The organism is Mesorhizobium sp. M1396 (genome assembly GCF_040317725.1).
In the GTDB taxonomy this organism is placed as follows: Bacteria; Pseudomonadota; Alphaproteobacteria; order Rhizobiales; family Rhizobiaceae; genus Mesorhizobium.
Genome location: NZ_JAMYLA010000006.1, coordinates 110,881 through 167,516, shown reverse-complemented (window position 1 = coordinate 167,516; position 56,636 = coordinate 110,881). Strand labels below are relative to the sequence as shown.

53 protein-coding genes and 1 riboswitch are annotated in these 56,636 nt (G+C 63.2%); of the genes, 32 read left to right on the top strand and 21 right to left on the bottom strand.

The annotated features are described in order from the left end of the window. From NKH02_RS05955 to NKH02_RS05940, 4 genes are all read right to left on the bottom strand, one after another. The coding region (locus NKH02_RS05955; RefSeq protein ID WP_352877117.1) for a malate--CoA ligase subunit beta at nt 1-1,006 on the bottom strand (1,006 nt) is incomplete at its 3' end. A gap of 18 nt (nt 1,007-1,024) precedes the next feature. Then, entirely contained in the window at nt 1,025-1,987 is a 963-nt protein-coding gene (locus tag NKH02_RS05950) for an HpcH/HpaI aldolase/citrate lyase family protein (RefSeq protein ID WP_352877114.1), read from the bottom strand. A 13-nt stretch (nt 1,988-2,000) separates the two neighbouring features. Further along, on the bottom strand, nt 2,001-3,191 hold the full coding sequence (locus tag NKH02_RS05945) for an aminotransferase class V-fold PLP-dependent enzyme (protein WP_352877112.1): 1,191 nt from the start codon (nt 3,189-3,191) through the stop codon (nt 2,001-2,003). A 127-nt stretch (nt 3,192-3,318) separates the two neighbouring features. After that, nucleotides 3,319-3,990, bottom strand: coding sequence for a LuxR C-terminal-related transcriptional regulator (locus NKH02_RS05940; RefSeq protein ID WP_352877110.1), 672 nt, complete (start codon nt 3,988-3,990; stop codon nt 3,319-3,321). A gap of 393 nt (nt 3,991-4,383) precedes the next feature. On the opposite strand from NKH02_RS05940, the gene mgtE reads away from it, so the two are divergent. Together mgtE and NKH02_RS05930 are read left to right on the top strand one after the other, a co-directional pair. After that, the gene (gene mgtE, locus NKH02_RS05935; RefSeq protein ID WP_352877108.1) at nt 4,384-5,802 is read left to right on the top strand and encodes a magnesium transporter; all 1,419 of its coding nucleotides are present in this window, start codon (nt 4,384-4,386) and stop codon (nt 5,800-5,802) included. Between the two features lie 144 nt (nt 5,803-5,946). Continuing rightward, complete coding sequence (locus tag NKH02_RS05930) at nt 5,947-6,333, top strand: MerR family transcriptional regulator (protein WP_006203215.1); 387 nt, start codon at nt 5,947-5,949, stop codon at nt 6,331-6,333. A gap of 6 nt (nt 6,334-6,339) precedes the next feature. On the opposite strand, the gene NKH02_RS05925 is transcribed toward NKH02_RS05930, so the two are convergent. Beyond that, nucleotides 6,340-6,816, bottom strand: coding sequence for a methyltransferase family protein (locus NKH02_RS05925; RefSeq protein WP_352870992.1), 477 nt, complete (start codon nt 6,814-6,816; stop codon nt 6,340-6,342). After that, a complete protein-coding gene (locus NKH02_RS05920; RefSeq protein ID WP_352877105.1) occupies nt 6,813-7,811 on the bottom strand; it encodes a heparan-alpha-glucosaminide N-acetyltransferase in 999 nt (332 codons plus the stop codon). Before NKH02_RS05920 ends, NKH02_RS05925 begins: the two co-directional genes overlap by 4 nt. Nucleotides 7,812-8,035: 224 nt before the next feature. Here NKH02_RS05920 and NKH02_RS05915 point away from each other — a divergent pair, with 224 nt between their 5' ends. The 5 genes from NKH02_RS05915 (at nt 8,036) to cobO (ending at nt 11,822) form a co-directional block, all read left to right on the top strand. Then, nucleotides 8,036-9,235: an MFS transporter gene (locus NKH02_RS05915; protein ID WP_352870994.1), complete on the top strand. Its 1,200-nt coding sequence runs from the start codon at nt 8,036-8,038 to the stop codon at nt 9,233-9,235. Nucleotides 9,236-9,500: 265 nt separating this feature from the next. Next, a riboswitch (cobalamin riboswitch) is annotated at nt 9,501-9,696 on the top strand. Nucleotides 9,697-9,732: 36 nt separating this feature from the next. After that, complete coding sequence (locus NKH02_RS05910) at nt 9,733-9,912, top strand: CbtB domain-containing protein (RefSeq protein ID WP_109667912.1); 180 nt, start codon at nt 9,733-9,735, stop codon at nt 9,910-9,912. Between the two features lie 15 nt (nt 9,913-9,927). Further along, nucleotides 9,928-10,701 (top strand): CbtA family protein, encoded by a 774-nt coding sequence (locus NKH02_RS05905; RefSeq protein WP_352877102.1) that lies wholly within the window; start codon nt 9,928-9,930, stop codon nt 10,699-10,701. Further along, entirely contained in the window at nt 10,694-11,206 is a 513-nt protein-coding gene (cobU, locus tag NKH02_RS05900) for a bifunctional adenosylcobinamide kinase/adenosylcobinamide-phosphate guanylyltransferase (protein ID WP_352877099.1), read from the top strand. Before NKH02_RS05905 ends, cobU begins: the two co-directional genes overlap by 8 nt. A gap of 1 nt (nt 11,207) precedes the next feature. Next, nucleotides 11,208-11,822 carry a cob(I)yrinic acid a,c-diamide adenosyltransferase gene (gene cobO, locus NKH02_RS05895; protein WP_352877096.1) on the top strand — a complete coding sequence of 205 codons (615 nt, stop codon included), beginning with the start codon at nt 11,208-11,210 and terminating at the stop codon, nt 11,820-11,822. Nucleotides 11,823-12,076: 254 nt separating this feature from the next. Here cobO and cbiB read toward each other — a convergent pair whose 3' ends face one another. Further along, a complete protein-coding gene (gene cbiB / locus NKH02_RS05890) occupies nt 12,077-13,045 on the bottom strand; it encodes an adenosylcobinamide-phosphate synthase CbiB (RefSeq protein WP_352877093.1) in 969 nt (322 codons plus the stop codon). Between cbiB and cobD the strand changes: the two genes are divergently transcribed. Together cobD and NKH02_RS05880 are read left to right on the top strand one after the other, a co-directional pair. Further along, nucleotides 13,044-14,090: a threonine-phosphate decarboxylase CobD gene (cobD, locus tag NKH02_RS05885; RefSeq protein ID WP_352877090.1), complete on the top strand. Its 1,047-nt coding sequence runs from the start codon at nt 13,044-13,046 to the stop codon at nt 14,088-14,090. The genes cbiB and cobD overlap by 2 nt on opposite strands. Beyond that, entirely contained in the window at nt 14,087-14,596 is a 510-nt protein-coding gene (locus NKH02_RS05880; protein ID WP_352877088.1) for a tyrosine phosphatase family protein, read from the top strand. Before cobD ends, NKH02_RS05880 begins: the two co-directional genes overlap by 4 nt. Nucleotides 14,597-14,970: 374 nt before the next feature. Here NKH02_RS05880 and NKH02_RS05875 read toward each other — a convergent pair whose 3' ends face one another. Both NKH02_RS05875 and NKH02_RS05870 read right to left on the bottom strand, forming a co-directional pair. After that, complete coding sequence (locus NKH02_RS05875; protein ID WP_352877085.1) at nt 14,971-15,771, bottom strand: creatininase family protein; 801 nt, start codon at nt 15,769-15,771, stop codon at nt 14,971-14,973. A gap of 55 nt (nt 15,772-15,826) precedes the next feature. Further along, entirely contained in the window at nt 15,827-16,210 is a 384-nt protein-coding gene (locus NKH02_RS05870; RefSeq protein WP_352873808.1) for a RidA family protein, read from the bottom strand. Between the two features lie 266 nt (nt 16,211-16,476). On the opposite strand from NKH02_RS05870, the gene NKH02_RS05865 reads away from it, so the two are divergent. From NKH02_RS05865 to NKH02_RS05835, 7 genes are read left to right on the top strand one after another with little or no spacing between them, the layout of a single operon-like run. Then, a complete protein-coding gene (locus NKH02_RS05865) occupies nt 16,477-17,481 on the top strand; it encodes an ABC transporter substrate-binding protein (protein WP_352877082.1) in 1,005 nt (334 codons plus the stop codon). An 11-nt stretch (nt 17,482-17,492) separates the two neighbouring features. Further along, nucleotides 17,493-18,320 carry an ABC transporter ATP-binding protein gene (locus NKH02_RS05860; protein WP_352877080.1) on the top strand — a complete coding sequence of 276 codons (828 nt, stop codon included), beginning with the start codon at nt 17,493-17,495 and terminating at the stop codon, nt 18,318-18,320. Continuing rightward, on the top strand, nt 18,307-19,158 hold the full coding sequence (locus NKH02_RS05855; RefSeq protein WP_352877077.1) for an ABC transporter permease: 852 nt from the start codon (nt 18,307-18,309) through the stop codon (nt 19,156-19,158). The genes NKH02_RS05860 and NKH02_RS05855 overlap by 14 nt, the downstream gene beginning before the upstream one ends. A gap of 4 nt (nt 19,159-19,162) precedes the next feature. After that, on the top strand, nt 19,163-20,464 hold the full coding sequence (locus NKH02_RS05850; RefSeq protein ID WP_352877075.1) for a cytosine deaminase: 1,302 nt from the start codon (nt 19,163-19,165) through the stop codon (nt 20,462-20,464). Next, nucleotides 20,464-21,864: an FAD-binding oxidoreductase gene (locus tag NKH02_RS05845; RefSeq protein ID WP_352877130.1), complete on the top strand. Its 1,401-nt coding sequence runs from the start codon at nt 20,464-20,466 to the stop codon at nt 21,862-21,864. Before NKH02_RS05850 ends, NKH02_RS05845 begins: the two co-directional genes overlap by 1 nt. A 43-nt stretch (nt 21,865-21,907) precedes the next feature. Next, complete coding sequence (locus NKH02_RS05840) at nt 21,908-22,489, top strand: NAD(P)H-dependent oxidoreductase (RefSeq protein ID WP_352877072.1); 582 nt, start codon at nt 21,908-21,910, stop codon at nt 22,487-22,489. Next, entirely contained in the window at nt 22,489-23,076 is a 588-nt protein-coding gene (locus tag NKH02_RS05835) for an NAD(P)H-dependent oxidoreductase (RefSeq protein WP_352873796.1), read from the top strand. Before NKH02_RS05840 ends, NKH02_RS05835 begins: the two co-directional genes overlap by 1 nt. Nucleotides 23,077-23,245: 169 nt before the next feature. Here the strand turns inward: NKH02_RS05835 and NKH02_RS05830 are convergent, their stop codons facing one another. Genes NKH02_RS05830 through NKH02_RS05810 form a run of 5 tightly spaced genes read right to left on the bottom strand, consistent with a single transcriptional unit; the run spans nt 23,246 to nt 30,807 of the window. After that, a complete protein-coding gene (locus NKH02_RS05830) occupies nt 23,246-25,696 on the bottom strand; it encodes a GcvT family protein (protein WP_352877069.1) in 2,451 nt (816 codons plus the stop codon). Next, entirely contained in the window at nt 25,693-26,874 is a 1,182-nt protein-coding gene (locus tag NKH02_RS05825) for a pyridoxal phosphate-dependent aminotransferase (RefSeq protein ID WP_352877067.1), read from the bottom strand. The genes NKH02_RS05830 and NKH02_RS05825 overlap by 4 nt, the downstream gene beginning before the upstream one ends. After that, nucleotides 26,867-27,772 carry a homocysteine S-methyltransferase family protein gene (locus NKH02_RS05820; RefSeq protein WP_352867421.1) on the bottom strand — a complete coding sequence of 302 codons (906 nt, stop codon included), beginning with the start codon at nt 27,770-27,772 and terminating at the stop codon, nt 26,867-26,869. Before NKH02_RS05820 ends, NKH02_RS05825 begins: the two co-directional genes overlap by 8 nt. Beyond that, nucleotides 27,769-30,222, bottom strand: coding sequence for a GcvT family protein (locus tag NKH02_RS05815; protein WP_352877065.1), 2,454 nt, complete (start codon nt 30,220-30,222; stop codon nt 27,769-27,771). Before NKH02_RS05815 ends, NKH02_RS05820 begins: the two co-directional genes overlap by 4 nt. 21 nt (nt 30,223-30,243) lie before the next feature. Next, complete coding sequence (locus tag NKH02_RS05810; RefSeq protein ID WP_352877063.1) at nt 30,244-30,807, bottom strand: helix-turn-helix domain-containing protein; 564 nt, start codon at nt 30,805-30,807, stop codon at nt 30,244-30,246. A gap of 202 nt (nt 30,808-31,009) precedes the next feature. Between NKH02_RS05810 and NKH02_RS05805 the strand changes: the two genes are divergently transcribed. Then, nucleotides 31,010-31,714 (top strand): nitroreductase, encoded by a 705-nt coding sequence (locus NKH02_RS05805; RefSeq protein WP_352877061.1) that lies wholly within the window; start codon nt 31,010-31,012, stop codon nt 31,712-31,714. A 223-nt stretch (nt 31,715-31,937) separates the two neighbouring features. Here the strand turns inward: NKH02_RS05805 and NKH02_RS05800 are convergent, their stop codons facing one another. From NKH02_RS05800 to NKH02_RS05785, 4 genes are read right to left on the bottom strand one after another with little or no spacing between them, the layout of a single operon-like run. Continuing rightward, entirely contained in the window at nt 31,938-32,525 is a 588-nt protein-coding gene (locus NKH02_RS05800; RefSeq protein WP_352877059.1) for a sarcosine oxidase subunit gamma, read from the bottom strand. After that, nucleotides 32,518-35,511: a sarcosine oxidase subunit alpha gene (locus tag NKH02_RS05795; protein ID WP_352877057.1), complete on the bottom strand. Its 2,994-nt coding sequence runs from the start codon at nt 35,509-35,511 to the stop codon at nt 32,518-32,520. Before NKH02_RS05795 ends, NKH02_RS05800 begins: the two co-directional genes overlap by 8 nt. Next, nucleotides 35,508-35,819 (bottom strand): sarcosine oxidase subunit delta, encoded by a 312-nt coding sequence (locus tag NKH02_RS05790; RefSeq protein WP_352867434.1) that lies wholly within the window; start codon nt 35,817-35,819, stop codon nt 35,508-35,510. Before NKH02_RS05790 ends, NKH02_RS05795 begins: the two co-directional genes overlap by 4 nt. Nucleotides 35,820-35,828: 9 nt before the next feature. Beyond that, the gene (locus NKH02_RS05785) at nt 35,829-37,088 is read right to left on the bottom strand and encodes a sarcosine oxidase subunit beta (protein ID WP_352877055.1); all 1,260 of its coding nucleotides are present in this window, start codon (nt 37,086-37,088) and stop codon (nt 35,829-35,831) included. A 207-nt stretch (nt 37,089-37,295) separates the two neighbouring features. On the opposite strand from NKH02_RS05785, the gene NKH02_RS05780 reads away from it, so the two are divergent. The 15 genes from NKH02_RS05780 (at nt 37,296) to NKH02_RS05710 (ending at nt 54,781) form a co-directional block, all read left to right on the top strand. After that, nucleotides 37,296-39,785 (top strand): mechanosensitive ion channel family protein, encoded by a 2,490-nt coding sequence (locus NKH02_RS05780; protein ID WP_352877053.1) that lies wholly within the window; start codon nt 37,296-37,298, stop codon nt 39,783-39,785. Nucleotides 39,786-39,939: 154 nt separating this feature from the next. Beyond that, nucleotides 39,940-40,203 (top strand): hypothetical protein, encoded by a 264-nt coding sequence (locus NKH02_RS05775; protein ID WP_352877051.1) that lies wholly within the window; start codon nt 39,940-39,942, stop codon nt 40,201-40,203. A gap of 240 nt (nt 40,204-40,443) precedes the next feature. Continuing rightward, nucleotides 40,444-41,877 (top strand): UbiA family prenyltransferase, encoded by a 1,434-nt coding sequence (locus NKH02_RS05770; RefSeq protein ID WP_352877049.1) that lies wholly within the window; start codon nt 40,444-40,446, stop codon nt 41,875-41,877. A 2-nt stretch (nt 41,878-41,879) separates the two neighbouring features. Further along, a complete protein-coding gene (locus tag NKH02_RS05765) occupies nt 41,880-43,232 on the top strand; it encodes an FAD-binding oxidoreductase (RefSeq protein WP_352877046.1) in 1,353 nt (450 codons plus the stop codon). A 124-nt stretch (nt 43,233-43,356) separates the two neighbouring features. After that, nucleotides 43,357-43,791 carry an EamA family transporter gene (locus NKH02_RS05760; RefSeq protein WP_352867448.1) on the top strand — a complete coding sequence of 145 codons (435 nt, stop codon included), beginning with the start codon at nt 43,357-43,359 and terminating at the stop codon, nt 43,789-43,791. Then, nucleotides 43,788-44,795 carry an NAD-dependent epimerase/dehydratase family protein gene (locus NKH02_RS05755; RefSeq protein WP_352867451.1) on the top strand — a complete coding sequence of 336 codons (1,008 nt, stop codon included), beginning with the start codon at nt 43,788-43,790 and terminating at the stop codon, nt 44,793-44,795. Before NKH02_RS05760 ends, NKH02_RS05755 begins: the two co-directional genes overlap by 4 nt. Before the next feature lie 104 nt (nt 44,796-44,899). Continuing rightward, a complete protein-coding gene (locus NKH02_RS05750; RefSeq protein WP_352877127.1) occupies nt 44,900-46,330 on the top strand; it encodes an aspartate aminotransferase family protein in 1,431 nt (476 codons plus the stop codon). Nucleotides 46,331-46,353: 23 nt separating this feature from the next. Beyond that, entirely contained in the window at nt 46,354-47,586 is a 1,233-nt protein-coding gene (locus NKH02_RS05745; RefSeq protein WP_352877043.1) for a hypothetical protein, read from the top strand. A gap of 1 nt (nt 47,587) precedes the next feature. After that, nucleotides 47,588-47,872: a hypothetical protein gene (locus tag NKH02_RS05740; RefSeq protein ID WP_352877041.1), complete on the top strand. Its 285-nt coding sequence runs from the start codon at nt 47,588-47,590 to the stop codon at nt 47,870-47,872. Between the two features lie 158 nt (nt 47,873-48,030). Continuing rightward, on the top strand, nt 48,031-50,592 hold the full coding sequence (locus NKH02_RS05735) for a GcvT family protein (RefSeq protein WP_352877038.1): 2,562 nt from the start codon (nt 48,031-48,033) through the stop codon (nt 50,590-50,592). Nucleotides 50,593-50,680: 88 nt separating this feature from the next. Further along, nucleotides 50,681-51,529 (top strand): DUF1194 domain-containing protein, encoded by an 849-nt coding sequence (locus NKH02_RS05730; protein ID WP_352877035.1) that lies wholly within the window; start codon nt 50,681-50,683, stop codon nt 51,527-51,529. Between the two features lie 156 nt (nt 51,530-51,685). Beyond that, nucleotides 51,686-52,030, top strand: coding sequence for a peptidase inhibitor family I36 protein (locus NKH02_RS05725; RefSeq protein ID WP_352867463.1), 345 nt, complete (start codon nt 51,686-51,688; stop codon nt 52,028-52,030). 162 nt (nt 52,031-52,192) lie between these two features. Next, nucleotides 52,193-53,143, top strand: a complete 951-nt coding sequence (locus NKH02_RS05720; protein WP_352877032.1) for an ABC transporter substrate-binding protein — start codon at nt 52,193-52,195, stop codon at nt 53,141-53,143. Between the two features lie 85 nt (nt 53,144-53,228). Next, on the top strand, nt 53,229-54,002 hold the full coding sequence (locus NKH02_RS05715) for an ABC transporter permease (protein ID WP_352877029.1): 774 nt from the start codon (nt 53,229-53,231) through the stop codon (nt 54,000-54,002). Further along, on the top strand, nt 53,999-54,781 hold the full coding sequence (locus NKH02_RS05710; RefSeq protein WP_352877028.1) for an ABC transporter ATP-binding protein: 783 nt from the start codon (nt 53,999-54,001) through the stop codon (nt 54,779-54,781). The genes NKH02_RS05715 and NKH02_RS05710 overlap by 4 nt, the downstream gene beginning before the upstream one ends. A gap of 10 nt (nt 54,782-54,791) precedes the next feature. Here the strand turns inward: NKH02_RS05710 and NKH02_RS05705 are convergent, their stop codons facing one another. The 3 genes from NKH02_RS05705 to NKH02_RS05695 all read right to left on the bottom strand — a co-directional run bounded on the left by NKH02_RS05705 (nt 54,792) and on the right by NKH02_RS05695 (nt 56,394). After that, the gene (locus NKH02_RS05705; RefSeq protein WP_352877025.1) at nt 54,792-55,049 is read right to left on the bottom strand and encodes a type II toxin -antitoxin system TacA 1-like antitoxin; all 258 of its coding nucleotides are present in this window, start codon (nt 55,047-55,049) and stop codon (nt 54,792-54,794) included. After that, nucleotides 54,977-55,915: a GlxA family transcriptional regulator gene (locus NKH02_RS05700; protein ID WP_352867678.1), complete on the bottom strand. Its 939-nt coding sequence runs from the start codon at nt 55,913-55,915 to the stop codon at nt 54,977-54,979. The genes NKH02_RS05705 and NKH02_RS05700 overlap by 73 nt, the downstream gene beginning before the upstream one ends. Nucleotides 55,916-56,259: 344 nt before the next feature. Continuing rightward, entirely contained in the window at nt 56,260-56,394 is a 135-nt protein-coding gene (locus NKH02_RS05695; RefSeq protein WP_013531161.1) for a hypothetical protein, read from the bottom strand. Between the last annotated feature and the right edge of the window lie 242 nt (nt 56,395-56,636).

Below are 56,636 nucleotides of genomic sequence, written 5' to 3'. Positions count from 1 at the left end.
TCGCCTTGACGACGCCCTCGGCGACCCAGTCGCAGCGGTTGATGCCGGCGAAGATGTTGACCAGGATGGTCTCGACATTCTTGTCACCAAGCACGGCACGGAACGATTTCGCGACCCGCTCCGGCGAGGCGCCGCCGCCGATGTCCAGGAAGTTCGCCGGCTCGCCGCCGGCGATCTTGATCATGTCCATCGTTGCCATGGCGAGGCCGGCGCCGTTGATGATGCAGCCGATATTGCCATCGAGGCCGACATAGGAGAGGCCGCGGTCGCTGGCGAAGGTTTCGCGAGGGTCTTCCTGGCTCTTGTCGCGCAGCTCGGAGATTTCCGGCCGCCGGTACAACGCGTTCTCGTCGAACGACATCTTGGCGTCGAGCGCGACGAGGTTGCCGTCGCGGGTGACCACCAGCGGATTGATCTCCAGCATCGAGGCGTCGTAGTCGCGGAACACCTGGTAGCAGCTGAAGATGGTTTCGGTCGCCTTGCCGATCAGGCTCTGATCCAGGCCAAGCCCGAAGGCGATCTCGCGCGCCTGGAAGCGCTGCATGCCAACGCCGGGATCGACCGTGGTCCGGATGATGGAATCCGGCGCCCTCTCGACGATATCCTCGATCTCCATGCCGCCGGCGGCCGACGCCACGATCATGACGCGCTCCTCTTTTCGGTCGAGAACGAAGCCGACATACAGTTCCTGCGCGATGTCGACGGCCTCCTCGAGATAGAGCCGCGAAATCAGCTTGCCGCGCGGGCCGGTCTGCTGGGTCACCAGCTTGCGGCCGAGCATGGCTTCGGCCGCGTCCGAGATTTCCTCGTCATTGGCGCAGAGCTTGATGCCGCCGGCCTTGCCGCGGGCACCGGAATGGACCTGCGCCTTCAGCACCCATTTGCCGCCGCCGATCTCGCGCGCCCTGTAAGTCGCCTGCTCGGGGCTGTAGGCGAGGCCGCCGCGCGGGACGTGAACCCCGTGACGGGCGAGCAGTTCCTTGGCCTGATACTCGTGAATGTCCATCTTGTCCTCCCTAAGCAGTCAATGCGTGGCGACGCGTGATTGGCCAGCGCGTTCGATTGCTTCGTTGACCACCAATACGTTCCTCGCCATGCGCTCCGACGCGGCATCGATCATCTTGCCGTCGAGCGCGGCCGCTCCCTTGCCCAGCGCCTCGGCCTCCTTCAGCACTTCGAGGATGCGCCTGGCGCGCGTGACCTCCTTTTCCGGCGGCGAGAAGACGCTGTTGGCAAGTTCGATCTGCGAGGGGTGGATGGCCCATTTGCCTTCAATGCCGAGGGCAGCCGCGCGCTTTGCCCCGGCGATGTAACCTTCCGGATCGGAGAAATCGCCGAATGGTCCGTCGATGGCGCGCAGGCCGTAGGCCCTGCAGGCAACGGTCATTCGCGACAAAGCGAAATGCCACTGGTCGCCGGGATAGTCCGGGTTGAGGCCGCCGATGTTGACGGTGCGCGCCTTGCAGCTCGCGGCATAGTCGGCGACGCCGAAATGCATTGCCTCCAAGCGGCCTGGTGTCGCCGCGATCGCCTCGACATTGGCCATGCCGAGTGCCGTCTCGATGAGCGCTTCCAGTCCGACGTGTGTTTTGAAACCCTTGGCCATCTCGATCTGGTTGACCATGGCCTCGACCATGTAGAGGTCGGCCGGCACACCGACTTTCGGCACCAGGATGGTGTCCAGCCGGTCGCCGGCCTGTTCCATCACGTCGACCACGTCGCGGTACATGTAGTGTGTGTCGAGGCCGTTGATGCGCACCGAAACGGTCTTGCCCTTGGCGCGCCAGTCGATGTCGTTGAGCGCCTGAATGATGTTCTTGCGGGCGCGTTCCTTGTCCGGCGGAGCCACCGCGTCCTCGATGTCGAGGAAGACGAAGTCGGCGGCGCTGTTCGCCGCCTTGTCGATCATCTCCGGGCTTGAGCCGGGAACCGCGAGTTCGCTGCGTTGCAGTCTCAGTTTCTTCAGATGGTTGATGGTGTGGCTCATGGTCGGCTCCCCCTCACGCGGCTTCGGCGACAGGCACTGCGGCCGAAGCGCGAAAATGCTGGATGGCGGCGCCGACGCCGGAGCCCGGCGCCAGCTGCACGCCGCAATCGAGGAGCGCCATTTCCGCCGCTGACAGCGAGGCGAGCACCATGACTTCGTTCAGCCAACCGAGATGGCCGATACGGAAGACCTTGCCGAACACCTTGTTGAGCCCGCCGCCGAGCGACGTCCGGTAAGTCTGGGAGGCGCGCTTGACGACGTCGGCGCTGTCGATGCCTTCCGGCACGAGGATGGCGCTGACGGTGTTGGAGTGCCATTTCGGCGCCTTCGCGCAAAGCTTCAGGCCCCAGGCGTCGACCGCCTTGCGCACGCCTTCGGCGAGGCGATGGTGACGGACGAAGATGTTGTCGAGCCCTTCGTCGGCGATCAGATCGAGCGAGGCGCGCAGGCCGCGCAGCAATTGTGTCGCCGGCGTGTAAGGGAAATAGCCGGCGTCGTTGGCGCGGATCATGTCCTCGAAGGAGAAGAAGCAATGCCGGTGGGTAGCCGTCCTCGAGGCGACGAGCGCCTTCTTGCTGACTGAGAGGAAGCCAAGGCCGGCCGGCAGCATGAAGCCTTTCTGTGAACCGCTGACAGCGCAGTCGACGCCCCATTCCTCCTGCCGAAAATCGATCGAGCCGATCGACGACACACCGTCGACAAAGAGCAGGGCAGGGTGATCAGCGGCGTCGAGCACGGCGCGGCAGCCGGCGACGTCGCTGGTGACGCCGGTCGCGGTCTCGTTCTGCGTGCAGAAGACCGCTTTGATGCGATGCGCCTTGTCCGCCTTCAGCTTTTCAGCATAGAGGTCGAGCGGCACGCCGGTTCCCCATTCGCAGTCGATCACGTCCACCTCGAAACCGAGGCGCTCGGCCATGTCGACCCACAGATGCGAGAACTGGCCGAAGCGCGACATCAGCACGCGGTCGCCGGGGCTGAGAACATTGGTCATCGCCGCTTCCCAGGCGCCGGTGCCGGACGACGGGTAGATGAAGACGCGGCCGGTCTCGTTCTTGAAGACTCGTCGGATGTCTTCAAACAGCGGCAACGTGAAATCAGGGAATGATGCGGCGCGCATATCCTCCATCGGGAGGTTCATCGCTTGCCGGACCTGCTCCGGGATGTTGGTGGGTCCTGGAATGAAAAGATGGGTGAACCCAGCCATGCGCGAACTCCTCCTAGTGCCAGAATTCGTGGCGAGTGCCAGAATTTGTGGAGTGAGTGTCGTTTCGGCGGCGCTCGGCAACAACACCTTGCCGGGTAAATTGTCGCCGCGCGTGGGTGGGCTCGACCTACCCGAAAGGCTGCTTGGGACTGCGGCGCCTCTCGCTCGAATAGAGCGCGACGGCCATCGCCCGGTTGCGGACATCAAGCTTGTCGTAAAGATTCTTGAGGTGGTACTTCACGGTATTTTCCGAGATACCGGTCCGTGTCGCGATCTGAAGATTGGTCCAACCGTCGGACAGCACCGCCAGCAGTTCGCGCTCACGAACGGTGAGCTGCGATAGCGGCGTGTCGTTGACCTTGTTGATGTCGATATAGGGGATGCAGATTCGGCCGTGCGCGACGGCCAGGATCGTGTCGAAGATGATCGGCGGATCGTCGAACTGGAAGCAGTAGCCCTGCGCGCCGAGCCGCACGCATTGCTTCAGGATGCCGATGTCGTGGTCATTGGAAAAGACCGTGATGCGCACATCGAACTTGCGGCTCTGGACCTCGGCAAGGACATCGGAGCCATCCATGTCGGCGAGCTTCCAGCCGATGACGGCGACATCGAACTCCGCCTCCGCCGCCAGGTCCAGGAAATGCCTGCCGCTTTGCACGGAGGCCACAAGCTCGAAACGCCCGTCGCAGTCCAGCATTTCACGCAGCGCCGATATGACGAGCGGATTGCGTTCGGCGACGACGACGCGGACGCGCCTCGCTTCGATTGCCTTTTTCGTTGTCTCCGGCTTTATCTTCAAGGACGTCCGGTTGCTCTGGTTGTGGTAGGCGGATCCAAGTGTTCGCCTTGGAGCCTGTACCAGGACAATTCTGACCCAATCGCGCTGGGGTGCTCTTTCCCCAGCGACATGCGCTGTCGCGTGTCCTGAACCGGAACCCGGCCGGTTTTTGACAGGATAGGTATTGTCAGGGTGAGCATACGCGATACCTTTCCTGGTGAAGCAGGTGAGGTGGGAAAGCACCCATTTCGTTTGATATTCCGAGCGTTAGAGCGATAAGTTCTCAAATCGAATCGTGCCGACGTCCATCTCCGTCAGAACGCCGGATTTTCCCAAAACCGGTTTCCACTTTTGGGTTCGATGCTCTAGACCTGATTTGCACCTTTTCCAGGATTGCGATGGCGGGAGGCGCTGGTGGAAGGCCAGGACGAACGGACGACCGGCGCCAGGGCCGCCGAGGAGCACCACGCCGACATCTATGGCGAGGACGGCGCCGTCCTTTCGTCCTTCCTTGCCCAAATTGGTTCGGCGATCGCCGATCGCGACACGCTCACGCTGAAGCGTGAAGTCGACGATCTGCATCAATCGGAACTCGGCGATCTGCTCGAGGCGCTGCACCCCGACCAGCGCCGCGCGCTGGTTGAACTGTTGGGCGCCGACTTCGACTTCTCCGCGCTGACCGAGGTCGATGAGGCGATCCGCATGGAGATCGTCGACAATCTGCCCAATGCGCGGATTGCCCAGGCGGTGCAGGAGCTCGATTCCGACGACGCGGTCTACATTCTCGAGGATCTCGACCAGGAAGACCAGGACGAGATCCTGTCGCAGCTGCCGTTCACCGAGCGGATCAGGCTGCGCCGTTCGCTCGATTACCCGGAGGAGACGGCCGGCCGCCGCATGCAGACGGAATTCGTCGCGGTGCCGCCGTTCTGGACGATCGGCCAGACCATCGACTACATGCGCGAGGACAACAACCTGCCCGAGCGCTTCAGCCAGATATTCGTCATCGATCCGAGCTTCAAGCTGCTCGGCGCCATCGACCTCGACCAGATCCTGCGCACCAAGCGCTCGGTCAAGGTCGAGGAGGTGATGCACGAGACGCGGCACGCCATTCCCGCCACCATGGACCAGGAAGAGGCGGCGCGGGAATTCGAGCAGTACGATCTTTTGTCGGCCGCCGTCGTCGACGAGAACGAACGGCTGGTCGGCGTGCTGACCATCGACGATGTCGTCGACGTCATCCAGCAGGAGGCCGAGGAAGATCTGATGCGCATGGGCGGCGTCGGCGACGAAGAGCTTTCCGACAGTATCTTTTCGACCTCGCGCTCGCGCGTTCCGTGGTTGCTGATCAACCTTTTGACGGCGTTCCTGGCGGCCTCGGTGATCAGCCTGTTCGACCGCACGATCGAACATATCGTGGCGCTGGCGGTGCTGATGCCGATCGTCGCCGGCATGGGCGGCAATGCCGGCTCGCAGACCATGACCGTCACCGTGCGGGCGCTGGCGACCAGGGATCTCGACATCTACAACGCCAGCCGCATCATTCGCCGCGAGATGGGTGTCGGCTTCATCAACGGCATTATCTTCGCCGTCCTGATCGGTATCGTTGCGGCAACCTGGTTCCGCGATCCCAATCTGGGCGGCATCATCGCGGCGGCGATGATCATCAACATGTTCGTGGCCGCCTTGGCCGGCATCCTGATCCCGCTGCTGCTCGACCGTTTCAAGATCGATCCAGCGGTTGCTTCCGCGGTCTTCGTCACCACGGTTACCGATGTCGTCGGCTTCTTTGCGTTTCTGGGCATCGCCACATGGTGGTTCGGCGTGCCTTGACGTGCGCCCTCAATTGACTTTTACGTAAACGCCGTGCGAGGCTGACGCGGGGCGCCATGTCGATTCCGGCATGGCATGGGTTTGGTTCGGGACGGAGGCGACGCCGGATGGCGATCGCCAGAATTCCGGCGTGTGGGAGTGATAATGCGGGAATATTATTCGATCACCGAGTTGACTCGCGAGTTCGACGTATCGACGCGGACGCTGCGCTTCTATGAGGATGAAGGATTGGTGCAGCCGGTGCGGCGTGGCCGCACACGGCTATTTCGCCCGTCCGATCGTCACCTCATCCGGCAAATCATGCGCGGCAAGAGGCTTGGCTTTTCGATCAACGAAATCCGCGAAATCATCCAGATGTACAAGGAGCCGCCCGGCGAGGTCGGTCAACTCAAGCTGATGATCAAGCGCATCGAGGAAAAGCGCGAGGATCTCAGGCAGAAGCGCCGCGACCTCGAGGAAACGCTCGCCGAACTCGACCAGGCCGAGGAATCTTGCGTCGAGCGGCTCGTGGAACTCGGCGTCAATACGTAACGGTCTTCAAATCCAGCGCCGCACGCGTTTCGCGTAGTCGCGGTATTTCTTGCCGAACTTCGCCGCCAGCACTTTTTCCTCGCGCTCGATCGCCACCTTCTGCGTGGCGTAGGCCGCGATGAACGCCAGCGGCAGGAACCACGCAATGCCCGAGACAAAGGCGACGCCGATCAACAGCAGCGTGTTGGCCAGATACATCGGATTGCGGGTGATGCCGAAGGGGCCTGACGTGACGAGGTGATCGGGCACCGCGTTGGGGTTGAGCGTGGTCTTGGCCCGGATCATGGTGCGGATCGCGGTGAACCAGAGTGCCGCGACGCCGAACAGTGCCACCCAGCCGGCGGCGAAAAGAATATCGCCGAGGAGATCGCCGATCCAGGGCAGGGGATAAAGCAGGCCCAGCGCGATGCTGATGGCGATGGCTGCGATGTAGATCAGCGGCGGCCATGGTATGAGCCCCGGCTTCGGCTGGTTCTCGGTCATTTGGCCCCTTCCTCCATCAATTTGCTGTCGGTTTTGGCGGTGCACATGCCGGCAAGGTCGGACAAATGCGCCTTCCATTCCGCGGTCTGGTCGTTGTTGTAGAGCCTATCAAGCGTAGCCTCGCCCTCGAGCGTATCGAGCATGCAGACACAATAGCTCGAACAGAACTCGGTGTCGCGCGACTGCTCGCAGGACAGCTGGCAGGTTTTCAGGAAATTCACCTGCGGGGTTTCAACCGGTGCCGGCATGATCTGCGAGAACAGCCACACGCAGCCGATCAGCAATGGCTGGTGGATGAGGTAGAAGGCCAGGCTGTGCCGGCCAATGAAGACCAGCGGGTTGGCCCAGCGTCCGGGCGCCAGATCCGCCAGCCGCGTCAAGAAACCCGCGGCCGCGGCAAGCCTGGTGAAGCCGATGCCTATAAGCACGGCGCCGAACCACGGAAACAGCGGAACGTAGTCGTTGGAACGCGGATTGATCGCCGACAGGCCGACCCACCACAGCCACGGATGATCGAAGGCCTCGAAGCGCAGATAGACCGGCGCCGCGATGACCAGCGCGGCAACCACCAGAGTCAGCAAGGCCGGCAGGCGAAGAAACAGCAGGCCGAGCAGGCTGGCGAGCGCGATCTCGTGCAGGATGCCGAAGAAGATGAAGCCGTCCGGCGTGGCGATGCGGGTGGCGACAGAAATCGCGATCGCGGCTCCGGCGACCATGGCGAACCGCTTCCAAAACCCGTTCCAGCGGATTTGTCGGCCATGGGCGAGATACAGGCTGACGCCGACCAGGAACAGGAAGGTCGAGGCGATGCAGCGCGCGTAGATTTTCCACCAGCCAAAGGCGGTCAGGCCGGGATCGGTGTAGCCGAAGAACTCCAGATCCCAGGTGAAATGGTAGCTCGCCATGGCGATCAGCGCGATGCCGCGCACGATGTCGATAGCGACGATGCGCTTTGGTCGATCCTGGACGGGTGCGGTCGGCGTTTGGATGGTCATGGTCTCGCATTCTGATTCAGCCCCGCAAAACGACTATCACGGTTGCACCGGGCAAAAGAAGGCCGGGCACCTGACAACGCGGACTGGATCAGGCGCCGCTTTAGGCCAGTGGCGGAAAGCCTTTGGCCGACTTCGCTTTTTGCCGGGGATGCGTCGGTTTCCTCTTATTGGCGTCGGCATCGCCACGGCAGATTCGACCCGGCAAATCCGCCTCGGGGAGAGCAATGTCCACTCATGTGCGTCATCCGATCTGGCTTCCGGCCCTCAAGGCCGCGGACGCGCGCACCTTCGCCTCGCTCTATGCGGTCGAATCCTTCTCCCGCGCCACGGTCTCGAGCGTCATCCCGATCCAGGCCTACGAGATCCTGCACAATGAGCAGGTCGTCTCGATCCTCTACACCATCGTGGCGATGCTCGGCCTGTCGGTGACGCTGTTCATGCCGATGCTGATCCGCCGCTTTGCCCGCCGCTGGGTCTACACGGCAGGCGCCTGCCTGCTGGCCATCGGCTCGCTGTTCTTCGTCACGCATACGCTTGCCGGGCAACTGGCCGGCATGCTGTGCCGTGTGATGGGCGCCAGCGCGCTGTCGATCACGCTCAACCTCTACATCATGGACCACATCCGTAAGACGGATTTCATGCAGGCCGAATCGCTGCGCATGGCGTGGTCGATGCTGGCCTGGACCGGCGGGCCGACGCTCGGCATCTTCCTTTACACACGCTTCGGCATCTATGCCGCGCATGGCGCCGTGGCGATCTTCGCCCAGGCTTTGCTGGCGCTGTTCTGGACCTACCGGCTCGGCGACAACCCTTCGATTCGTCCGGGCAAGACGCGCCCGGTCAATCCGCTCGCCAATATCGGCCGCTTCGTCGCGCAGCCCAGGCTCAGACTGGCCTGGCTGATTGCTTTCGGCCGCTCCTGTTTCTGGACGACCTTCTTCGTCTATGGGCCACTGTTCATGGTCATCACCGGCGAAGGCAAGCTGGCCGGCGGCATGCTGGTTTCGGCCGGCAACGCGCTGCTGTTCATGGCCATCTTCTGGGGCAAGGCAGGAAAGCGCTTCGGCGGCCGCAGGACAATGACGTTTGCCTATTTCGCCATGTCGGCCATGCTGCTGGCGGCAGGCTTTGTCGGTGAGACCGTGCCGCTGCTTGCCGGCGCCTTCCTGCTTGGCGGCGCCTTCTTCACCATCGCGCTAGACGCACTCGGCTCGACCGCCTTCATGCGCTCGGTACGCTCCTATGAAAGATCGCAGATGGCGGCGGTCTACCGGACCTATCTCGACTTTTCCGAACTGACGCCGCCGCTGGTCTATTCGGTGGTGCTGGCCTTTTTCGGGCTGGGCTCGGTGTTCGTCACGCTCGGCCTGCTGGCGGCGGTTTGCGGTCTTGTGACGTGGCGCTACCTGCCGAAATCGCTTTGATCTTCAGGGCTTTGATGGAAGTGCCGCATGCCGAGGTGCCTGCATCCCAACAGGTCGATGACGGCAGCGACGGTTCGGCCCGAGTCGGGCCGTTGTAGGGATCGCGCTCGCCGGCAATGGGCTGCCTGGCTGGCTTCGTGTGAAGGTGTCAGCCGATACAAGGCCAAGAAAATGTCAATTGCGGCACCGGCGGCCCTTGTCTGGCGCGACGCATTCGCGATGATTGCCGGCGGAATTTGGTTTGCCGGAGGCGAGGATTCTGCCTATAGTCGCTCATGTCGTCGGTTCCATTTTGGAGCCAAGAGGGAATGCGGTGAGGGCGGGTTTCGCCCAATGCCGTGGCTGCCCCCGCAACTGTGTGCGGTAGTCCTCTCCATATGCCACTGAAGATTTTTCTTCGGGAAGGTGGGGAAGGGCGCTGATCCGCGAGCCAGGAGACCTGCCGGCGACAGGAAACTGACTTCGATGCCCTCGGGTGGAGGGCGAAAGGACAAGATATGACTACCGCTTCCGTCTCCCTCGGCGCCTCCGTCTCCTCGCAGTCGCGCTTCATGCAACTCGCTCTTGCTGCGTTTCTCGGCATCTTCGTGATGGGCTTTGTCGGCTTCTCGCATATCGATGCGGTCCACAATGCGGCTCACGACTATCGCCATTCGATGGCGTTTCCCTGCCACTGACGAGGATCTGACATCATGAACCTGTTTCGCAACGTCGTATTCATCGCGGCGATCGCAGGGCTCGTGGCCGGTGTCGTTCTCGCCTGCATGCAGGCCTACGCCACTGTGCCGCTTATCCTGAAGGCGGAAGTCTACGAACAGGCTGGCGGTGGCCACAGCCACGACCATGCCGCCGCACCGGCCGCAACGGATACCACCGCCATGAGCACTGCGGCGCCGGCCCCGGTGGAAGCGATTGCTCCGGCGGGAGACGAGGGTTGGGCGCCGGCGGACGGTTTCGAGCGTTTTGCCTTCAGCGTGCTTGCCAACATCGTCACCGGCATCGGTTTCGCACTGATCCTGGTTGCGGTCTCCGAATTCGCCGGCGGCATCGGTGGTTGGCGTCAAGGCGTATTCTGGGGCTTGGCCGGCTTTGCCGTTTTCACGCTGGCGCCGGGTCTTGGCCTGCCGCCGGAACTGCCGGCCATGCCTGCGGCCGACCTCACCCAGCGCCAGATCTGGTGGACGGCAACCGTGGTGGCGACCGCCATCGGGCTTGGCCTGATCGCCTTCCGCAAGTCGCTGCCGCTGGCGATCCTGGCCGTGGCCTTGATCGTCGCACCGCATATTGTCGGAGCACCGCAGCCCGACAGTTTCGAGACGCTGATCCCGGAAGGCCTGCATCACCAATTCGTGGTGGCGGTGACGCTGACCAATCTGGTGTTCTGGCTGGTGCTCGGCGCGGTGGTCGGCGTGGTGCGCGGACGCTTCACCGGTGCGGCGACCAACTTGCGCGACAGCTTTGCCTGACAGCAAGCTGACCTTCATCATCGGTGGTGGGGGCGCCCGGCAGAGCGCGCCCCCCCCAATACAGGGGGCGGGCGTTCCCTCGCCATGGGCCTATATCGCCACGGCGCAGGCCTATGATGACGAGATGCGCGAGCGCATCGCGCTGCACCGCTCGCGGCGCGGCGAAGGCTGGACGACCATCTACGCACCGCTCGATCTCGCCGGTGCGCTCAAGGCCTTGCCGGACGACCAGCCGGTGCTTGTCGACTGCCTGACGCTGTGGCTGACCAACCATATGCTGGCCGATCACGATCTCGAGCTTGAATGCCGTCGGCTGGCGGACGTGCTGTCGCGGCCGCGCGGGTCCTGGTTCGTGGTCTCCAATGAAGTTGGCCAGGGTATCGTGCCGGACAATGCATTGGCGCGCCGCTTTCGCGATGCCGCCGGCCGCCTCAACCAGCAGGTGGCCGCTATCGCCGATACGGTGCTGCTGATGGTGGCGGGACTTCCGCTCAAGGTGAAGTGACATGACCGACATCGACAATAGGGACGAAGAACGCCACCGCGCCAAAATGGCCAAGCGCAAGGCGGTGCAGGATGCCGAGGTGGCGAGCAAGACGGTCGAGAAGGGGCTGCTGATCGTCAACACCGGCCCGGGCAAGGGCAAGACCACGGCCGCCTTCGGCCTGGCGCTGCGGATGCTCGGCTACGGCAAGCGCGTCGGCGTCGTCCAGTTCATCAAGGGCAAATGGCATACCGGCGAGAAGGACGCCTTCGCCGTCTTCGGCGATCGCGTCGTCTGGCACGCGATGGGCGAGGGCTTCACCTGGGAAACGCAGGATCTGAAGCGCGACATCGCCGCGGCCGAAGCGGCATGGACCAAGGTGCTCGAACTGATGACCGACCCGTCGATCAGCCTGCTGGTGCTCGACGAGCTGAATATCGCGCTGCGCTATGATTATCTCGATCTCGATAAGGTGGTTGCGACGCTGAAAGCCCGGCGCGAGGGCCTGCATGTCGTCGTCACCGGCCGCAATGCCAAGCCGGCGCTGGTCGAGGCGGCCGATCTCGTCACCGAGATGGGCGTGACCAAGCATCATTTTTCCGCGGGCGTTAAGGCGCAGCAGGGAATTGAGTTCTGATCCTTTCTTACCCTCCCCGTTGTGGGGGTGAGCAGCCGGTTCGCGTCAGCGAATTCAGCGCGCCGGTGGCGCGCTGAAAGGCCGGCGAACGCCGGGACGCTGCCGCAGGCAGCGGGGACCCGGTCTGCACGACTGTCCTCCGCTATGGCTCCGGGCGTTCGGCGTTCGAAAAGCCAAATCGTTGGCTTTTCGCCAGCCTTCGGCTGGACACGCATCACCCCTACAAGGGCCTACAAGGGGGAGGGTGAAGTAGATCACACCATAATGACAATGATCGAAACCAGCCCGAACAGCGCGATCAGGAGGGTGTCGGCGACGCGATAGAGTTTCAGCGCCTGCCTTATGTCGGTGCTGTCGGCTTCGCGCCGTCCGCCTCCACCTATGAAGACGTCATCGACCAAGACGCCGCCGTAGCTGCGCGGCCCGGCGAGTGCGAGACCAAGCGCGCCGGCCATCGCCGCCTCCGGCCAGCCGGCATTGGGCGAGCGGTGCTTTTTCGCGTCGCGCCACACCGCGTGCCAGGCACCGCGGGGATCGGCGCCTTTGACCAGGAACGCCGCCAGCACGATCAGCGCTGCCGTCAGCCGTGACGCCGGCAGGTTGATCCAATCGTCGAAGCGCGCCGCCGCCCAGCCGAACGCTTCGTGGCGCGGGGTGCGGTGACCGATCATCGAATCGGCGGTGTTGGCGGCCTTGTAGGCAGCGCCGCCGGCGAGGCCGCCGATTCCGGTCCAGAAGGCGGGAGCGACGATGCCGTCGGAAAAATTCTCGGCCAGACTCTCGATCGCAGCGCGGCTGACACCGGCGCTGTCCAGCGTTTCGGGGTCACGGCCGACGATGCGCGAGACGGCAACGCGGCCCAAAGCGAGGCCTCCGGTGTCGAGCGCGTCGGCCACCGCCTCGACATGCTCGTAAAGGCTCTTCTGCGACAGAAGCGAGGTTGCCAGAAGGGCAGTGATGATGAGCCCCATGGGAACGAACCAGAGCAGGATCTGCATGCCGAGGCCGATTATCGCCGGTACCAGCACGATGACCAGAAGCGCCTGGACACCGCGCTTGCGACGCAGTGCGTCGGGATCAGTGGCGTGGTTGAGCCTGAGGTCGAGAAAGGATATCAGCCTGCCGAACCACGTCACCGGATGGCCGATGGCGCGAAACAGCCAGTCGGGGTAACCGAGGGCGAATTCGACGGCTAATGACAGGAAAGCGATCAGGACTGACATGAAGCTTCTTGAAGGAGCGGTGGACCATGGTGGAAGTCTTGGCCGGGCGAGGGCGCTTTTCCCCAACGCTTCGCGGCCTTTCGTCGACCTCTCGACCGGTATCAATCCGCACTCCTACCCGCTTTTCGACCTGCCCGCCACCTCGCTGTCGCGATTGCCGGAGGCCGCGCGCACGCGTGACTTGGTAGAGATCGCGGCCAGCACCTATGGCGCGCCGTCGCCAGCCAATGTCGCGGCGGCACCGGGCACGCAGATCCTGTTGCCGCGCGTCGCATCGCTGATCGCGCCCGGCAAGGCGCTGGTGCTGGGGCCGACCTATGCCGAACATGCCCGCGCTGCGGCGATCACCGGGCACAAGGTGGTGGAGGTCAACGATTTCGAAGCGCTGGCGGACGCCGACCTTGCCATTGTCGTCAATCCGAACAATCCGGATGGACGCATCATCGAGCGCGACCGTTTGCTGGCGCTGGCCGCCGGACTGCGCGCCAGGGGCGGGCTGCTGGTCGTCGACGAGGCGTTCATGGATGTCGGCCCGCGCGAACATAGCCTTGCTGGCGATGTCGGGCAGGGTGGTATCGTCGTCTTGCGTTCGTTCGGCAAGTTTTTCGGCCTGGCCGGGCTGCGGCTCGGGTTCGCACTTTCCGATTCGGCGACGGTCGAACGGCTGGAGACGCAGTTCGGGCCATGGGCCGTCGCCGGCCCGGCGCTGGAATACGGCATCCGCGCGCTTGCCGATATCGGCTGGCAGGACGCGATGCGGGCATTCCTTGCGGAAGCATCGGCGCGGCTCGATGCATTGTTCAGCCGCTTCGGCATTCCTGTCGCGGGCGGCACCACACTGTACCGTTTCCTTCGTCTGCCGGATGCCGCCGACCTTTTTGCAGCCCTTGGCGAGCGCGGCATCCTGCTTCGGCATTTCGCCGACCGGCCGCATGTCCTGCGCGCCGGCCTACCGGGGAGTCAGGATGAATGGCGGCGGCTCGAATCCGCCCTTGCCGATTGGGCGGCGCGGCGCCAGGATCAATTGAAGGATTCAAAACAATGATCCATGTCTGCTCGCTGGCAAAGATCGAGGAAACGGTGGCCAGGACCGGCGCCGACCGCATGCTGTCGCTGCTTGCCGCCGGAACGGAGGTGGTCCGGCCGGCCTCGATCTCTAGGGAAAACCATCTGCATCTGGTCATGCACGACATTGCGGTGGCGCAAGACGGCATGACCATGCCGGGCGAGGATCATGTCCGCAACCTGCTCGATTTCGCGCGCCGATGGGACCGGGCAAGGCCGATGGTCGTGCATTGCTACGCCGGCATCAGCCGCTCGACCGCCTCTGCCTACATTATCGCGGCAGCACTGGCGCCGAAACGCGACGAGGCCGAACTGGCTCGGACGCTGCGGGCGCTATCCCCATCGGCGACACCCAATCCACGACTGATTGCGGTGGCCGACACGCTGCTTGATCGCAACGGCCGCATGGTCGAGGCGATCGAATCGATCGGGCGTGGTGCGGATGCCTTTGAAGGCACGCCTTTCGCGCTCAAGATAGATGCGTAGTCCCTCGATTCGGTGATTTTGACCGACTCCAACTTGGCCGTCAGGCACCATCCATCGTTCGCTTGAGTGGACTGATACGACCGTTGAAAATTAGCCAAAACCATCCCGCCTTCGTCATCCACGGGCGGAACAGGAGCGAAGCTCCGTCGCGGAGACCCGAGGATCCATGCCGTGACAGCGGCCGAAGAACGCAGCGGAGCAGAATTCTGCACGGCTGCGGCGCTCCCAGGTCGCGGCATGGATCTCGGGGTCTGCGCCGCGTCGCTTCGCTCCTTGCTCCGCCCCAGGATGACGAAGGAGAAAGGCTCGGCTAACCTCGGAGGGCGCGATGTGCCATTGCACGGTCAGAATATCTGTACCGAGCAACTATGCTATTACAGCCAGTCGGCGAGTTTCGCCTTGCGCACATCCCGCAGCAGGCTGATGAAACCATCGGCCTGATATTCTGCCGTCAGCCGGCCTTTTTCCGATGTCGCGATGCTGGCGTCGCCGACCACGCCGTTCGGGTTGAGATCCCCAGCGATCCAGGCGAAGGCGTGGGTGCCGGTGTGGCGCAGCAGCGAGAATTCCTTCTCGGCCTTGGCGACATTGGAAACGAAATTGTCGGCCTTGCCCATGTCGACAAGGTCCGGCCTGAAATGCAGCATCAGCGAGGTCTCGACATCGCCGCCATGGATGCCGTGGCGGTCCTCGAGTTCGGTGTACATGCCGGCCGGGCGGCCGAAACGCTGCCAGCTGGTCTTCACCGCCAGCATCTTCTCGCGCACGCGCAATTCGCGCGTGACGATGCCCATGATCTCTTCGTTGCCGCCATGCGAATTGACGACGATCAGCTTGCGTACGCCGGCGCGCGCGATCGACAGGCCAAGCTCAGTCCAGGCATCGACCAATGTCGTTGCCGGCAACGTGAGGGTGCCCGGCGCGTGAAGATGCTCGTTCGACTTGCCCACCGCCTGCACCGGCAGGATGCGGATGTCGAGATCGTCGGGCAGGCGCGAAATGACCGTGTCGAGCATGCCGTTCATGATCGAGCTGTCGGTCGAAACCGGCAGATGCGGTCCATGCTGCTCGATCGCCGCCAGCGGCAGCACGGCGATCGTCGCCTCCGGATCGATCGAGGCGTATTCGGTGGTCCGGTAGTCGCCCCACCACACGCGTCTTTTTGCAACGGTCATGCCACGCCTCTTCAATGGATGAGTCAGACCTAGCGCGGGAAGGACGGCCTGTCGATCACCCCGCCGCGATCGCTTCTACCTCGACCTTGAATTCGGGCCGCGCGAATCCGGAGACGATCATCAGCGTCGAGGCCGGCGCGGGGTTCGAAAACAGCCGGTCGCGGACATCCATGTAGGGCCGCAGATGTGCGCGGTCGGTGACATAGGCGTTGATGCGCACGATGTCCCCGAGACCCAGTCCGGCCTCGCCGAGCACCGCTTCGATGTTGCGGAAACAGAGCTCGGCCTGTGCCCCGGCGTCTTCCGGGATCTCGTCGTCCGCCGTAATGGCAACCTGGCCCGAGCACAGTACCAACCGCTTGCCGGCCGGCACTTCGACGCCATGGCTGTAGCGGGCAAAGGGCGGCTTGATCGACTTCGGGGTGTGGAATTTGAACATGGCAATCTCCTGGATGCCGCCAGCCTAAGGCCTGACCCGTCACACCTTCAAGATGGCGGTGCATGTTCCCGGGGCGATTGTGGACAGGCGTTCAAAAAATAGGCACGATGCCTCTGGTGCAGCACGACCTTGTCCGGCTTTCGCAGATGGCTGTGGTGCAAGCGGGCGGTCCCGGCGCGGGGGGCTGGTGGCATATGTCTTGCTTCTTGAATCTTTGGTGTCGAGCCTGGCGCGTGGCGCGCCAGAGCAAACAAAGGGTGGTGTCGATGTACGGAAAACAGAAGATTTCGGCGGCGGTGGTGGCTCTGCTTGCAGCCGGCACGCTGAGTGCCGCTGCGAATGAAAAAGTCACCTTCGGCACCAACTGGTTGGCCGAGCCGGAACATGGCGGATATTATCAGGCCGTGGCGGACGGCACCTATGCCGCCTGCGGCCTCGACGTCACCATCATGCAGGGCGGTCCGCAGGTCAGCGGCCGGCCGATGCTGCTGGCCGGCAAGATCGATTTCTACATGGGCGGCAATCTGCTGTCGGCTTTCGATGCCGTCCAGCAAGGCATTCCGATGCGCGTGGTGGCAGCGGACTTCCAGAAGGATCCGCAGGTCATCATGTCCCACCCCGGCGAGGGGCTCGACAAATGGGAGGATTTGAAGAACGCCGAGCAGTACATATTGGGCGACGAGGGCGTGCAGACCTTCTTCCAGTGGATGGTCATCGAGCTCGGCTTCGACGCCTCGAAGCGCGCGCCCTACACCTACAACACCGCTCCATTCCTCGCCAACAAGAAGTCGATCCAGCAGGGCTACGTCACCTCCGAGCCGTTCGCGGTCAAGAAGGAAGGCGGCTTCGTGCCGAACCAGTTCCTGCTTGCCGACTATGGCTGGGATACCTACTCGACGACGATCGAAGTGATGCAGGACACGATCGACAAGAAGCCGGAGGTGATCCAGTGCTTCGTCGATGGCTCGGCCAAGGGCTGGTACAAATATCTCTACGGCGACAACAAGGCCGCCAACGACATGATCAAGAAAGACAATCCCGACATGAGCGACGACCAGATCGCGTTCTCGATCGAGCAGATGAAGAAGTTCGGCCTGGCCGATTCCGGCGACACGGAAAAGCTTGGCATCGGCGCAATGACCGACGCGCGGGTCCAGAGCTTCTACGACAAGATGGTCAAGGCCAAGGTCACGCCAGCCGGCATCGACATCAAGAAGGCCTACACGCTGACCTTCGTCAACAAGGGCGTCGGGCTCGAGCTGAAGAACTAGGCCGTCCCGGCATGATGCAGGAAAAAGTGGCGCCAGCGCCGTATGCGTCGGGTACAGCCCCGACGCTTCTGGCGCTGCGTGGCGTCGGCAAGGTGTTTTCCAACGGCGTGACGGCGCTGAGCGATGTCGACCTGACGATCAGGGAAGGCGATTTCCTCAGCCTGCTCGGGCCGTCGGGCTGCGGCAAGTCGACGGCGCTGCGGCTGATCGCCGGCCTGTCGACGCCGACCTCCGGCGTGCTCGATTGGCGCGGCGGCGGCGCGCTCGACCGCTCGAACATCGGCTTCGTCTTCCAGGAGCCGACGCTTTTGCCCTGGGCCAACGTCTTCGACAATGTCTGGCTGCCGCTTCGGCTGAAGGGCATCAGCCGTGCCAAGGCCACGCCAGTGGTGACGGAAATGCTGGCGCGGGTGCACCTGACCGGTTTCGAGGACGCGGTGCCGCGCGAACTGTCCGGCGGCATGAAGATGCGCGTCTCGATTGCACGCGCCATGGTGACCAAGCCGCGCGTTCTGCTGATGGACGAGCCGTTCGCCGCACTCGACGAGATCACCCGCTTCAAGCTCAACAACGATCTGCTGGAACTGTGGCAAGACGAGCGCTTCACCGTCGTGTTCGTCACCCACAGCGTCTTCGAAAGCGTCTTTCTCTCCAACCGCGTCGTCCTCATGGCAGCACGGCCGGGCAGGGTGTTCGACGAACTCGCGATCGAGGCCAGCTATCCGCGCGACGAGGCGTTTCGCACCTCGCCCGACTATGCGGCACTGTGCCGTCAGGCCTCCGATGTGCTGGTCAAGGCCATCAACTCAACAGCAGGCACACACCATGACGGCCATTGACGAGCGGGTGCTCGAACTCGACCCCGAGGAAGCACGCCGGGTGCGCCAGGAACGCTTCGAGCGGATCGGCCGCTGGGTGCTGCCGCTGGCGATCATGATCCTGGCGATCTGGCTGTGGGACCGCATCTGCGTATGGAACCAGATTCCGCAGTACATCCTGCCGCGTCCCGGCGTGGTTCTGTGGACGCTCTATAACGACGCCGGCCTGCTGTTCTCCTCGCTGCTGGTCACCTTGCGCATCACCTTCCTCAGCCTGGCTTTGGCCGTCATCGGCGGGGTCGGGCTGGCGGTGCTGTTCGCGCAGTCGAAATGGGTCGAGATGTCGTTCTTCCCGTTCGCGATCGTGCTGCAAGTGACGCCGATCGTGGCGATCTTTCCGCTGATCAACATCTATGTGAACGACCAGACGACCAAGCTATTGCTATGCGCCTGGATCGTCGCCTTCTTCCCGATCCTGTCCAACACCACGCTCGGTCTCAACTCCGTCGACCGCAATCTGCGCGACATGTTCAAGCTCAATGGTGCGACGCGCTGGCAGCAGTTGCGCTATCTCAGGCTGCCGGCGGCGATGCCCTATTTCCTCGGTGGCTTGAAGATCGCCGGTGGCCTGTCGCTGATCGGCGCCGTGGTGGCAGAATTCGTCGCCGGCACCACCGGCCAGTCGTCTGGTCTTGCCTCGCGCATCATCGAGGCCGGCTACCGGCTCAACGCGCCGCGGCTGTTCGCGGCGCTGTTCTTGATCTCGCTCACCGGCATCCTGATCTTCCTCGTGCTGTCGCTGATTTCGCATCTTATTTTGCGGCGCTGGCACGAAAGCGCACTGAAGCAGGAGCGCTAGGGTCTTGATTCCCAACACAGGATCATACCGGCTCGCCAACGTCCGGCTTCACGCGTCCCTGACACCGGGCCTTGGCGCTGCCTTTGATGGCGATGGCTTCGCGCTTGCCGACATCACTGTGGCCGACGGCAAGATCGCCGGCATTGCCGCGCATCGTCGTGCAGAAGTGTTGGCCGGTACCATCGATCTTGGCGGCCGCATCGTGCTGCCGTGTTTCGTCGACTGCCACACGCATATCGACAAGGGCCATATCTGGCCGCGAAAGCCCAATCCCGACGGCACCTTCATGGGCGCGCTGAATGCCGCCGGCGCCGATCGTGTGGCACGCTGGAGCGCCGAGGACGTGGCGCGCCGCATGGATTTTTCGCTGCGCTCGGCCTACGCGCATGGCACCAAGGTGCTGCGCACCCACATTGACAGCGTTGCACCGCAGGAGGAGATCTCCTGGCCGGTGTTCGAGACGATGCGCGAGGCCTGGCGTGGCCGCATCGAATTGCAAGGCGCCTGCCTGCTTGGCATCGAGGGGGTGCGCGACAAAAAATGGTTCGACAGGCTGGCAAAACGGGTTGCGGCCGCGAAGGGCGTGCTCGGTGTCGTCACCTATATGGTGCCGGACCTCGAAGAACTGCTCGACCATGTCTTCGCGCAGGCCATCAAGCATGGCCTCGATCTCGATTTCCATGCCGACGAGACCGACGATATTGCCGCCATATCGCTGAAGAAGATCGCCGAGGCCGCTCTCTGGAACGGCTTCGAAGGCAATATCCTTGTCGGCCATTGCTGTTCGCTGGCGCGCCAGCCCGACCTCGATGTGCTCGACACGCTGGACAAGGTGGCGAAAGCCGGGCTCGCCGTCGTCTCGCTGCCGATGTGCAATCTCTATTTGCAGGACCGGCGCGGCGATGGCACCACGCCGCGCTGGCGTGGCGTGACGCTGCTGCACGAGATGAAGGCGAGGGGTATTCCGGTCGCGGTCGCTTCCGACAACACGCGCGATCCGTTCTATGCCTATGGCGATCTCGACATGCTGGAGGTCTACCGCATGGCGACACGCATCCTGCATTTCGATCACCCGGTTGCCGACTGGCCGCAAGCTGTCACCGCGACGCCGGCCAAAGTGATGCGGCTCGATGGCGTCGGCACGCTTGCCGCCGGCGGCGATGCCGATTTCATCGTGTTCAAAGGTCGAAGCTGGACGGAATTGCTGTCGCGGCCCGAATCGGATCGCATCGTCGTGCGCGGCGGCAAGGCGATCGACCGGCAATTGCCCGACTACGCCGAACTCGATGAACTGATGGTGGAATGATGGACGTTTCGGCGCTCAAACGCGATCTCGAAGGCCTGAAGGTCGACGACAATCCGGCCATCGTCCAGCAGAAGAGCCGCGATTTCTATTGGTACAGCCCGGTGCTGAAGCAGCAGCTCGATCATGTCACTGGCGATTTGATCGTGACGCCGAAGAACGAGGCCGAACTGGTCCGCGTGCTTGCCGCCTGTCACCGGCATGGTGTGCCGGTGACACCGCGCGGCAGCGGCACCGGCAATTACGGCCAGGCGATGCCGCTTTCGGGCGGCGTGGTGCTCAACCTTGCCGAAATGAACGAGATCAAATCGATCGCGCCGGGGCGCGTGGTGACAGGTCCCGGTGCCATTCTGGCCGATATCGACAAGGCAACGCGGGCGCATTCCGGGCAGGAGTTGCGGCTGTCGCCGTCCACCTACAACACGGCCTCGATCGGCGGCTTCATCGCCGGCGGCTCGGGTGGTGTCGGCTCGATCAATTTCGGTGGCCTGCGCGACTTCGGCAACGTGCTTCGACTGCGCGTGGTGACCATGGAGGCAGAACCGAAAGCGCTCGAGCTCACCGGTGAGGATCTGCACAAGGTCACACACGCCTATGGCACCAACGGCATTATCACCGAAGTCGAAATGCCGCTGACGGCTGCCTACGACTGGGTCGACGTCATCATCGGTTTCGACCGTTTCATGGATGCGGCGCGCTACGGCAATGCGCTGGCGTGCCAGGACGGCATCCTGACCAAGCTCATCACGCCGATAGCGGCACCCGTGCCGCAACTCTATTTCAAGCGGCACCAGAAATTCCTGAAAGAGGGACAAAGCATCTGCGTCGTCATGGTGGCGCAGCATGGGCTGGATGCCTTCCTGGCCTTCACCCGCCGTGCCGGTGGCGAGGTGATCTTCAATGCGGCCACGGCAACGCCGGACGAGAAAAAAAGCCTGCCGCCGGCCTATGAGCTGGCCTGGAACCACACGACGCTCAGGGCGCTGCGCGTCGATCCTTCGATCACCTATCTGCAATCGCTTTATCCTTTTCCCAACCAGTTGGCGCTGGTCGAGAAGATGGACGCGATGTTTCCGGGGGAGGTTTTTTCGCATCTCGAATTCGTGCGGCTGGACGGCAACATCACCTGCTTCGGTCTGCCGCTGGTCAAGTTCACCACCGAAGCGCGGCTCGACGAGATCGTGCGCCTGCATGAGGAGAATGGCTGCCCGATCTTCAACCCGCACCGCTATACGCTGGAAGAGGGCGGCATGAAGCAGACCGACGCGGTGCAGCTTGCCTTCAAGCGGGAGACTGATCCTCGAGGGTTGCTCAATCCCGGCAAGATGATCGCCTGGGAGAACCCGGATTACGATTATCGGTCGGGCCGGACTTTTTTGTTCAAGGGGCTGCAAAGAGTGTGATGAGGACAGGTTTGCGCTTGAACACCCTAGGGGATATTCCCCTGTGAACATCCTTGTCCTCTACGCCCATCCTGTCGAGACCAGCTTCAATGCCGGCCTGCACCGGATGATCGTCGAGCGGTTGACGGCGGCGGGCCATACGGTCGACGACTGCGATCTCTATGCCGAGGATTTCGATCCGCGGCTGACGCGCAAGGAAAGGCTGGACTATCACAACCAGCGCGGCACCTCCGATGCGGTGGCTTCCTATGTCGAACGCCTGCTGCGCGCCGATGCGCTGGTGCTTTCCTATCCAGTCTGGAACTACGGCTTTCCGGCGATCCTCAAAGGCTTCTTCGATCGCGTCTTCTTGCCGGGCGTGTCGTTCAAGCTCGTCAACGGCAAGGTGCAGCCGTCGCTGCACAACATCCGTAAGGTCGCAGCGGTGACCACCTATGGCGGCAGTCGGTTCCGCGCCTTGCTGATGGGCGATCCGCCGCGCAAATTGATCAAGCGTATGCTGCGCGCCACCGTAAAACCGGGTGCGCCGGTGAGCTATCTCGCGCACTATGCAATGAACCTGTCTACCGACGGCACGCGCAAGGCCTTCGTGGCAAGGGTCGCAGCCAGCATGGACGCCTTCTGATGCGCGCGCTGGTGGTCTACTGCCATCCGGTGCCCGATAGCTTCTGCGCCGCAATCCGCGATACCGCCGTGGACGTGCTGACGCGAAGAGGCTGGGAGGTGCGGCTGCTCGACCTCTATGCCGAGAAATTCGATCCGGTGATGAATTGCGACGAGCGGCGCTCCTACAATGATCAGGCGCCGCAGGACCCGGCGCTGAGGCCGCATTTCGAGCTGCTCAACTGGGCCGAAGCGATCCTGTTCGTCTATCCGACCTGGTGGTACGGGCTGCCGGCGATGCTGAAGGGCTGGCTCGACCGGGTGTGGGCGACGGACGTCGCCTTCAAGCTGCCGGCGGGCAAGGGGCGGATCAAGTCGCTGATGACGCATGTGACCAAGATCGGCGTCATCACCACCTGCGGGGCGCCGACCTGGTGGAGCGTCGTCGTCGGCCAGCCCGGACGCAAGACCCTTTTGCGCGGCATGCGGGCGCTGTGCGCCACGCGTTGCCGGACCTTTTTCCTGGCGCACTATCTGATGGATTCCTCGACGCCGCGGACAAGGGCGGCGTTTCTGGCGAAAGTGCGAGCGAAGCTGGAGCGGTTTTGAGTCTTTAACCCTCCCCCTTGTGGGGAGGGTCGCGCAGCAAATGCCGCAAAGCGGCTTTTGCGAAGCGGGGTGGGGGTTTCGTAGGGCGCTATCCCCCACCCCGTCCCGCAATCTCCGCTCCGCTCCGACTGCGAGCCGACCCTCCCCACAAGGGGGAGGGTAAGAGGCGCTACATCCTGATCCGCTCCGACTTCGGGTCGTACATCGGCTTCAGCGATGCTTCCGCCGCAAAACGCTCGCCGGCGATCTCGATCTCGTAGGACGAGGCCAGCACATCCGCCTCGCTCTCGCCCTGGCACTTGATATAGCCCAGTCCGACGGCGCCGCCGAGATGATGGCCGTAATTGCCTGATGTGATCGGACCGACGATCTCGCCGTCGCGCAGGATCGCCTCGTTGTGGAAGAGCAGGGGTTGCGGGTCTTTCAGGCGGAACTGGACCAGCCTACGGCTCAGTCCGGCTTCCTTCTTGCGCAGCACGGCATTACGCCCAATGAAGTCGCCCTTGGCCGTTTTGACGGCGAAGCCAAGGCCGGCTTCCAGCACGTTGTCCTCATCGGTGATGTCGTGGCCGAAATGCCGAAAGGCTTTTTCGATGCGGCAGGAATCCAGCGTGTGCAGGCCGCAGAGTTTCAGGTCGACATCCGCTCCTGCCTCTTCGATCGCTTCGAACACATGGGCTGCCTGATCGGTCGAGACATAGAGTTCCCAGCCGAGCTCGCCGACATAGGTGACGCGGTGGGCGCGGGCCAGGCCCATGCCGATCTCGATCTCCTGGAACGTGCCGAACGGGTTGGTTTCGTTGGAGAAATCGTTGGGACTCACCTTCTGAATCAGCTTTCGCGCATCCGGTCCCATCAGGCAGAGCACGGCTTCGGCAGCGGTGATATCCGTGATGACGACGAATTCGTCGGTGTGGTGTTTTCTCAGCCAGGCGAGGTCGCGCTGCAGTGTTGCACCTGGGACGACGAGGAAGAAGGCCGTTTCCGACAGCCGCGAGACCGTCAGGTCGCTCTCGATACCGCCGCGCTGGTTGAGCATCTGAGTGTAGACGATCTTGCCCGGCGCCACGTCCAAGTCGTTGGCGCAGAGCCTTTGCAGGAAGGCGCAGGCATCGCGGCCCTCGACACGGATCTTGCCGAACGAGGTCATGTCGAACAGGCCGACCTTGTTCCTGACCGCGAGATGTTCTTCGCGCTGGTTATCGAACCAGTTCTGGCGCTTCCAGGAATAGCGGTATTCGCGCTCCTGGCCCTCGCGGGCGAACCAGTTGGCGCGCTCCCAGCCGGCGACTTCGCCGAAGACAGCGCCACGCGCTTTCAAATGCTCGTGCAGGGGCGAACGCCTGACATTGCGCGACGTCGCCATCTGTCGGTAAGGGAAATGGTCGGCATAGAGCAGACCGAGCGTTTCGGAGACGCGCTCCCGGAGGTAACGGCGGTTCTTCTGGAACGGTTGGGCGCGACGGATGTCGACTTCCCACAGGTCGAAGGGGGCTTCGCCGTCATTGATCCACTGCGCCAGCGCCATGCCGGCGCCGCCGGAGGAGACGATGCCGATCGAATTGTAGCCGGTCGCCATCCAGTAGCCGGACAGCTCCGGCGCCTCGCCGAGATAGTAGCGGTCGTCGGGCGTAAAACTCTCGGGACCGTTGAAGAAGGTGTGAATGCCGGCGGTCGCCAGCATCGGCATGCGGTTGACGCCCATTTCGAGGATCGGCTCGAAATGCTCCATGTCCTCCGGCAACTGGTCGAAGCAGAAATCCTCGCGGATGCCATCCATGCCCCAAGGCTTTGCCACCGGCTCGAAGGCGCCGAGCATCATCTTGCCGGCGTCCTCCTTGTAGTAGGCGCATTCGTCGGGCACGCGCAGCACCGGCAGCCGGCCCAGACCGGGGATCGGTTCGGTGACGAGATAAAAATGTTCGCAGGCATGCAGCGGAATGGTGACGCCGTTCTGGGCGCCCAGTTCGCGCGCCCACATGCCGGCGCAGTTGACGACGATGTCGGCTTCGATGGTGCCTTGTTCTTCGCCTTGCGCCCAGGACACGCCGGTGACGCGACCGGCCTTGGTGTGGACCTTGGTGACCTTCACATTCTCGACGATGGTGGCACCGCGCTGGCGCGCGCCCTTGGCCAGGGCCATGGCGATGTTGGCGGGGTCGCACTGGCCGTCGAGCGGCAGATGCACGGCGCCGACGACGTCCGAGACATTGAGATGCGGGTACATCTCACTGACTTCATTGGGTGAAATCTCGCGGACATCGACATCGAAGGCGCGCGCCAGCGACGCTTGCCGATAGACCTCGTGTTTGCGCTCCTCGGTCAGCGCCACGGTGATGGAGCCGACCTGGCGCATGCCGGTGCCGACTTCGGTCTCGGCTTCCAGCTTGGCGTAGAGGTCGGCTGAATATTTCGCCAGCCGGGTCATGTTCTGCGAACCGCGCAACTGGCCGATCAGGCCGGCGGCGTGCCACGTCGTGCCCGATGTCAGCTGCTTGCGTTCCAGGAGCACGATGTCGGTCCAGCCGAGTTTGGCCAGGTGATAGGCGACCGAACAGCCGGAGACGCCGCCGCCGATGATGACGGCGCGGGCTTTGGCAGGGATGGCCTTGGCGGTCATGCGGCCTCGCGACGATAGCTGGAAGCGAAACGGCGCAGCCGAAGCGCTGCTTCTTGCAGCACGGGCTCCGGCTGGCAGAGGCTGATGCGAATGTGCCCGGCGGCCGCCTCACCGAAGCTGGAGCCGGGCATCACGCCAACCTTTTCCTTGTCGAGCAAGGCCCAGGCGAATTTCTCGTCGTCCGGTTCGACGGCTGAGATGTCGAGCATGACATACATGCCGCCCTCCGAACCGCGCACGGTGACATCGTTCATGCCACGCACCGCATCGAGCAGGACGGTGCGGCGCGCGGCGTAGCGCTCGGCGATCTCCTTGACGCCGTAACGATTCTCCAGTGCCTCGGCGCAGGCGATCGAGATGAAGGCCGGCAAGCCATAGGTCGTCACCAGGTTGAGGTTGATCAGCAGTGTGATCATCGCCTCCGGACCAGTCAGCCAGCCCATGCGCCAGCCGGTCATGCCGTGGCTCTTGGACATGGAATTGATCACCAGCGTACGCTCGGCCATCCCTGGCAGCGAGCGCGGCGAGACATGTTCGCCGCCACCCAATGTCCAATAGACTTCGTCCGACAGCAGCCAGAGGTCGTGCTCCCGGCAAATCTCGGCAAGTTGCTCCAGCCGCTCGCGCGAATAGACAGCACCGGTCGGGTTGTTCGGCGTGTTGATAAGGATGGCGCGCGTGTTCGGTCGTAGCGCCGCGCGGATCGTCTCGGCACGCGGTTGGAAGCCGTCTTCGGCGGGCGTTTCGACGACGGTGAAACTGGCACCGGCGGCGCTGAACGTGTTGGGATAGGTGGCGTAATAGGGCGCCACGACGATGGCGTGGTCGCCCTGGTCGAGCACGCCCTGCACGGCCGCGTAGAGTGCGGCCTGGCCGCCCGGCGTGGCGATGACCTGATCCGGCGACGTCTCGACGCCGGTGCAGGCGCTCGAGGCTGCCGCCATCGCCTTGCGCAGGCGCGGCAGGCCGGGAAGCGGGGTGTAGTGATGATTGCTGCCGCGAACCGCGGTCACGCAGGCTTCGATCGTTTGCGAAGGTGTGTCGAAGTCGTGATCGCCGACCGACAGCATGATGATGTCTTCGCCGGCCTCCTTGCGCGTCCAGGCGGCGAAATGGACTTCCCAGCCGTCCTTGCCCGAAGGCACGATGCCGGAAATGCGCGATGATGGTCTAGGCATGCAAAACTCCTGAAATTTCGTAGCCGGCGTGTTCGAGCCGGTCGCGCAGAGCGGCGATATGCGGCGGTCCGACTTCGCAGCAGCCGCCAACGATGCTGGCGCCAGCCTCCACCCAGCCGATCGCCTGATCGGCATAGGCATCCGGGCCGAGGTCGTGACGAGCATGCAGCACATCGACTGTGCCGCCGTGCTTGAGTGCCTCGGTAGAGGTGAAGCCATTGGCATAGGCGCCGATCGGGCCGCCGAGGTCGATCAGCTCGGGCAAGGCCGCGGCGATCGCTTCCGGCCGGCAGCAATTGACCAACCGCGCCGCGACTGCGAGGCCGTCGAGCGCGCTTGCCGCGGCGGCTATTGCCTCGCCGCTGCGCAGCCGCGGTTTGCCGTGATCGGCCAGCGTCCACGACACCCATACCGGCTTGCCGCTTTCCGACGCCGCGGTGACGGCCGCGCGCGCCTCCTCGGCGGACGCCATGGTTTCGCACAGGAACAGGTCGACGCTATCCGCTTGCTCGGCAACGATGCGGCGGTAGATGTCGAGCGTCTCCTCGAAGGAAATGGTCAGTGCCGGCGCGTAGCTGCCGAAAAGCGGCGACAGGCAGCCGGCGATCGCCGCGTCGCCGGCCTCGTCGCGAGCCTGCCTGGCCAATTCGATGCCGCGCTTCTGCAACGGCTTGAAGAGGTCTTCCGCGCCCTCGCGCGCCAGGCGTTCGGGCGTCGCCGAATAGGTGTTGATGGTGATGACCCGGGCACCGGCACGGATGAATTCCGCGTGCAGGTCGCGCACCAGATCCGGCTCGTCGATCAGGACCCTGGCCGACCAAAGCGGCGTCGGCTCGGATTGGCTGCGGCGAACCAGTTCCTGTCCCATTCCGCCATCGGTGAGAATAACCTTCTTCATGCGCGCAGCCTCTCGTTCTTCGGATCCCACAGAGGCTCATATTTCTGCACGACCGCCTGGAAACGCTCGCCGAAGATTTCGACCTCGACGGTCGTGCCGGGTTCGGTCAGGTCGGCGCGCAGCATGCCGAGCGCGATCGACTTGTCGACGCGGTGGCCCCAGCCGCCCGACGTCGTCTCACCAACGATCTGGCCGTCATGCCACAGCGTCGACATGTAGGGAGCGTCGCAGTCGCCGGGGTTTTCGACGACCAGCGTGACGAAACGTTTCTTCACGCCTTGCTGCTTCTCGTTCAGCAAGGCCGCCTTGCCGCGGAAGTCGGGTTTATCCCATTTGACAAAGCGCTCGAGCCCACCCTGCAGGATCGAATAGTCGGTCGACAGGTCGCCCTTCCAGGTGCGGTAGCCCTTTTCGAGCCTCAGCGAATCCAGCGCATACATGCCGAACGGCTTCAGTCCATGCTGCTGTCCTGCCGCGCAGACCACGTCGAAGATGGCGGCGGTGTCGTCGACCCTGGTGTGAATTTCCCAGCCGAGTTCGCCGGCGAAGGAGACACGCACAAGCTTCGCCCAGCGGCCGGCGATCTTCGTTTCCTGATGCGTCAGCCACGGCAGAGCGAGGTCGGCTTCGCAGATATCGGCGAGGATTTTCCTCGAGTTGGGTCCGGCCAGGATCTGGGTAGAGAATTCCTCGGTCCGGTCGATCAGCCTGAAAGACGCATCCTTGGGCATGCGCGATTTCAGCCACTCGAAATCATGCCATTGCGCGACCGCCGCGGTGATCAGCGTCATCAAATTCTCGTCGTGACGCACGACGGACATTTCGGTGATGATGCGGCCCTTGTCGTCGGCGAAATAGACGAGGCCGATGCGGCCGGGCTTCGGCACCAGCCCGGTGACCTGCAGGCTTAGCCATTCGGCGGCGCCCGGGCCGTCGAGGTTGAAGCGCGAGAATCCCGGCAAGTCGAGGATGCCGGCGGCGTCGCGCACCGCCAGGCACTCCTCGCGCACACGGTGTTGCCACGGTCCGTCGCGGCGGAAGGTCAGCGTCGCTTCCTCGGAGATGTCGTCGCCGTCTTGCGCGTACCAGGTGGCGCGCTCCCAGCCATTATAGGCATCGAAGCGGGCGCCGAACGCCTTGATACGATCGTGGATCGGCGACAGCTTGCGGTCGCGGCCTTCAGGCCAGGCATGACGCGGAAACTGGATGGCGTATTCGTTACCGTAGATCTCCATGCCCTTGGCGACGCAATAGTCCGGCGCCGAGGCAAAGGACGTGAAGCGGCGCGGATCGCACGACCACATGTCCCATTCGGTCTGGCCTTCAGTCACCCATTCGGCCAGCACCTTGCCGGCGCCGCCGCCCTGGGCGATGCCGAAGGTGAAGACGCAGGCCTCGAAGGCATTGGGAACGCCGGGCATCGGGCCGATCAGCGGATTGCCGTCCGGCGTGTAGGGAATCGGCCCGTTGATGACCTTGGACAGGCCGGCCGTGCCAAGGATCGGCACGCGGGCGACGGCGTCGGCCAGATAATGTTCCAGCCGGTCGAGATCGTCGGGGAACAGCTGGAAGGAAAAATCCTCCGGCATCGGATCATTGTGGGTCGCCCAATGCGCGCGGCAATTGCGCTCGTAAGGGCCGAGATTCATGCCGTTCTTCTCCTGGCGCAAATAGTAGGAGGTGTCGACGTCGCGCAGCAGCGGCAATTTCTTGCCCTGTTCCTTCGACCACGCCGCCAGTTCGGGGATCTCCTCGAACAATATGTATTGATGGCTCATCACCATCATCGGTACCTCGCGGCCGAACATCCGGCCCACTTCGGCGGCGCGGTAGCCGGCGGCGTTGACGACAATCTCGCAGCGGATCTCGCCTTGCGCTGTTACAACCACCCACTCGTCGTTCTCGCGGCGCACGCCTGTGACCGGGCAGAAGCGGATGATTTTCGCGTCCATGTCGCGCGCGCCCTTGGCCAGCGCCTGGGTGAGCTGCGCCGGATCGATGTCGCCATCGCTCGGGTCATAGAGCGCGCCCTTCAGATCATGCGTCTCGATGAAGGGATAGCGCCGCTTGATCTCGTCGATGCCGACGATGTCGATGTCCATGCCCTGATAGCGGCCCATGCCCTTGGCGCGCTGGAATTCCTGCATGCGCTCTTTCGTATGGGCAAGGCGCAGCGAGCCGGTGACGTGATAGTTCATGGGATAGTCGACCGCGTCGGCCAGCCCGCGATAAAGCTCGGTCGAATAACGCTGCATGTTCATCAGAGACCAGGACGAGGAGAAGGTCGGCACGTTGCCGGCGGCATGCCAGGTCGAGCCGGAGGTCAGCTCGTTCTTTTCCAGAAGCACGCAGTCGGTCCACCCCGCCTTGGCGAGATGATAGAGCGAGGAGGTGCCGACGGCACCGCCTCCGATGATCACCACGCGCGCCGTGCTCGGCAAACCCGCCATGTTCTTCTCCCAAACTTTAACTCAATAGACCGGCGGCGAAACCACCCAGATGACAATTGCCGGCTCGGCCCCCGGATTGCGCCAGCGGTAAGGCTTGCCTTCGAAGCGAAAGGAATCGCCCTCGCCAAGCCGATGCCAGACGCCTGCTATCTCGATGTCGAACAGTCCGGATGCGACGTATCCGGCTTCCTCGGTCGGCCGCTGCGCCTCGGCCTTCAGTTCCGCGCCCGGTGCGAAGACCGAACGCACCATCTCGAAGCTACCGCCGAGATCGGGCGACAGAAGCTCCTCCACCAGGCCGGATTCGCTTGTGCCAAGCGTGCGGCGCCTGCCGGCGCGCACAACCACGCCGCGCTCGCTTTCGACAGGTACGTCATGGCTGAAGAACAGGCTGATCGGCACGCCGAACAGTTCGGCGAAGGCCCTGAGGTCGCTGAGCGATGGCGTCGACAAGCCACGCTCGACTTGGCTGACCCAACCGACCGAACGGTCAAGCTTCAGGCCGATCTCGGCCAACGTCAGACCACGCAGTTTGCGCAAGGCCCTGATATCGCCGGCCAGCACGCGTTCGTCAGGTCCATGCAATGTTCTTGCGGCAGGCGAAGGCAAAGGGCTCACTTCGTGAAAAATTCCAGATAAATTTCATGAGAAGTCAAGCGCATGAAAAAATCAAGTGGATTTTCACAGATGCAGAAGATTTGCTTGCACGATTTTGACGGTTCATGCAAAGGCTCGGGCACGAACGGCGAGTGGGGACGTCTGGTCGAGACGAGGGTAAGGACGGCCCATGCTGGAAAACAACACTCGAATTGCGAGCGAAGCCCAGATTGTCGACGAGGCGATTCTGTCTCGCCGTTCGGTGCGCGCGTTCCTCCCCGACATGGTCGACGACAATACGATCCGCGCCATTCTGGCGGTTGCAGCGCGGGCTCCGTCGGGCACCAACATGCAGCCGTGGAAGGTCTACGTCACCAAGGGCGAGACCAAGCAGCAGATTACCGACGCCATTCTCAATTCCGGCATTCGCGCCGAAAAGGCCGACTGGGACGAATACCGCTACTATCCCACCCAGTTCTTCGAGCCTTATCTGACCCGGCGCCGCGCCAACGGCTTCGGTCTTTATGGCGCGCTCGGCATCGGCCGTCGCGAGGTCGACAAGATGCGCGCCCAGCACGACCGCAACTTCGTCTTCTTCGATGCGCCGGTCGGCATGATCTTCACCATCGACCGCCGGCTCAACCAGGGCTCGTGGATCGACTACGGCATGTTCCTGCAGAACATCATGGTCGCGGCGCGGGGCAGGGGTTTGCACACTTGCCCACAAGCAGCGTTTGCACCCTACCACCGGCAGATCAGGCCGGTGCTCAACATTCCCGACGAGGAGATCGTCGTCTGCGGCATGGCGCTTGGCCATGAGGACATATCCAAACCGGAAAACACCTTCCGCACCGACCGCGTACCGATGGAAGAGTGGGTGACGTTCAGCGAGTAAGCCGGCTGGCAACCGGGTGCGCCTTGAGCGACACGCTCTATTCGGTATTCATCTGAGGCGCTGTGGCCGCTGACATGGGCCCTGCGGCGTAAGCTTCAGGTAGGCAAGCAGCGCCAGAGCGTGATGACGCCTTCGATCACGAACGGATGCGGAAGTCGTCGGCGACGACAGGGCCGCCGCCTGGCGCGCCGTTGTGCAGCAGTCGTAGCCGACAAGGCGGGGTCTACTGCACCTCGTAGCCGACTTCCTCGCTCGCGTGACACAGCGCCTTCCAGAACGACCGCGCGAAGGAGCGGAAGACATAGATGTCGAACTGGTCGGCGCCGGTGCGCTGGATCTGGGCGAAGACATCGTGATGGGCGGTCGAGCGACCGGCGCCGACCGGAAAGGCCGGCAGCGAAAAGTCGATGGCGAAGAACTTTGCCAGCACCCATTCGGCCTTCGGCCCGGCAATGCGGATGGCGGTGCGGCCATGCGAAAGGTCGGTGATCGTACCGATGGCCGGGGTGACCACCTTGGCAAAGGCAGCGGCCAACCCTTCGGCCTCGTCGGCCACGGTGAACTTTCCCGGCGCGAAGCCGAATACCGACTTCACGCCGTCGCTCAAGCCGCCGCCGGCGCCATCGGGCAGAGCAAGCCCGGTGACGGTGCGGATGGCTGATATCAGCTTCTTCTCCTCGCCAGGCCAGGCGGCGAGCTGTACGATCGAGCCCGGCTGCGTCTCGGTCAGGATGATTTCGACGCCGTGCTCGAAATTGCCGTGCGAGCCGACATGAAATTCCGGATCGAGGGGCGATTGGCGCTCAACCATGCATGCGGCTCCCGTCCGGATCGAAGAAGTGGTTGGAGACGATCTCGACCGGTCCGAACCGGTTGCGCAAGGGATCGGAGACATTGGCGCGCGTGCCCTGCCTGGCCTTGCCGTCCTTGACCAGCGCCAGCGCGATATGCTTTCCGAGTGCCGGCGAATAACAGCACGCGGTGATGTGGCCGATCGAGCCGTGCGGATTGGCCTCGTCAACCTCTTCGACAATGTGCGCGCCGCCATTGAGCGGCCGGTTGTCGAGGGCGACCAGGCCGACCAGTTCCAGGCGGTCAGCCGCGATCAGGCCTTCGCGGTCCATCATCGCCGAGCCGATGAACGGCTTCTTCTTCGACAGCATCCAGTCGAGATGCAAATCGCGCGCAGTGGTGCGGCCATCGATCTCGGCGCCGGTGACATGGCCCTTTTCGATGCGCATCGTGCCCAGCGCCTCGAGCCCGTAGGTGACCAGACCGAACGGTCTGCCGGCCTCGATCAGCGCTTCCCAGACATGGGTGCCATGGCCGGCGCCGGAATAGACCTCGAACGCCATTTCACCGGAGAAGGAGAGCCGGCAAATCATCACCGGCACATCCGATATCTCGCCGCGAACGATGCCCATGAAGGGCAAGGTGGCATTGTCGACCGATGTGCCGGTGACACAAGCGGCAAGGATCTCCCTGGCCTTGGGCCCGCCGATCGCGGCGCCCGCCCATTCGTCGGTCACCGAGGTGACGTGGACCTTCAGGTCCGGCCAGATCACGTCGAGGAAATATTCCAGATGCTGCATCACCTTGCCGGCATTGGCCGTGGTGGTGGTCATCAGGAAATCCTGCTCGCCCAGACGCCAGGTGGTGCCGTCGTCGAAGGCGAGGCCGTCCTCGCGCAGCATCAGGCCATAGCGAGCCTTGCCGACGGCCAGCGTCGAAAACATGTTTGTGTAGACGCGATCGAGGAACGCAGCGGCGTCGGGCCCTTGCACGGCGATCTTGCCCAGTGTCGAGACATCGACGATGCCGGCGGTCTCGCGCGTCGCCTTGGCCTCGCGGACATAGGCTTGCTCGATTGTCTCGCCGGCAAGGCCGTAGATCATCGGACGGTACCAGAGGCCGGCGGAATACATGGTCGCGCCGTTGGCGAGATGCCAGTCATGCATCGGCGTCAGCCGCTCTGGCTTCAGGTCGCCAAAACGCTCCGCCGCCAGCGAGCCGATTGAAACCGGCGCAAAGGGCGGCCGGAAGCGCGTCGTGCCGACCTCGGGGATCGGCTTGCCCAGCGCTTCGGCCATGATGGCAAGGCCGGGGACGTTGGAACTCTTGCCCTGGTCGGTCGCCATGCCGAGCGTGGTGTAGCGCTTCAGATGCTCGACCGAGACGAAGCCTTCGCGGTGCGCCAGCCGAACGTCCTCTGCTGTCACGTCGTGCTGGAAGTCGACAAAGCTCTTGCCCTTGGCCCTGATCTCGAACACCGGAGCCGGATCGGGATCGCCTGGTACGGCTTCGACGGTCGGCAGCACGGACGGTGTGCTCTGCCCGCCGGCGGCGGCAAGGCCCGCGGCGCGGCCTTCGGCGAGTGCTTCGAGCGTCGAGAAACTGCCGGTGAACGCGCCGGCGCCGATCCATTTCTGTGTCGGCTTCGGCGGCAGGAAGGCTTGCCGCGCGGCATTCCATTCCGCCTTGGCGCCGGCCTGGCTGGCCAGATGGATGGTCGGCGACCAGCCGCCGGACATCAGCAGGCAATCGGCATGGATGCTGCGTGCGTCGCCGATGGGCGCGCCGTTGGTCATGTCGAAGCGTTGCAGCTTGAGGCCGGACAGCGCCTTGCCGCCTTCGGTGGCGACGACGGCATGGCCGGCGAAGATCTCTGCCTCGGCCTCCGCGGCCAGCTTGCGCATCTCTGGCGAAAGCTCCGGCCTGATATCGGCGATGGCGACGACCGCGGCTCCGGCTTTCTTCAAGGCGACCGCCGCCCGATAGGCGCTGTCGTTGTTGGTGAACAACGCGATCCGCTCGCCCGGCAGCACGCCGAACTCGTTGGCATAGCGCTCGGCGGCATGCGCCAGCATCACGCCTGGCCGGTCATTGCCCGGGAATACCAGCGGCCGCTCGAAAGCGCCGGTGGCCAGAACCACGGATTTGGCGCGTATCGCCCAGTAACGATGGCGCGGCTCGCCCTTGCCGGGCTGCTCCTTGTGGTCGCTGACCCGTTCGAGCGCGGCAAGCGTGTTGTTGTCGTAATAGCCCCACACCGTGGTGCGCGGTAAAAGCCGGATATTGTCGCGGCCTTCGAGCTGGGCGACGATGCGGCGGGCCCAATCGGCGGCCGGCGCACCGTCAATCGTTTCGTCGGACCAGTTGGCCGAGCCGCCGAAACGCGGCTCGAGATCGGCCAGCATGACGCGCGCGCCCTGATCGGCGGCGGCCTTGGCGGCCATCAGTCCGGCCGGGCCGGAGCCGACCACCAGCACGTCGCAAAAGGCGTTCATGCGCTCGTAGCGGGCCGGGTCCTTCGCCGATCCGGCGCTGCCGAGACCGGCGGCGCGGCGGATGAAATGTTCGCAGAACATCCAGAAGCGCGTGCCCTTCAGCGGGCCGAACGCCGGTCCCATGAAGGTCTTGTAGTAGAAGCCGGCCGACAGGATCTTGCCGCCGAGCTGGTTGACGGCGTTGATGTCCCAAGCAAGCGAGGGAAAGCGGTTCTGGCTGATGGCGACCAGCCCGTCATGGATCTCGACCATGGTCGCCGGAATGTTGGGCTCGCGGACCTCGCCCTTCAGCACCGTCACCAGGGCATTGGGCTCCTCGACGCCAGCCGTCAGCAGGCCGCGCGGGCGGTGGTATTTGAACGAGCGACCGAAGAGGGTGACGCCCTTGGCCAGCAGCGCCGATGCCAGCGTATCGCCGGCATGGCCGGTATAGGGCGCGCCGTCGAAGGTGAAGCGGATGGTTTTCACCCGGTCGATGCGACCGCCGATGTCGGTGCGGCGCGGGCTCATGACTTGCCCTCCGCCTTGCGGCGCGCGGCCGAGGTGTGATCGCCGCGCCCATGATCACCCCGTATGAAGGCGACGCTCAAAATCTCATGCGTCAGCGTGTTGCGCACGACCCGCAGATGCGCGCGGCAACCGCCGGAATGCTGCCAGATCTCGTTGTGGTCGCCGGCCGGGTTCAGCCTGTCATAGACGTAGGCGTTCCACGCCTCGAAATTCTGCGAGGCGGGGTCGGGACGCTCGCGGTTGCCGTCACCCTGATAGGTGAACTCGATGACGTCGCGCGGGCCGCAATAGGGGCAGGTGATCAGCACGGAATGCTCCTAATGAAGCCGCGGGTTTGCACCCTGGCCCTTGTCGTCGATCACCAGGCCGCGATGGAAGCGGTCAAGCGTGAAGGGGGCATTGAGGTCGTGCGGCTGATCCTTGGCGATAGTCCAGGCGAAGCACCATCCGGAAGCCGGCGTCGCCTTGAAGCCGCCATAGCACCAGCCGCAGTTGAGATACATGCCGGGCAGGGGGCCGGTGGTGATGATCGGCGAGCCGTCCATCGACATGTCGCAGACGCCGCCCCAGGAGCGCAGCATGCGCACGCGGGCAAGGCCCGGGAACAGCGCCAGCATCTCGCTCATCACTTCGTCGACGATAGGCAGATTGCCGCGCTGGGCATAGCTGTTGTAGCCGTCGATGTCGCCGCCATAGATGAGGCCGCCCTTGTCCGACTGCGACATGTAGAAATGGCCCATGCCAAACGTCACGACGGTATCGATGAAGGGTTTCAGCGATTCGGTGACGAAGGCCTGCAGCACATGGCTTTCGATTGGCATCCTCTCGATGCCGGCCAGCTGCATGACGCGTCCGGTGCTGCCGGCGACCGCGACAGCCACCTTCTTGGCGCGTATGTCGCCGCGCGACGTCGTGACGCCTGTGATGCTGTCGCCATCGCGCAGGAAGCCGGTGACCTCGCAATTCTCGATGATGTCGACGCCGCGTCGGTCGGCGCCGCGCGCGTAACCCCAGGCCACCGCATCGTGACGGGCGGTGCCCGCGCGCCTTTGCATCAGGCCGCCGACCACCGGAAAGCGTGCGCTGTCGGAGATATCGAGCGCCGGGATCAGGCGCTTGATCCGCGCCGGTGTCATCAGCTCGGCGTCGACGCCGAGATGGCGCATGGCATTGCCGCGCCTTGCATAGTCGTCGAACTGGGCCGGCGTGTGTGCCAGGTTCAGGCAGCCGCGCTGCGAGAACATGACGTTGTAGTTGAGCTCGTGCGAGAGGTTCTCCCACAGCTTCATCGAGTGTTCGTAGAAGCGGGTGTTGGCCGGCAGCAGGTAGTTCGAGCGCACGGCCGTCGTGTTGCGGCCGACATTGCCTGAGCCGAGCCAGCCCTTTTCCAGCACAGCGACATTGGTGATGCCGTGTTCCTTGGCGAGATAGTAGGCGGTGGCCAGCCCATGACCGCCGCCACCGATGATGACGACATCATAGGATGCCTTCGGGTCCGGCTTGCGCCAGGCCGGCTTCCAGTCCTTGTTTCCCTTGAGCGCGTTCGCGAGCAGCGAAAAGGCCGAGTACTCTGCCATCATTGTCATCCGGTTCGGGCGATGCGGCAGACTATAGAGCAGGCCGCATCCGCAAAGCCAATATTGCGCCATTGCCTTTCGACTGGCCGACGCCTGTGTGATCGGATGGGCCAGCGATGACTGCGACGGCTTGCCCCGTGATATGGCCGTCTTTATCAAGGACAGGCTTTCAAATTGCCTCGCCGCCCGTGAGTCGCCGTCAAAATCATGATCTTCCGATTGTTTCGCCTCATTTTGATCCTCGCGCTTGTCGTTTCGGCGCCGCTGTCGTTCGACGCGGCGGCGCAAGGGCTTGGCCAGGCGCCAGCCGGACTGGTCGCCGACCAGCAGAAGATCATTCAGGGGCTGACGACCAAGACCGACAATTTCGAGAAGCAGATCCAGCAGGACGCCGAGGATGATGGCAGCCTCGTCGATATCCGGCTGCAGCTCGAGGAACTGTCGCGCCAATCGCTGACCAGCGCGCTGGCCTTCCGCACGCGCCTTGGCGAGATCAACAGCCGGCTTGAACAGATCGGGCCCGCGCCCGCCGCCGGCCAGCCGCCGGAGCCCGATATCGTCAGCGGCGAACGCCAGGCGCTGACATCGGAAAAGGCGGAGATCAACGCCGTTATCTCGCAAGCCCAGTCCTTGTCGATCCGCATCAGCGGGCTGATCGACAAGATCGGCAACATGCGCAGCGAGCTGTTCCGCAATGTGCTCACCAAGCGCTACGTGCTGTCCGACGCGCTGAGCCCGCAGGTTTTTTCGGACGCCAGGGACGAATTCGGCAATTTCTACAAGGCCGTGTCGTCCTGGCTGAGCTTCGCCTTCAAGTTCAAGTTCCAGGCCATCCTCGCGGCTACCTTCGTGGCGCTCGGGCTGGCTTTGGTGCTGCTGGTCGGTGGCAGGCGCCTGTTCGGGCGCGTGTTCGAAGCCGACCCCGCCAATGAAGATCCATCCTATCTCAGCCGTCTATCGGTGGCCTTTTGGTCTACCTTGCTGCCGACGCTGGCGGTCGGCGTGTTCCTGGCCTCCACGGTGTTCTTTTTCAATTATTACAATGTGTTGCGCGGCGACATTGGCCTCTTCTTGAATGCGCTCGCGGCCGTCATCGGCGTGGTGTTCTGCGTCAACCGGCTGACCAATGCGGCGCTTGAGCCGCGGCTGCCGAACTGGCGCCTTATTCCCGTCGAGACCGGGCCGGCGCGCTGGCTGGTGCGGCTGACGACAGCCATGGCCGTGGTCATCGGCGTCAACTATTTCCTGTCGGTGATCAACGACAAGATGGGCTCGCCGCTGTCGCTGACCATCGCCCGCAGTTTCGGCGCCACCATCATCGTCGGCATCATCCTGATCCTGATGGCGATGCTGAGGCCGTTCAAGGCGCGTGACGGAAGCTGGCGGCCGTGGCCGGCATGGCTGCGCTATACATCGCTCGCGCTCGGTCTATTCACCATCGTCGCCGCGCTGCTCGGCTATATCGGCCTCGCCTTGTTCGTCTCGCTACAGGTCGTCGTCACCGGCACCGCGCTGATCACCGCCTATATCGGCTTCCTGTCGGCGCGGGCGATCGGCGAGGAGGGCGCTTTCGCCGACACCTCCGTCGGACGCTGGCTGTCGGCCAATTCGAGCTACGAGGACACCGCGCTCGACCAGCTCGGCCTCGTCGTCAGCGTCGCCATCAATGTGATGATCGTGCTGGTCTTCCTGCCGCTGATCCTGTTGATGTGGGGCTTCCAGCCCGGCGATATCGAGGCCTGGGCCTACAAACTGGCAACCGGGATCAATCTCGGCTCGGTGACGATTTCGGTCACCGGCATCCTTTCGGGCATCGTCGTCTTCATCATCGGCTATTTCCTGACGCGCTGGTTCCAGGGCTGGCTCGACGGTTCGGTGATGGCGCGCGGCAAGGTCGATACCGGGGTTCGCAATTCGATCCGGCTGGCGGTCGGCTATGCCGGCGTCGCGCTGGCGGCACTGGTCGGCATATCGGCGGCGGGCATCGACCTCTCCAGTCTGGCGCTGGTCGCCGGCGCTCTTTCCCTCGGTATCGGTTTTGGCCTGCAGAATGTGGTGTCCAATTTCGTCTCCGGCCTGATCCTTTTGGCCGAGCGGCCGTTCAAGGTCGGCGACTGGATCGTCGCCGGCGATGTCAGCGGTACCGTGAAGAAGATCAGCGTGCGCGCCACGGAGATCGAGACCTTCCAGCGGCAATCGGTCATCCTGCCCAATTCGAACCTGATCAACAACGCCGTCGGCAATTGGACACATCGCAACAAGCTCGGCCGTATCGACATCAAGGTCGGCGTTGCCTATGGCAGCGACGTCAAGCAGGTTCATGCCGTCCTGCTGGACATCGCACGCGGCCATCCTATGGTGCTGAAAAACCCCGAACCCTTCGTGCTGTTTTCCAACTTCGGGCCTGCCGCACTCGAATTCGAGATCCGCGTGTTCCTGGCCGACGTGATGAACGGCAACATCGCGCAGAACGACATCCGATTTGCCGTGCTCGAAAAATTCAGCAGCGAGCACATCGAAATTCCATCGACGCCGCGCGCCGTCGTCGATGCCCACAAGCCCAAAGCCTGGCCGACCGACGACGACAAGATCGAGGCCGACTTCGCCGAACAGGAGCAGGCCAAGCTGGGAGCCGCGGCCGAAGCGAAACGGACCGCCAAGACAGGGCGCAAGCTGCGCAAGCCCGATCCCGACTAGGTGCCGATTGACGCGCTCGGACCGGCCAAAGCCAATTGCGGCATGAATGCGGCATTCAGTTGCGGTTCAGCTTCCATCTCATATAAGCTCCCATGCAAAGGCGAAAATGCCTTGCGAAATGCAACAGAGGCGGTGGGAACACCGATATTGCACCATGTGGAAGTCTCTCGTCGCTGCCGCCGCTTTGCTCGCCGTGAGCGGCTCGACCCATGCCGCAAGCGCGGTCAACAAGGACGCCGAGACACGCACGCTGATCGTGACCGAGGGGGGCAGCAAAAGCGATCTAGCGCTGGCCGCTGGCGAAACCGTTGAATTCTGCCCGAATGGCTGCTTCGTCACCTTGCCCAATGGCGACCTCGAAGCCCTGACTGGCTCGGAAACGGTCGAAATCTCGGGTGGTGTCGCCCGCATCAAGTAATTTCGACGGCATGACAGGAAAGGCCGGGCATTTGCTCAGGGCATTTGCTCGGCCTTTTATCGTTTCCGGTATCGATTGTTTAACAATGAGGCCGGAAATACCGCCACGGCAGCCGTCTACAACCGTGCGTTTTAACGTTCGCTACGCCATCCCCCGCTATACCTGCCCTCAAGACGCCGAATAGCGGCGCGCAACGAGATTCCGGTTTCCCGGATCATACGCGGGCGGGGCAGGACGGACATGGATGCGCGGTCGGACAGGAACGCAATACCGCTTGCGGTCGATCTCGACGGCACGCTGATCGCGACCGACCTGTTGTGGGAAGGCCTGTTCATCCTTCTCAAGAAGAACCCGCTCTATATCTTTCTCGTGCCTTTCTGGGCCGCCGGCGGGCCGGGGCGGCTGAAGCAGGCGATCGCGCAGCGCATCGACATCGACCCGGCATCGCTGCCCTATCGCGAGATGCTGCTTTGCCGCCTCCGTTCAGAACACGCCGAAGGCCGCAAGATCGTGCTGGCGACCGGCACGCCGCGCAAGTTCGCGGACGCCATCGCTGCCCACCTCGGCATCTTCGACCGGGTGCTGGACACCGACTGTCTCGCCAATCTCACCTCGGGCAGGAAGCGCGCGTCGCTGATCGCGGCCTATGGCGATGGCGGCTTCGACTACGCCGGCAACAGCCGCCATGACCTCCAGATCTTCGATGCCGCACGCAACGCGATTGTCGTCGCGCCCGACCGTCATGCCGCACGCTGGCAGGCAGCGCACGGCGCCGAGACGATGCCGGCGCCAAAGCCGACCTTGCGGACCATCGTAAAGATGCTGCGCGTCCATCAATGGCTGAAGAATTCGCTGATCGCGGTGCCGATGGTGCTCTCGCATGAATATTTCAACATCGATATGATCTGGGAATGCCTGCTGGCGTTCGTCTCGTTCAGCGCGGTGGCATCGGCCATCTACATCCTCAATGATTTCTTCGACCTCGCGCTCGACCGCAAACACCTCGCCAAGCGCAACAGGCCGTTCGCCAGCGGTGCGCTGTCGATCCCGTTCGGCCTTGGCGCGATCGCCGTGCTTCTGGCGATCGGCGTCGGCACCGGGCTGTTTTTGTCGCCCGAATTCCTGGCCGTGCTCGGCGGCTACGTCGTGGTCACCACGGCCTATTCGCTGTCGTTCAAGCGCATGCTGCTGGTCGACGTGCTGACGCTCGCCGGCCTCTACACGATCCGCGTCCTGGCTGGTGCGGCGGCGACCGGCGTCGATGTCTCGTTCTGGCTGCTCGCCTTCTCGATCTTTTTCTTCCTGTCGCTGGCGCTGGTGAAGCGCTTTGTCGAACTGCGCATCACCGCCATCCCGCATGGCGAGCGCATTGCCGGCCGCGGCTATCGCACCGAAGACCAGGAGATCGTTGCCCAGGCCGGCATGGCCTCGGCCTTCTCTTCGGCCCTGGTGCTGGCGCTCTACATGGACAGCGTCGCGGTGCGCGAGCTTTATCCGCATCCGTGGCTGATCTGGCCGCTGGCGCCGATCGTGCTTTATCTGACCATGCGAGTCTGGATCCTGGCGCGCCGCGACGAGATGCATGACGATCCGGTCGTCTTCATCATTCGCGACTGGCGCAGTCAGATCGTGGTGCTGATCGGCGCGGTGATGCTGGTCATCGGGGGCTGGTAGGCATGGCCACTGAGCGCTTCCCAAGCTTTGGCCTTGCCACACCGCCGGCGACGCGCGTCATCGGTACCGATGAGGCGATCGCGCTGCTGAAGGGTGGGCAGGCCGGGCCGGCGTCTCTGCTTGCCTATGGCAACGGGCGCTCCTATGGCGATTCCTGTCAGAACGAGGCCGGCGCGATCATCGATATGCGGTCGCTGAACCGGATCCGCGCCTTCAACGCTGAAACCGGTGTTCTGGAAGCAGATGCTGGCGTGCTGTTGTCCGACATCATCGCCCACGCCGCCCCTTACGGCTTCTTTCCGGCGGTTGTTCCAGGCACGCAATTCGTCACGCTCGGTGGCGCCATCGCCAATGACGTGCATGGCAAGAACCATCACCGGCGCGGAACATTCGGCTGCCATGTCGAGACACTCACGCTGCTCAGATCCGACGGGAAGAGCCGTCGCTGCTCGACGACGGACAATGCGCGGCTGTTTCGGGCGACGATCGGCGGCATGGGGCTGACCGGCCTCATCCTGTCGGCCTCGATCCGGTTGATGCGGGTTCCTTCCCTCGACATCGTCGAAAAGGCGACACCGTTTCGCGATCTTGACGAGTTCTTCGGTTTGGCCGAGGCGGCTGATCTGGCCAATGAGTACGCGGTCGCCTGGATCGACCAGCTTGCCGGCGGCCGCAACAGCGGTCGTGGCCTGCTGTTGTCAGGCAATCACGCCGAGCACGGTTCGCATACCGCCTCACGCGCCGGCGGCAAGCTCTCGGTGCCGGCCCAACTGCCGTTCAATGTGCTCAACCGGCCGTTCCTGACCGCCTTCAACGCCGCCTACCGATGGAAGAAAGGGCGCTCGACGGCGCCGCGCCAGGTCGGATATCAGGGCTTCTTCTTCCCACTCGACGGCGTGCGCGACTGGAACCGGCTTTATGGACCGAAAGGGCTTTTCCAGCACCAGAGCGTGGTGCCGGAAGAGACGGCGCGCGAGGCGGTGCCGGCGCTGCTGGCGGCTGCAAGGCAAGCCGGGCAGGGCTCATTCCTCACCGTGTTGAAGCGCTTCGGCTCCATCCGCTCGCCGGCGCTGCTGTCGTTCCCGCGTCCCGGCTACACGCTGACGCTGGATTTCCCCAACAGGGGCGCGGCGACGCTGGCGTTGCTGCGGGAACTCGATCGCATCACGGTCGAGGCCGGCGGCGCCGTCAATCCCTACAAGGACGCCCGCATGGGCGCCGACATCTTCGCGTCGTCCTTTCCCGAATGGCCACGGCTGGAGGCGCTGCGCGATCCCGCCTTCCTATCGAGTTTCTGGGCGCGGACGGCAAGGAAGCTGGACCTGCGGCGGGGTGTCGTCGAAGCCGCGGAATAGATAAATTTCGAGTAATTCATGGTTATCGGACCGTTAAATACACGGTTCACTCAAAACATTATTGCGGCTTCACGAAATGTTTGCGGGTTTGTAATATGAAGCGCGATGGGGTGGCTTGGAACACATGAAATACATCGTCTTCATTCTCTTTACGGTCATGACCAATGCTGCCGCACAGCTGATGCTGAAGCAAGGCATGATGTCGCTCGGGCCGATCTCGTTCGAGGGCGTCAATCCGCTCATCAAGCTGTTGCAGATCGTCTTCAGCCCATGGGTGTTCCTGGGCCTCTGTACTTTCGTCATCTCGATGGCCTCGCATCTCTATGTGCTGTCCAAGGTCGAGCTTTCCTTCGCGTATCCATTCCTCAGCCTCGCCTATGTGGCCGTCGCCATCTTCGCCTATTTCGTCTTCCGCGAGGACCTCAATGGCTGGCGCATCGCTGGCATCGCCTGCATCTGCGTCGGCACGGTGCTGATCGCCCAAAGTGGGCGAGGACATGCGGACCAGACGGCTTCCATCACGCCCGACAAGATCCAAGCAAACGAGACTGTTCGATGAGACATGTGATTTTCGGCGGCGACGGTTTCGTCGGCCGCCACCTTGCCCCGAAGCTCGTGGCCGATGGTGAAGAGGTTGTCGTCGCCGACATCGTCAAGAACGACCTGCCGCATTACCGCAATGTCGGCTTTATCCAATGCGACGTCACCGATCCGGCCTCGATCGCGGCTGTCGGGCTCAAGGCCGACGACATGGTCTACAATCTGTCGGCCAAGATGCTGTCGCCGATCCAGGTGCGCGCCAAGCGGCACGACTTCTTCTTCCCGGTGAATTTCCACGGTACCGAGCACATCCTGCAGGCAATGGACAGAGCTGGCGCAGCCAAGCTCGTCCACTATACGACCGATATGATCTACGGCCACACGGTCACCAAGCCGATGACCGAGGAGCATCCGGTCGCGCCGCTTGGCGAGTATGGCTGGTCGAAGCAGAAGACCGAGGAACTGGCCGCCGAATGGCGCAAGCGCGGCATGTCGATCTCGCTGTTTCGCCCGCGCCTGATCATCGGCCCCGGCCGTCTCGGCATTCTCGAAAAACTGTTCAAGCTGATCGACTGGAGTTTACCCGTGCCGATGATCGGCTCGGGCAAAAACCCCTATCAGTTCATTTCTGTTTTCGATTGTGCGGAAGCTGCCCGCGCGGCCTGGAAAGCCGGCGTGCCTGATGAGGCCTATAATCTGGGTTCGCTCAACCCGCCCCCCGTCAAGAAATTGCTCGGCGACCTGATCAGGCATGCCGGCTCGAAATCGATCCTGATCCCGACACCGGGGTGGGCGGTCAAGCGCACGCTCGACCTGCTCGACCTCATGAACATGCCGATCATGGATCCGGAACAATATCTGATCGCCGACGAGGAGTGCGTGCTCGACGTGTCCAAGGCCGGGCGCCAGCTCGGCTGGGTGCCGCAATATCGCGACGAGGACATGCTGATCGCCGCCTACAGCGAGTACCGCGCCAGGAAAGCCGGTCCCACTGTGGCCACCAAACATGTGCCTGCCGAATAGCGGCTCGCAAAACAGCTTTCGTTGCGCCCGATCCTGGTCGTGCGCGCAGACAGGAGATTGAAATGACCGTCATGGCCAAGCCCGAGCAGACCAACGTGCGCACCATGGTCAGCGCGCCGTCGCTGTCGCCCGCCACCATCGCCAAGCCCGATTTGATCAGCGTCGAGCAGGCCAAGGCGATGGATGTCGCCCGCATGACCGACCTGTTCAAGGCGCATCTCAACCCCGGCCAGCTGCATTTCATGAAGCTGCTCGGCTTCCACAAGATCAAGATCGAGCGCGCCGACGGCATGTTCTACATCGACCAGAACGGCCGCAAGATCCTCGATTTCTTCGGTGGTTTCGGTTCGCTGGCCTTCGGCCACAACCATCCGCGCATCCTGGAAGCACGGAAAAAATTCCAGGAGGAGAAGCGCCAGGAGATCGCCATCGCCTTCATGTCGCAATACGCGGCGGCGCTCGCGCACAACATCGCGAAGTGCTCCCCCGGCGATCTCGACATGGTGTTCCTGGGCTCGTCCGGCTCGGAAGCCATGGAAGCGGCGGTGAAGCTCGCCGAGCGCGCCGCCGGCCCGAAGCGGCCGAAAATCGTCTATGCCGAGAATTCCTTCCACGGCAAGACCAAGGGCGTGCTGGGCATCACCGACGGCCAGCTCTATCGCGCCGACTTCAAGGTGGCGGACAACACGGTCCGCATCCCCTTCGCCGACATCGAAGCCGTCGAGCGGCTGTTCCGTTCCGACCCGGAGGTTGGCGTCATCGTGCTCGAAACCATCCAGGGCGGCGGCGGCATCATCCAGGCGCCGGCCGAATACTGGCGGAAGCTGCGCGCGCTGTGCGACCAGTATGGCGTGCTGTGGGTCGCCGACGAAGTGCAGTGCGGCTATGGCCGCTCGGGCCGCTTCTATGCCTTCGAGCATTACGGCGTCATTCCCGACGTGACCGCGCTGGCGAAGTCGCTCGGCGCCGGCAAGGCAGCGGTCGGCGCGATGATCGCGCGGCGCGAGGTCTACATGAAGGCCTACGGCACGCCGAAGACAGCAATGATCCACGCCATGGCGACCTTCGGCGGCATGGGCGAGGCCTGCGTCACCTCTATCGAGGGCCTCAACGTTCTCTATGACGAGGGGTTGATCGACAATGCCGCCGCGACCGGCGACTATCTGCTGCAGCGGCTGCAGGCGCTGAAGGAAAAATATCCCAAGATCATCAAGGATGTGCGCGGCAAAGGCTTTATGGTCGGCCTGGAGTTCCACGACTTCTCGCAGACCTTGCCTATGGTGCTGCGGCCGATCGTCAGCGTGCTCGACGACAAGCTGAAGGGCTCGCTGTCGGGCTTTGTCGGTGCGCTGCTGCTGCGCGACTACGACGTGCTCGTCGCCTTCACCGAATACAACCGCAACGTCATCCGGCTGGAGCCGCCGCTGATCTGCCAGCGCGAGCATGTCGACCGCTTCGTCGATGCTTTCGACAGCCTGCTGTCGCGCGGCATCGTGTCGATCGTCAAGGACTTCGTCAAAAGCCAAGTCCGCTAAAAGGAAGCTCGCTGAGTACAACGATGCTGACCAAGTCGCCCGCTCCGCAAAACCCACTCGACCGACTCGCCGGGGCCGGTCTGGCGTGGGGCGAGGGGACCTATGCGCGGCTGGCGGCACCGATCGGCGCGGCGGCCTTCGCGCTCTACATCCTTTTGACGGCGTTCACCGCCTGGGTGATGCCAGACGCCAATTGGGACATGCTGCCCTATCTCGCCATGTCAGAGGAAGGCACCTATCCCAACGCGCAGGCGCTGCATGACCACGCCTACAACACGGTCAAATCAGGTGTTTCGGCTGCTGACTATGAGGCGCTGACCGACGATGGCGGCGGCTTCCGCAGCCATATGACGGAGAATGCCGCCGACTTCCATTCGCTGCTTGGCATGTACCGGATCAAGTTCCTCTACGCCGAGATCCTGTCGACGATGAGCGCGGTGATGTCTCCGGTCGAGGCGATGCGGCTGTTACAGGTGTTCTCCGTGCTGCTGTTTGGCGCGATCACGCTGCTTTGGCTGCGCTCCGAGCGGGCTCTGGCCTTGGCGCCTGTGGCCGGCGCGGTGCTGATCATGGCCGATTTCGGCGATGCGGCGCGCGCCTCGACGCCGGACCTGTTGTGCTCGGCGCTGCTGCTGGGCGGGCTTTACGCCTATGTCCGCGGCCGCGAGGTGGCAACGGCGATCCTGCTCTTCCTCGCCTTCATGGTGCGGCCCGACAACATTGTTTTCCTTGCTATTTTCGCTGTGCTGCTGGTCGTGTTCCGGCAGAAGGCATGGGGCGCGCTGGCCGGCTTTGCCGCTTCCTTCATTGCCTATTTCGCCATTTCGCACTGGGCCCATCATCCCGGCTGGTGGCCGCATCTGTGGTTCTCCAGCATCGGGCAGCATTACAATATGGACGGGTTCGAGCCGCCATTCTCGGTTGCAGCCTATCTCAGGGCCTTTGCCACCTCGCTGCTGCGTGCCGTCAGCCTGAACAGCTGGGTCGGGGTGTCGGTGCTGGCACTGGCGGGCTGGTATGCGGCCGGCCGTGCCGGCTTCCGCCTCGATCGCCGCGCCGGCATCTTGTTCGCGGCGCTGGTGCTCGGCGCGCTGGCGAAGTTCACGGTCTTCCCGATCCACGACACCCGCATCTATTTCCCGCATCTGATCCCATCCTTCCTGCTGCTGGCGACACCGTTCATGGCTCTGTGGGCAACATTGGGGCATGGCCAGCATCGCGTCGCCTTGCCAATCATTCCCGGAGACAAGTCATGAGTTGGGTATCCAGCCTGGCGCGCATTGCCCTGTCGCTAGGTCTTCCCAAGGGAGTTCTCGATCGCGGGCCGTCGCTGCGCGGCACGAAGTTCCTGGCCAGGGCGGCGCTGAGGGCGCCGACTGGATTGTCTTCGAACAGCTCGACCTCAAGCGCTACCGCCCCGGCATGATCAAGGTCGAGGTCGGCGCGCTGCCGGCCGCCGAGATCGGCCAGGTCGTGGTCAAGCTGAAGACCTCAGGCTATCAGGTCGGCTTCCAGGCCGGGGACATCTGGGCGTTCGCCTGAGTTAGCCCCAGCTCGGAAGGCGAACCGTCCAAGGCGCCCGACGTGAACCATTTCACCCTATGGTCGCTCGGCTTTTTGCCAATGTCGCAAACAGGCTTCATTCGCCCTGCCGCTCCGCCCTATAGTCCGCCCGCTTTATCACTTTGGAGTCGCGGACAATGGCAGAGTTTCCGAAAAAGGCGAAGGTCGTCATCGTCGGCCTGGGCGGTATTGTCGGCGCATCGATCGCCCATCATCTGATCGAACGCGGCTGGGACGATATCGTCGGCATCGACAAATCAGGCATCCCGACCGATATCGGCTCGACCGCGCACGCCTCGGACTTCTGCTACACGACCAGCCACGATTTCCTGTCGTGCTGGACGACGCTCTACTCCATCGATTTCTACGAGAAGATGGGCCACTACGCGCGCATCGGCGGTCTTGAAGTTGCCCGCGTCGGCGACGATGGCCGCATGGAAGAAATCAAGCGCAAGATTGCCTCGGCCAAGGCGTTCGGCACGCGCGCGCGCCTGATCGAACCGGCCGAGATCAAGGAAAAATTTCCCCTCATAGAAGAAGCGATGGTGCAGGGCGGTCTGTGGGATCCCGACGCTGGTCTGGTCATCCCGCGCTCGCAGACCGTCGCCGGCAAGCTGGTCGACCAGGCGGAAGCGTCGGGCAAGTTGAAGTCGTTCGCCAACACGCCCGCCAGGTCGCTCATCGTCAAGGACGGCCGCATATCAGGCGTCGTGACCGATCGCGGCACCATCGAGGCAGACTATGTCGTCGTCTGCGCCGGCATCTGGGGCCGGCTGATCGCCGAAATGGTCGGTGAGGACCTGCCGGTCATGCCGATCGACCATCCGCTGACCTTTTTCGGCCCGTACAACGAGTTTGCCGGCACCGGCAAGGAGATCGGCTGGCCGCTGCTGCGCGACCAGGGCAATTCTGCCTATATGCGCGACACCGGCGACCCCAAGACAGCCGAGGGCGGGCAGATCGAATGGGGCTATTACGAAGAGACCAATCCGCGTCTCTGCCACCCGCGCGATTTGCTGGAGAAGGACCAGGCGCGGCTTTCACCTTCGCAGCGCGATCTCGACATGGAGCAGATCCTGGCGCCGCTCGAGCGCGCGATGGAGTTGACGCCGATCCTCGGCGAACTCGGCTACAATGAAAGCCACTCCTTCAACGGGCTTCTCCAGGTGACGGCCGATGGCGGCCCGTCCATGGGCGAAAGCCAGAAGGTGCGGGGCCTTTGGTATGCCGTCGCCATCTGGGTCAAGGACGGCCCCGGCATGGGCAAGCTGATCGCCGACTGGATGACCGACGGCCGCACCGCGATCGACCATCACGCCATCGACTATGCGCGTTTCTATCCGCACCAGACGAAGGAGCAGTTCATCTGGGACCGCTGCACAGAGACGGCGATGAAGGTCTATAATCCGGCCGTGCATCCGCGCGAACCGTTCTCCAAGGCCCGCAACATCCGGCGCTCGCCGTTCTGGGAGCGCGAGAAGGAACTCGGCGGCTACTTCATGGAACTGGGCGGCTGGGAGCGCGCCCATGGTTATGCCGCCAACGAGCATCTGCTGGAGAAATACGGCAACCGCGTGCCGGTGCGCGAGAACGAGTGGGACAACCGACATTTCTGGCGCGTTTCAAATGCCGAACATCTCGCCATGAGCGAGGATTGCGGCATCGTCAACCTGTCTCACTTTGCCATGTACGACATCGAAGGTCCGGACCATGTCGCGTTGCTGGAATGGCTTTGCGCGGCCAAGATCGGCGGCGACAACAACATCGGCAAGGGCATCTATACCCACTTCCTCGACGAGGAAGGCATGGTGCGCGCCGACTTCACCGTCATCCGCATGGCCGACCGCTGTCGTTTGATCGATGGCGCCGACGCCGGCCCGCGCGACTTCCAGTACATGCGCCGCACCGCGCAGGACAAAGGTTTCGACGTTACCATCACCGATGTGACCGAGAAATACGTCACCATCGGCATCTGGGGACCGAACGCCCGGGCGACCCTGCAGAAAGTTGTCGAGAATCCGGACGGGCTCTCGCATGAGAATTTCCCGTTCGCGGCGATCAAGCCGGTCAGGATCGGCGGCAAGGATGTCACCGCTTTCCGCATCTCCTATGTCGGCGAGCAAGGCTGGGAACTGCACATGCGCTACGAGGATGGCCTGGCCGTCTGGGATACCCTGCGCTCGACCGGCGTGATGCCGTTCGGTGTCGAGACTTATGCCAACACCCGCCGCATGGAAAAGAGCCTGCGCCTGCAGAACGCCGACCTTCTGACCGAGTACAATCTGCTCGAAGCCGATCTGGCCCGGCCGAAGGTCAAGGAGAACGACTTTTGCGGCAAGGCCAAGCATGTCGAGTACCGCGCCCGCGAGCATCAGCCGGCTATGCTGTGTACGCTTGTGATGACCGAGAACGTCGATGCGAAAGGCATTGCCCGCTATCCCGTCGGCATGATGCCGGTGATGGACCCGAAGACCGGTGAAACGCTGGTCGACGAACTCGGTCGGCGGTCCTTCACCACCTCGATGGCCTATGGCCCGACCATCGGCAAGAACATCGGTCTCGCCTATCTGCCGTGGGCGTACGCCCAGGAAGGCCGCAGGCTCACCATCGAGTATTTCGGCGAAACCTATCCGGTCGAAGTAGCGGCTGTCGGCTACAAACCGCTCTACGACCCGGAGAACCTCAAGCCGCGCAGCTGATGCTGCAGGACTGTGAACGAACGCAAAGCCCGGCTCTCGGCCGGGCTTTGCTCTTTTTAAACGGGCTGTTTTCGCTTACCCTTGGGGAATGTCTGCTTTTGCCCGCGCAAGACATTTCCGTTCAGGCTGCGCCGCGTTCGCGCTGGTGCTCTTGCTGACGCCAATATCCGCCGCAGATGAGCCGGTCGATGTCGAGCTGGTGCTGGCCGTCGATGTTTCGCTGTCGATGTCGCCGGACGAGCTCGAGATCCAGCGTCATGGCTACGCAGCGGCGCTGACGCACGACAATGTGCTGCAGGCCATTGCCGATGGCGCCCATGGCAAGATCGCGGTCACCTATGTCGAATGGGCCGGCACCAACTGGCAGCGCGTCATCGTGCCGTGGACTGTGATCGCCAGCCGCGCTGACGCGGAGCGGGTGGTTGCGCAATTATCCGCGCGGCCGCCCAACAGTGCACGGCGCACCTCGATCTCCGGCGCGCTGGAATTCGGCAACGACCTGTTCGCCGAGAGTGGCTACCAGGGGACCAAGCGGGTGATCGACATTTCAGGCGACGGTCCCAACAACCAGGGCGCGCCGGTCAACCTCACCCGCGATGGGCTGGTCAAGCAAGGGATCGTCATCAACGGCCTGCCGCTGATGACCCGAGGCGGCTTCACAGGCGCCTACGATGTCAACAATCTCGATCGCTATTACAGCGACTGCGTAATCGGCGGCCCCGGAGCGTTCATGATCCCGGTCAACGACTGGACGCAGTTTCCCGAAGCCATCCGCCGCAAGCTGGTGCTGGAACTTGCCGGTCCGGCCTCGCAGCAATGGGCGGCGGAAGAAGCCGCGCATCCGCCGGTGGTCCCGGCGCAGGCGGAACCCGTCACCGACTGCCTGGTCGGTGAGAGAATGTGGCGCAACCGCAGCTGGATGTTCGACAGCCGCTAAAGCTCTTTTCAGTTTGAGCATGATCTTTTTCCGACAACCGGTTCCACTTTTCGGGATCATGCTTCAGGCTTGCCACGCCGGCCGAAGCATTGGCAAATTGGCCGGACCGCGCTATCCAGCCGGAGGGACCCGCGGTCGAAACGGAGGAAACATAAGATGAAACGTCTAGCCATCCTAACTGCTGTCGCGTCCCTGCTTTTTGCCGACGGCGCCAGCGCCCAATACAACGACGAGCCCGCCTGCATGATGTTCGAGCATGCGAATTTTCGCGGGCGGTCCATCGGTATGGGGTCCGACGATTCCGTGAACTTTCGCGGCGGCCAGTTCTGGAACGACCGTGTCTCGTCTGTGATCGTTCGCCGCGGCTGCACGCTCGTTGCCTATGAGGATTCCCGGATGGGGGGCCGTTCGATCGAGATCCGGCGCAGAATCCGCGATTTCGGCGGCAGCGACTGGAACGACCGCATCTCCTCGGCGGAGTGCTATTGCGACGGCTACTGAAGGCTATTTGGATTTCGGGCAGCCCGCCCCGTTTCGGGGATGGGCCGCCGATAGAGTTGACTACAGCCGCCGGCTCGGCGGTTGCCTCACCAAGCTGTTCATTGACAAGCCGATTGGCGTCTGTGAGACAGTTTCCTCAGCGAAAACAAAAGGGGAACTGACATGACTAGGATCGCCGTTATCGCCGCAACATTGACGCTTGCCGCCGGTTTGTCCGCACCGGCGATGGCCGCCACCTCGGTTACCATCGGCATCAGCGGCTGGACCGGCTTCGCGCCGCTGACGCTTGCCAAGCAGGCAGGCATCTTCGAGAAGCACGGTCTGGATGTGACCTTGAAGAAGGTGCCGCAGGCGAGCCGGCCGCTCGCCATCGCCAGCGGCGACCTGCAATGCGCCGCCACCACGGTCGAGACCTGGCTGGTGTGGAACGCCAGCGGGGTTACTACAAAGCAGATATTCCAGCTCGACAAATCCTATGGCGCCGACGGCATCGTCGCGCGCAACGACATCAAGACCGTCGCCGACCTCAAGGGCAAGACTGTCGCGTCCTCGGCGCCGGGCACGTCTCCCTATTTCATGCTTGCCTGGGTTTTGAACAAGAACGGCATGTCGACCAAGGATGTGACCGTCGTCAATCTGGAGCCGGATGCGGCGGCGCAAGCCTTCCTCGCCGGGCAGAACGATGCGGCGGTGACCTATGAGCCGTTCATTTCGGCGGTGCGCGACAAGTCCGACCAGGGCCACATCCTGGCAACCACGCTCGACTACCCGATGGTGCTGGACACGGTCGGCTGTACGCCCGAATTCCTCAAAGCCAATCCGGATGCCGCCAAGGCGCTGGCCGACAGCTATTTCGACGCGCTCGACCTGATCAAGAGTGATCCGCAGAAATCCTATGAGACCATGGGCGCCGACGTGAAGCAGTCGGCCAAGGAGTTCGAGGATTCGGCGAAATACCTGAAATGGGCCGACAGGGCGGAGAACAAGCAGTTCTTCACCAAGGAATTCCAGGATTTTTCCAAGACCGCCGGCGAGCTTCTGCTGCAGATGGGGCTGATCAAGGAAGCGCCCGACGTCGCCGCGCTGGCCGACACCAGCGCGTTGTCGAACTGACGGTGCTGCCTTTGACCAGCATGCGGCGGCGCCTGGCGCCGTCGCCTTCTCGTGGACAAGTGACGAAGATGGGGACGATTTGACGATGCGCCCCTTGCATCCAGTCTCGCCGGGCATCCGAACCGTGCTCGGCATTTCCTTCTTCGTGCTGTTCGTCGCCTTCTGGGCGTGGATCACGCTCGGCGGCCACGTCAACCGCATCTTCCTCGCGGATCCGCTGTCGATGCTGAAGGATGGCTGGCGGCTGCTGGTCGAGGACCGTTTCTGGCTCGACATACTGATCACCATCTGGCGGGTTTTCGGCGGCTTCCTGCTGGCGTCGGTCGTCGCGGTGCCGATCGGCATTGCGATGGGCGCCTGGAAGCCGGTGGAGGCGTTTTTGGAGCCGTTCGTCTCCTTCGCCCGCTACCTGCCGGCCTCGGCCTTCATTCCGCTGCTCATCCTGTGGGCCGGCATCGGCGAGCTGGAAAAACTGCTCGTCATCTTCGTCGGCTCGGTGTTCCAGATCATCCTGATCGTCGCGGTCAAAGTCGGCAGCACACGACGTGAACTGGTCGAGGCGGCCTATACGCTGGGCTCAACCAACAACGGCATCGTCAAACGGGTGATCATGCCGGCCAATGCGCCCGAGATCGCCGAGACGTTGCGGCTGGTGCTCGGCTGGGCCTGGACCTACGTCATCGTCGCCGAGCTGATCGGCTCGTCCTCCGGCATCGGCTACATGATCATCAACAGCCAGTCGCGGCTGGCGACAGGGCAGATCATCTTCGGCATCATCGTCATCGGGCTGATCGGGCTGTTGTCCGACTTCGCCTTCAAGGCATTCAACCGCTGGCTCTTTCCGTGGAGCCTGGCGTGAGCAAGCTTCTCATCGAGGGCGTCTCGCGCACTTTTGCCGGCGTGAGCGGCGGAGAGCCGGTCAAGGCGTTGATGCCGATCGACCTTGCGGTCGCCGCCAACGACTTCATCACCATCCTCGGGCCATCCGGATGCGGGAAGTCGACATTGCTGCGGATCGTCGCCGGCCTGGAAGCGCCAAGCGAAGGCCGCGTGCTGCTCGACGGCAATGCGGTGACCCGGCCGGGTCCGGACCGCGGCATGGTCTTCCAGTCCTACACGCTGTTTCCCTGGCTGACGGTCGCCGAAAACATCGCCTTCGGCCTGCGCGAACGCGGCTTGCCTGAAAAGGAGCGGGATGGGATCGTCGCCTCCTATGTCGACCTTGTCGGGCTGAAGGGGTTCGAGAACCATTGGCCGAAGCAGCTCTCCGGCGGCATGCAACAGCGCACGGCGATCGCACGGGCGCTGGCCAACGATCCCGAGATACTCTTGCTGGATGAGCCGTTCGGCGCGCTCGACAACCAGACCCGCGGTCTGATGCAGGAACTGCTGCTCGGCATCTGGGAACGCCGCAAGAAGACGGTGCTGTTCGTCACCCATGACATCGAGGAGGCGATCTTCATGGCCTCGCGCGTAATCGTGATGACGGCGCGGCCCGGCCGCATCAAGTCGGATGTCGCCATCGACCTGCCGCATCCGCGCCACTACACGCTGAAGACCAGCCCGGAATTCTCGGTGCTGAAGGCGCGGCTGACCGAGGATATTCGGGTCGAGGCGATGCGCACGGCGCAGGTGTAGTTCGCCTGGCTCACACTGGATCGCGATCAGAAAAGATGCTCGGCTCGCTCAACAGGCGTTTCAGGCGTGAAAGGTCACGCGTCGAGGCATCCAGAGCCGCCATAAACGCAGCCCATTTCTTCGCGTCGAGGTGAAAGCTGCGCCGGTCGGCCAGGTTTTCAGATCGGGTCGTTCTCTTACTCACCTGACACCTGATCAGGCCGCCAGCAACTGCTTGCGGTCGACGCGTTCCTGCTGCGGCGAGCGGGCGTAGAGTTCGCGGTAGCATTTCGAGAAATGCGAGGCCGAGACGAAGCCGCAGGCGACCGCCACCTCGACCACCGGCATCGACGACTGGATCAGGAGATGCCGGGCGCGGTCGAGCCGGATTTCGAGATAATAGCGGGCAGGGGAGCGGCCCATCTCGGTGCGGAACAGCCGCTCGATCTGACGGCGCGACAGGTCGACATGGTCGGCGATCTCGATCAGCGACAGCGGCTCGGAAAGATTACCTTCCATCAGTTCGATGATGGTCAGCACTTTCGAGTTCTGGACGCCGAGGCGGGCGCGCAGCGGCAGGCGCTGGCGGTCGGTGGGGCTGCGCACGCGGTCGGTCAGCACCTGCTCGCAGACGCGGTTGACGAGGTTCTCGTCAAAGTCGTCGCCGATCAGCTTCAGCATCATGTCGAGTGCCGCTGTGCCGCCGGCGCAGGTATAGATGTTCTGGTCGATCTCGAACAGGTCGGCAAAGACATTGGCCTTCGGGAACGCCTCGGAAAAGCCTGGCAGGTTCTCCCAGTGGATGGCACAGCGCTTGTTGGACAATAGGCCGGCGGCGGCGAGGATATGCGCGCCGGTGCACAGGCCGCCGACGGCGACGCCGCGATTGTATTCCTCGCGTAACCAGGCGAAGGCCGACTTGTTATGATAGCGCTCGACATCGATGCCGCTGCAGACGATGGCCATGTTCGGCCGGTCGGGGCCTGCCATCTTCTTGCGCTCATCCTCCAGCGAGGTGTTGACCGCGCATTCGACCCCGTTCGAGGCGCGCACCGGCTTGCCGTCGATGCTGGCGAGACGCCAGCGATAGGCCTCGTAGCCGAGCATGCGGTTGGCCGAGCGCAGGGGATCGAGCGCGGTCGCAAAAGCGATCATGGTGAAATCGGGAACAAGGAAGAATACAAACGATCGCTTGATCGGATGCTTTACGGCGTTCAAGGGAGCCTCACTCAGCCATGGCGCGAACAGGATGTCGCGAATAGCATAGCGACATCAGGAAAAACCATGTCTGTCAATCGGCTACACCGCCCGGACAAGATTAAATTTGCGACATGGGTCGCAAATGGGCAATCGGCGTGCAGCGAGCCCCGGAAGTGGCATCCCGCTGGTCAAAGGACAGGCAGCGTGCGGCCGGCGGCAGAACAAAAACGCCGCTCTGGCTGGAGCCAGGCGGCGTTACAGTTTTAAAGCAGCGGCAGGGATGCGCTGCCTTGAAATCTTCAGGCGACGAAACCGAGGCGCGCCGCGTTCATGGCGCCGGTCTGGCCGGGCATGGTGTTGGCAAGGCGCTGGCGCTCGAGAGCGGTGGTCAGGTTCATTTCGCGGCGGGCGAAGAGGCGTGCAAAAAGCTTCATGATCATCTCCATTTGTTGCTCAGACGGGTCGCCTTCGCTTGATGGAGTGGGGCAGCTCGTTTGCTGGCGCTGATATAGGCTTGTGTAAGCAAAAACTAAATCGCAAATGCGAAGCGCTTGATATGAAATGCGACACCGATTGCGATAAATTTGGGCAAGATGCCCGAAATTTACCATTGTTTACAATGAACTAATTAGAAACAGAAGCTGCTATGCGGCTTTCTCATATGCGTCATGCGCGA

Coding starts and splice junctions, on each gene's coding strand:
- NKH02_RS05950 (WP_352877114.1), bottom strand. CDS start 1,987: ATGAGCCACACCATCAACCATCTGAAGAAACTGAGACTGCAACGCAGC.
- NKH02_RS05945 (WP_352877112.1), bottom strand. CDS start 3,191: ATGGCTGGGTTCACCCATCTTTTCATTCCAGGACCCACCAACATCCCG.
- NKH02_RS05930 (WP_006203215.1), top strand. CDS start 5,947: ATGCGGGAATATTATTCGATCACCGAGTTGACTCGCGAGTTCGACGTA.
- NKH02_RS05925 (WP_352870992.1), bottom strand. CDS start 6,816: ATGACCGAGAACCAGCCGAAGCCGGGGCTCATACCATGGCCGCCGCTG.
- NKH02_RS05920 (WP_352877105.1), bottom strand. CDS start 7,811: ATGACCATCCAAACGCCGACCGCACCCGTCCAGGATCGACCAAAGCGC.
- NKH02_RS05915 (WP_352870994.1), top strand. CDS start 8,036: ATGTCCACTCATGTGCGTCATCCGATCTGGCTTCCGGCCCTCAAGGCC.
- NKH02_RS05910 (WP_109667912.1), top strand. CDS start 9,733: ATGACTACCGCTTCCGTCTCCCTCGGCGCCTCCGTCTCCTCGCAGTCG.
- NKH02_RS05905 (WP_352877102.1), top strand. CDS start 9,928: ATGAACCTGTTTCGCAACGTCGTATTCATCGCGGCGATCGCAGGGCTC.
- cobO (WP_352877096.1), top strand. CDS start 11,208: ATGACCGACATCGACAATAGGGACGAAGAACGCCACCGCGCCAAAATG.
- cobD (WP_352877090.1), top strand. CDS start 13,044: ATGAAGCTTCTTGAAGGAGCGGTGGACCATGGTGGAAGTCTTGGCCGG.
- cbiB (WP_352877093.1), bottom strand. CDS start 13,045: ATGTCAGTCCTGATCGCTTTCCTGTCATTAGCCGTCGAATTCGCCCTC.
- NKH02_RS05880 (WP_352877088.1), top strand. CDS start 14,087: ATGATCCATGTCTGCTCGCTGGCAAAGATCGAGGAAACGGTGGCCAGG.
- NKH02_RS05875 (WP_352877085.1), bottom strand. CDS start 15,771: ATGACCGTTGCAAAAAGACGCGTGTGGTGGGGCGACTACCGGACCACC.
- NKH02_RS05870 (WP_352873808.1), bottom strand. CDS start 16,210: ATGTTCAAATTCCACACCCCGAAGTCGATCAAGCCGCCCTTTGCCCGC.
- NKH02_RS05865 (WP_352877082.1), top strand. CDS start 16,477: ATGTACGGAAAACAGAAGATTTCGGCGGCGGTGGTGGCTCTGCTTGCA.
- NKH02_RS05860 (WP_352877080.1), top strand. CDS start 17,493: ATGATGCAGGAAAAAGTGGCGCCAGCGCCGTATGCGTCGGGTACAGCC.
- NKH02_RS05855 (WP_352877077.1), top strand. CDS start 18,307: ATGACGGCCATTGACGAGCGGGTGCTCGAACTCGACCCCGAGGAAGCA.
- NKH02_RS05845 (WP_352877130.1), top strand. CDS start 20,464: ATGGACGTTTCGGCGCTCAAACGCGATCTCGAAGGCCTGAAGGTCGAC.
- NKH02_RS05835 (WP_352873796.1), top strand. CDS start 22,489: ATGCGCGCGCTGGTGGTCTACTGCCATCCGGTGCCCGATAGCTTCTGC.
- NKH02_RS05830 (WP_352877069.1), bottom strand. CDS start 25,696: ATGACCGCCAAGGCCATCCCTGCCAAAGCCCGCGCCGTCATCATCGGC.
- NKH02_RS05825 (WP_352877067.1), bottom strand. CDS start 26,874: ATGCCTAGACCATCATCGCGCATTTCCGGCATCGTGCCTTCGGGCAAG.
- NKH02_RS05820 (WP_352867421.1), bottom strand. CDS start 27,772: ATGAAGAAGGTTATTCTCACCGATGGCGGAATGGGACAGGAACTGGTT.
- NKH02_RS05815 (WP_352877065.1), bottom strand. CDS start 30,222: ATGGCGGGTTTGCCGAGCACGGCGCGCGTGGTGATCATCGGAGGCGGT.
- NKH02_RS05805 (WP_352877061.1), top strand. CDS start 31,010: ATGCTGGAAAACAACACTCGAATTGCGAGCGAAGCCCAGATTGTCGAC.
- NKH02_RS05800 (WP_352877059.1), bottom strand. CDS start 32,525: ATGGTTGAGCGCCAATCGCCCCTCGATCCGGAATTTCATGTCGGCTCG.
- NKH02_RS05795 (WP_352877057.1), bottom strand. CDS start 35,511: ATGAGCCCGCGCCGCACCGACATCGGCGGTCGCATCGACCGGGTGAAA.
- NKH02_RS05785 (WP_352877055.1), bottom strand. CDS start 37,088: ATGGCAGAGTACTCGGCCTTTTCGCTGCTCGCGAACGCGCTCAAGGGA.
- NKH02_RS05780 (WP_352877053.1), top strand. CDS start 37,296: ATGATCTTCCGATTGTTTCGCCTCATTTTGATCCTCGCGCTTGTCGTT.
- NKH02_RS05775 (WP_352877051.1), top strand. CDS start 39,940: ATGTGGAAGTCTCTCGTCGCTGCCGCCGCTTTGCTCGCCGTGAGCGGC.
- NKH02_RS05770 (WP_352877049.1), top strand. CDS start 40,444: ATGGATGCGCGGTCGGACAGGAACGCAATACCGCTTGCGGTCGATCTC.
- NKH02_RS05765 (WP_352877046.1), top strand. CDS start 41,880: ATGGCCACTGAGCGCTTCCCAAGCTTTGGCCTTGCCACACCGCCGGCG.
- NKH02_RS05760 (WP_352867448.1), top strand. CDS start 43,357: ATGAAATACATCGTCTTCATTCTCTTTACGGTCATGACCAATGCTGCC.
- NKH02_RS05755 (WP_352867451.1), top strand. CDS start 43,788: ATGAGACATGTGATTTTCGGCGGCGACGGTTTCGTCGGCCGCCACCTT.
- NKH02_RS05750 (WP_352877127.1), top strand. CDS start 44,900: ATGGTCAGCGCGCCGTCGCTGTCGCCCGCCACCATCGCCAAGCCCGAT.
- NKH02_RS05745 (WP_352877043.1), top strand. CDS start 46,354: ATGCTGACCAAGTCGCCCGCTCCGCAAAACCCACTCGACCGACTCGCC.
- NKH02_RS05735 (WP_352877038.1), top strand. CDS start 48,031: ATGGCAGAGTTTCCGAAAAAGGCGAAGGTCGTCATCGTCGGCCTGGGC.
- NKH02_RS05730 (WP_352877035.1), top strand. CDS start 50,681: ATGTCTGCTTTTGCCCGCGCAAGACATTTCCGTTCAGGCTGCGCCGCG.
- NKH02_RS05725 (WP_352867463.1), top strand. CDS start 51,686: ATGAAACGTCTAGCCATCCTAACTGCTGTCGCGTCCCTGCTTTTTGCC.
- NKH02_RS05720 (WP_352877032.1), top strand. CDS start 52,193: ATGACTAGGATCGCCGTTATCGCCGCAACATTGACGCTTGCCGCCGGT.
- NKH02_RS05715 (WP_352877029.1), top strand. CDS start 53,229: ATGCGCCCCTTGCATCCAGTCTCGCCGGGCATCCGAACCGTGCTCGGC.
- NKH02_RS05705 (WP_352877025.1), bottom strand. CDS start 55,049: ATGCTACCGCGAACTCTACGCCCGCTCGCCGCAGCAGGAACGCGTCGA.
- NKH02_RS05700 (WP_352867678.1), bottom strand. CDS start 55,915: ATGATCGCTTTTGCGACCGCGCTCGATCCCCTGCGCTCGGCCAACCGC.
- NKH02_RS05695 (WP_013531161.1), bottom strand. CDS start 56,394: ATGAAGCTTTTTGCACGCCTCTTCGCCCGCCGCGAAATGAACCTGACC.